At 72.6% G+C, this 56289-nt stretch carries 50 protein-coding genes (2 of these 50 running past the window's edge); 21 read left to right on the forward strand and 29 right to left on the reverse strand.

The window, feature by feature from the left end; translation table 11 throughout:
* A protein-coding gene (locus ACP7TJ_RS12595) for an RDD family protein (protein ID WP_427763187.1) crosses the window boundary here: on the forward strand, window positions 1-188 show its end. It extends 778 nt beyond the left edge of the window; the window shows 188 of its 966 coding nt (coding positions 779-966); its start codon lies beyond the left edge, outside the window; its stop codon occupies window positions 186-188.
* A 19-nt stretch (window positions 189-207) separates the two neighbouring features.
* Here ACP7TJ_RS12595 and ACP7TJ_RS12600 read toward each other — a convergent pair whose 3' ends face one another.
* The 9 genes from ACP7TJ_RS12600 to ACP7TJ_RS12640 form a co-directional block, all read right to left on the reverse strand.
* Window positions 208-822 (reverse strand): hypothetical protein, encoded by a 615-nt coding sequence (locus tag ACP7TJ_RS12600; RefSeq protein ID WP_376725557.1) that lies wholly within the window; start codon window positions 820-822, stop codon window positions 208-210.
* Window positions 823-937: 115 nt separating this feature from the next.
* Window positions 938-2395: an adenosylhomocysteinase gene (gene ahcY / locus ACP7TJ_RS12605; protein WP_266397733.1), complete on the reverse strand. Its 1458-nt coding sequence runs from the start codon at window positions 2393-2395 to the stop codon at window positions 938-940.
* Between the two features lie 300 nt (window positions 2396-2695).
* Window positions 2696-3676 (reverse strand): cation diffusion facilitator family transporter, encoded by a 981-nt coding sequence (locus ACP7TJ_RS12610; RefSeq protein ID WP_189911946.1) that lies wholly within the window; start codon window positions 3674-3676, stop codon window positions 2696-2698.
* Window positions 3677-3817: 141 nt separating this feature from the next.
* Entirely contained in the window at window positions 3818-4969 is a 1152-nt protein-coding gene (gene manA / locus ACP7TJ_RS12615; protein ID WP_427763190.1) for a mannose-6-phosphate isomerase, class I, read from the reverse strand.
* Between the two features lie 81 nt (window positions 4970-5050).
* Complete coding sequence (locus ACP7TJ_RS12620) at window positions 5051-6181, reverse strand: SIS domain-containing protein (RefSeq protein ID WP_093763882.1); 1131 nt, start codon at window positions 6179-6181, stop codon at window positions 5051-5053.
* 64 nt (window positions 6182-6245) lie between these two features.
* Window positions 6246-6416 carry a Trm112 family protein gene (locus ACP7TJ_RS12625; RefSeq protein WP_189911949.1) on the reverse strand — a complete coding sequence of 57 codons (171 nt, stop codon included), beginning with the start codon at window positions 6414-6416 and terminating at the stop codon, window positions 6246-6248.
* Window positions 6417-6531: 115 nt separating this feature from the next.
* Window positions 6532-7896 (reverse strand): phosphomannomutase/phosphoglucomutase, encoded by a 1365-nt coding sequence (locus tag ACP7TJ_RS12630; protein ID WP_093763883.1) that lies wholly within the window; start codon window positions 7894-7896, stop codon window positions 6532-6534.
* Window positions 7897-7968: 72 nt separating this feature from the next.
* Window positions 7969-9585, reverse strand: coding sequence for an L-lactate permease (locus tag ACP7TJ_RS12635; protein WP_370163694.1), 1617 nt, complete (start codon window positions 9583-9585; stop codon window positions 7969-7971).
* A gap of 129 nt (window positions 9586-9714) precedes the next feature.
* Window positions 9715-10137 (reverse strand): DUF3499 domain-containing protein, encoded by a 423-nt coding sequence (locus tag ACP7TJ_RS12640; protein WP_006134663.1) that lies wholly within the window; start codon window positions 10135-10137, stop codon window positions 9715-9717.
* Window positions 10138-10490: 353 nt separating this feature from the next.
* Here ACP7TJ_RS12640 and ACP7TJ_RS12645 point away from each other — a divergent pair, with 353 nt between their 5' ends.
* Window positions 10491-10871, forward strand: coding sequence for a metallopeptidase family protein (locus ACP7TJ_RS12645; protein ID WP_093763885.1), 381 nt, complete (start codon window positions 10491-10493; stop codon window positions 10869-10871).
* A 29-nt stretch (window positions 10872-10900) separates the two neighbouring features.
* On the opposite strand, the gene ACP7TJ_RS12650 is transcribed toward ACP7TJ_RS12645, so the two are convergent.
* From ACP7TJ_RS12650 to ACP7TJ_RS12660, 3 genes are all read right to left on the reverse strand, one after another.
* Window positions 10901-12478, reverse strand: coding sequence for a DUF5719 family protein (locus ACP7TJ_RS12650; RefSeq protein WP_266546593.1), 1578 nt, complete (start codon window positions 12476-12478; stop codon window positions 10901-10903).
* The gene (locus ACP7TJ_RS12655) at window positions 12475-16197 is read right to left on the reverse strand and encodes a glycosyltransferase (RefSeq protein ID WP_427763195.1); all 3723 of its coding nucleotides are present in this window, start codon (window positions 16195-16197) and stop codon (window positions 12475-12477) included. The genes ACP7TJ_RS12650 and ACP7TJ_RS12655 overlap by 4 nt, the downstream gene beginning before the upstream one ends.
* A 212-nt stretch (window positions 16198-16409) precedes the next feature.
* On the reverse strand, window positions 16410-16673 hold the full coding sequence (locus ACP7TJ_RS12660) for a WhiB family transcriptional regulator (protein WP_006134669.1): 264 nt from the start codon (window positions 16671-16673) through the stop codon (window positions 16410-16412).
* Between the two features lie 720 nt (window positions 16674-17393).
* Here ACP7TJ_RS12660 and ACP7TJ_RS12665 point away from each other — a divergent pair.
* From ACP7TJ_RS12665 to ACP7TJ_RS12680, 4 genes are read left to right on the forward strand one after another with little or no spacing between them, the layout of a single operon-like run.
* A complete protein-coding gene (locus ACP7TJ_RS12665) occupies window positions 17394-17927 on the forward strand; it encodes a cysteine dioxygenase (protein WP_390923093.1) in 534 nt (177 codons plus the stop codon).
* A 41-nt stretch (window positions 17928-17968) separates the two neighbouring features.
* Window positions 17969-18928 carry a 2-phospho-L-lactate transferase gene (gene cofD, locus ACP7TJ_RS12670; RefSeq protein WP_167744886.1) on the forward strand — a complete coding sequence of 320 codons (960 nt, stop codon included), beginning with the start codon at window positions 17969-17971 and terminating at the stop codon, window positions 18926-18928.
* Entirely contained in the window at window positions 18925-20232 is a 1308-nt protein-coding gene (locus ACP7TJ_RS12675; RefSeq protein ID WP_093763890.1) for a coenzyme F420-0:L-glutamate ligase, read from the forward strand. Before cofD ends, ACP7TJ_RS12675 begins: the two co-directional genes overlap by 4 nt.
* 50 nt (window positions 20233-20282) lie before the next feature.
* Window positions 20283-21287 (forward strand): DNA-3-methyladenine glycosylase family protein, encoded by a 1005-nt coding sequence (locus ACP7TJ_RS12680; protein ID WP_387752962.1) that lies wholly within the window; start codon window positions 20283-20285, stop codon window positions 21285-21287.
* 85 nt (window positions 21288-21372) lie between these two features.
* Here ACP7TJ_RS12680 and ACP7TJ_RS12685 read toward each other — a convergent pair whose 3' ends face one another.
* Entirely contained in the window at window positions 21373-22455 is a 1083-nt protein-coding gene (locus ACP7TJ_RS12685; protein ID WP_401407905.1) for a sugar phosphate nucleotidyltransferase, read from the reverse strand.
* Window positions 22456-22573: 118 nt separating this feature from the next.
* Window positions 22574-24100: an N-acetylmuramoyl-L-alanine amidase gene (locus ACP7TJ_RS12690; RefSeq protein ID WP_427763199.1), complete on the reverse strand. Its 1527-nt coding sequence runs from the start codon at window positions 24098-24100 to the stop codon at window positions 22574-22576.
* Window positions 24101-24240: 140 nt separating this feature from the next.
* Here ACP7TJ_RS12690 and ACP7TJ_RS12695 point away from each other — a divergent pair, with 140 nt between their 5' ends.
* The 5 genes from ACP7TJ_RS12695 (at window position 24241) to ACP7TJ_RS12715 (ending at window position 31858) form a co-directional block, all read left to right on the forward strand.
* Window positions 24241-25002: a TIGR03089 family protein gene (locus ACP7TJ_RS12695; protein ID WP_427763201.1), complete on the forward strand. Its 762-nt coding sequence runs from the start codon at window positions 24241-24243 to the stop codon at window positions 25000-25002.
* Window positions 25003-25182: 180 nt separating this feature from the next.
* Window positions 25183-26391 carry an LCP family protein gene (locus tag ACP7TJ_RS12700; protein ID WP_193460069.1) on the forward strand — a complete coding sequence of 403 codons (1209 nt, stop codon included), beginning with the start codon at window positions 25183-25185 and terminating at the stop codon, window positions 26389-26391.
* A gap of 242 nt (window positions 26392-26633) precedes the next feature.
* Complete coding sequence (locus ACP7TJ_RS12705; RefSeq protein ID WP_167744880.1) at window positions 26634-28403, forward strand: LCP family protein; 1770 nt, start codon at window positions 26634-26636, stop codon at window positions 28401-28403.
* A gap of 79 nt (window positions 28404-28482) precedes the next feature.
* Window positions 28483-30141, forward strand: coding sequence for an LCP family protein (locus tag ACP7TJ_RS12710; RefSeq protein ID WP_266546608.1), 1659 nt, complete (start codon window positions 28483-28485; stop codon window positions 30139-30141).
* A 142-nt stretch (window positions 30142-30283) separates the two neighbouring features.
* A complete protein-coding gene (locus tag ACP7TJ_RS12715) occupies window positions 30284-31858 on the forward strand; it encodes an LCP family protein (RefSeq protein WP_266546611.1) in 1575 nt (524 codons plus the stop codon).
* A gap of 67 nt (window positions 31859-31925) precedes the next feature.
* Here ACP7TJ_RS12715 and ACP7TJ_RS12720 read toward each other — a convergent pair whose 3' ends face one another.
* On the reverse strand, window positions 31926-32966 hold the full coding sequence (locus ACP7TJ_RS12720; RefSeq protein ID WP_093763898.1) for a glycosyltransferase family 2 protein: 1041 nt from the start codon (window positions 32964-32966) through the stop codon (window positions 31926-31928).
* A 243-nt stretch (window positions 32967-33209) separates the two neighbouring features.
* Here ACP7TJ_RS12720 and ACP7TJ_RS12725 point away from each other — a divergent pair, with 243 nt between their 5' ends.
* The gene (locus ACP7TJ_RS12725) at window positions 33210-34571 is read left to right on the forward strand and encodes an LCP family protein (RefSeq protein ID WP_427763205.1); all 1362 of its coding nucleotides are present in this window, start codon (window positions 33210-33212) and stop codon (window positions 34569-34571) included.
* Window positions 34572-34707: 136 nt separating this feature from the next.
* Here ACP7TJ_RS12725 and ACP7TJ_RS12730 read toward each other — a convergent pair whose 3' ends face one another.
* Window positions 34708-35265 carry an acyl-CoA thioesterase gene (locus ACP7TJ_RS12730; RefSeq protein WP_167744877.1) on the reverse strand — a complete coding sequence of 186 codons (558 nt, stop codon included), beginning with the start codon at window positions 35263-35265 and terminating at the stop codon, window positions 34708-34710.
* A 119-nt stretch (window positions 35266-35384) separates the two neighbouring features.
* Between ACP7TJ_RS12730 and ACP7TJ_RS12735 the strand changes: the two genes are divergently transcribed.
* A complete protein-coding gene (locus tag ACP7TJ_RS12735; RefSeq protein ID WP_093763870.1) occupies window positions 35385-36632 on the forward strand; it encodes an LCP family protein in 1248 nt (415 codons plus the stop codon).
* Window positions 36633-36698: 66 nt separating this feature from the next.
* Here the strand turns inward: ACP7TJ_RS12735 and ACP7TJ_RS12740 are convergent, their stop codons facing one another.
* A complete protein-coding gene (locus ACP7TJ_RS12740; protein ID WP_093763869.1) occupies window positions 36699-37064 on the reverse strand; it encodes a four-helix bundle copper-binding protein in 366 nt (121 codons plus the stop codon).
* A 179-nt stretch (window positions 37065-37243) separates the two neighbouring features.
* Between ACP7TJ_RS12740 and ACP7TJ_RS12745 the strand changes: the two genes are divergently transcribed.
* Together ACP7TJ_RS12745 and ACP7TJ_RS12750 are read left to right on the forward strand one after the other, a co-directional pair.
* Window positions 37244-38407 (forward strand): phospholipase D-like domain-containing protein, encoded by a 1164-nt coding sequence (locus tag ACP7TJ_RS12745; protein WP_093763868.1) that lies wholly within the window; start codon window positions 37244-37246, stop codon window positions 38405-38407.
* Window positions 38408-38472: 65 nt separating this feature from the next.
* Window positions 38473-39117, forward strand: a complete 645-nt coding sequence (locus ACP7TJ_RS12750; RefSeq protein ID WP_093763867.1) for a dihydrofolate reductase family protein — start codon at window positions 38473-38475, stop codon at window positions 39115-39117.
* A gap of 68 nt (window positions 39118-39185) precedes the next feature.
* Here the strand turns inward: ACP7TJ_RS12750 and ACP7TJ_RS12755 are convergent, their stop codons facing one another.
* Window positions 39186-40343: an acyl-CoA dehydrogenase gene (locus ACP7TJ_RS12755; RefSeq protein ID WP_093763866.1), complete on the reverse strand. Its 1158-nt coding sequence runs from the start codon at window positions 40341-40343 to the stop codon at window positions 39186-39188.
* A gap of 195 nt (window positions 40344-40538) precedes the next feature.
* Here ACP7TJ_RS12755 and ACP7TJ_RS12760 point away from each other — a divergent pair, with 195 nt between their 5' ends.
* Entirely contained in the window at window positions 40539-41882 is a 1344-nt protein-coding gene (locus ACP7TJ_RS12760) for a UDP-glucose dehydrogenase family protein (RefSeq protein ID WP_093763865.1), read from the forward strand.
* 104 nt (window positions 41883-41986) lie between these two features.
* Here ACP7TJ_RS12760 and ACP7TJ_RS12765 read toward each other — a convergent pair whose 3' ends face one another.
* Window positions 41987-42493 (reverse strand): CGNR zinc finger domain-containing protein, encoded by a 507-nt coding sequence (locus tag ACP7TJ_RS12765; protein WP_167744874.1) that lies wholly within the window; start codon window positions 42491-42493, stop codon window positions 41987-41989.
* A gap of 109 nt (window positions 42494-42602) precedes the next feature.
* Here ACP7TJ_RS12765 and ACP7TJ_RS12770 point away from each other — a divergent pair, with 109 nt between their 5' ends.
* Complete coding sequence (locus ACP7TJ_RS12770) at window positions 42603-42962, forward strand: VOC family protein (protein ID WP_427763210.1); 360 nt, start codon at window positions 42603-42605, stop codon at window positions 42960-42962.
* Between the two features lie 36 nt (window positions 42963-42998).
* Window positions 42999-43391, forward strand: coding sequence for a VOC family protein (locus ACP7TJ_RS12775; RefSeq protein WP_093763862.1), 393 nt, complete (start codon window positions 42999-43001; stop codon window positions 43389-43391).
* An 18-nt stretch (window positions 43392-43409) separates the two neighbouring features.
* Here the strand turns inward: ACP7TJ_RS12775 and ACP7TJ_RS12780 are convergent, their stop codons facing one another.
* The 4 genes from ACP7TJ_RS12780 to ACP7TJ_RS12795 form a co-directional block, all read right to left on the reverse strand.
* Window positions 43410-44537, reverse strand: coding sequence for a dipeptidase (locus ACP7TJ_RS12780; protein ID WP_167744872.1), 1128 nt, complete (start codon window positions 44535-44537; stop codon window positions 43410-43412).
* A gap of 123 nt (window positions 44538-44660) precedes the next feature.
* A complete protein-coding gene (locus ACP7TJ_RS12785) occupies window positions 44661-45839 on the reverse strand; it encodes a dipeptidase (protein WP_167744871.1) in 1179 nt (392 codons plus the stop codon).
* A gap of 14 nt (window positions 45840-45853) precedes the next feature.
* The gene (gene purE, locus ACP7TJ_RS12790; protein ID WP_189911965.1) at window positions 45854-46378 is read right to left on the reverse strand and encodes a 5-(carboxyamino)imidazole ribonucleotide mutase; all 525 of its coding nucleotides are present in this window, start codon (window positions 46376-46378) and stop codon (window positions 45854-45856) included.
* A complete protein-coding gene (locus ACP7TJ_RS12795; protein WP_093763858.1) occupies window positions 46375-47514 on the reverse strand; it encodes a 5-(carboxyamino)imidazole ribonucleotide synthase in 1140 nt (379 codons plus the stop codon). Before ACP7TJ_RS12795 ends, purE begins: the two co-directional genes overlap by 4 nt.
* A 164-nt stretch (window positions 47515-47678) precedes the next feature.
* Here ACP7TJ_RS12795 and ACP7TJ_RS12800 point away from each other — a divergent pair, with 164 nt between their 5' ends.
* The gene (locus ACP7TJ_RS12800) at window positions 47679-48173 is read left to right on the forward strand and encodes a GtrA family protein (RefSeq protein ID WP_093763878.1); all 495 of its coding nucleotides are present in this window, start codon (window positions 47679-47681) and stop codon (window positions 48171-48173) included.
* A gap of 27 nt (window positions 48174-48200) precedes the next feature.
* On the opposite strand, the gene ACP7TJ_RS12805 is transcribed toward ACP7TJ_RS12800, so the two are convergent.
* Together ACP7TJ_RS12805 and ACP7TJ_RS12810 are read right to left on the reverse strand one after the other, a co-directional pair.
* Entirely contained in the window at window positions 48201-49475 is a 1275-nt protein-coding gene (locus tag ACP7TJ_RS12805) for an ATP-binding protein (RefSeq protein ID WP_193460074.1), read from the reverse strand.
* Between the two features lie 35 nt (window positions 49476-49510).
* Window positions 49511-50188 (reverse strand): response regulator transcription factor, encoded by a 678-nt coding sequence (locus ACP7TJ_RS12810; protein WP_093763856.1) that lies wholly within the window; start codon window positions 50186-50188, stop codon window positions 49511-49513.
* Window positions 50189-50705: 517 nt separating this feature from the next.
* Here ACP7TJ_RS12810 and ACP7TJ_RS12815 point away from each other — a divergent pair.
* Window positions 50706-52202, forward strand: a complete 1497-nt coding sequence (locus tag ACP7TJ_RS12815) for an oligopeptide:H+ symporter (RefSeq protein WP_093763855.1) — start codon at window positions 50706-50708, stop codon at window positions 52200-52202.
* A gap of 403 nt (window positions 52203-52605) precedes the next feature.
* On the opposite strand, the gene ACP7TJ_RS12820 is transcribed toward ACP7TJ_RS12815, so the two are convergent.
* Both ACP7TJ_RS12820 and ACP7TJ_RS12825 read right to left on the reverse strand, forming a co-directional pair.
* Window positions 52606-53172 (reverse strand): ATP-binding protein, encoded by a 567-nt coding sequence (locus ACP7TJ_RS12820; protein ID WP_427763215.1) that lies wholly within the window; start codon window positions 53170-53172, stop codon window positions 52606-52608.
* Between the two features lie 242 nt (window positions 53173-53414).
* Window positions 53415-53792: an STAS domain-containing protein gene (locus tag ACP7TJ_RS12825; protein ID WP_093763853.1), complete on the reverse strand. Its 378-nt coding sequence runs from the start codon at window positions 53790-53792 to the stop codon at window positions 53415-53417.
* A gap of 250 nt (window positions 53793-54042) precedes the next feature.
* On the opposite strand from ACP7TJ_RS12825, the gene ACP7TJ_RS12830 reads away from it, so the two are divergent.
* Window positions 54043-54957, forward strand: a complete 915-nt coding sequence (locus ACP7TJ_RS12830; RefSeq protein WP_093763877.1) for an RNA polymerase sigma factor SigF — start codon at window positions 54043-54045, stop codon at window positions 54955-54957.
* An 86-nt stretch (window positions 54958-55043) separates the two neighbouring features.
* Here the strand turns inward: ACP7TJ_RS12830 and hutI are convergent, their stop codons facing one another.
* Window positions 55044-56216 (reverse strand): imidazolonepropionase, encoded by a 1173-nt coding sequence (gene hutI, locus ACP7TJ_RS12835; RefSeq protein ID WP_427763218.1) that lies wholly within the window; start codon window positions 56214-56216, stop codon window positions 55044-55046.
* A 32-nt stretch (window positions 56217-56248) separates the two neighbouring features.
* Window positions 56249-56289, reverse strand: the end of a protein-coding gene (locus ACP7TJ_RS12840; protein ID WP_093763851.1) for a formimidoylglutamate deiminase. The gene runs 1303 nt beyond the window's last position; only the last 41 of its 1344 coding nucleotides appear in the window; its start codon lies off the right edge, out of view — the gene reads right to left on this strand; the stop codon is at window positions 56249-56251.

Here is a 56289-nt window from a genome sequence, read left to right on the forward strand (position 1 = left end):
GCGGTGCGGGTGGTCCGGTGCTTGCGCCGCCCGCCGGTCCCGCCGCCGTGCCTCCGGCGGCACCGCCGGTGGTTCCCCCGGTCGCGCCGCTCGTGCCGCCCGCGGGCAGCGAGGCCGCCGGGAACGCGGGACCGAGCGGTGGCGCGTCCGCCGAGCGGCCCGCGACGGGCTTCGTCCCGCCCGCGTGACCGCCGGAGCGGCGCTGCCTCAGCCGAGGTCGGACGGCGGCGAGTCCAGGTCCTCCAGCTCGACGCCGGGCGCGGACAGGACGACGTCGCCGGCCAGGTGCACGGTGTGCTGTTCGCCCGTGTCCAGGGCCGTGACCTGGTACGCGTCCACGATCAGGGGCCCGTTGTCAGTGGTGTGTGTTTCTCTGTCGACCAGCGCCCAGGACTGGTCCACGGTGCGGGGGGCGAGGACCGGGTCGGTAAAGGCGACGAGGCGTACGCGGGTGGCCGCGGCGGAGGGGGTGAGGCGCAGGAGACGGGCGGTGGCGACGAGGAAGGCCGGGGACGAGCCGGTGAAGGCGTGGGCGCGCACATTGCCTTCGGTGGCGTGGGTCCCGGTGGGGTCGGTGCGGACCCAGGTGACGCCGTCGAGGGCGGCGCCGCGGACCTGCCAGCTCGCGGCGTGCAATTCAAGGCGGAGGGGGCGGCCGAGGGCGTCAAGGGTGAGATCGACCGAGCCCAGGTGATCGCCGTCGGGGGCGGTGAGCTGGGAGACGTAGCGCCAGCCGGAGGGGCCGGGGGCGCACTGGAAGTGTTCGTCCGCGAGGGGGGTGTGATCGTGCGGATCGTGGAGCGCATAGCGGCCGCGGGGCATGGGGGTCCTGGGTCGTGAGGGCTGGGCCGGTCGCCGGTCCGACAACGGGGCAGGCCCCCGGCACGGGGGTGCGGGGGCCTGCCTCGGGGCTCGGGCTCGGTGAGGAGCGGCCGGCTCAGTAGCGGTAGTGGTCGGACTTGTACGGGCCTTCGACCTTCACGCCGATGTACTCGGCCTGGTCCGGGCGCAGGGTGGTGAGCTTGACGCCGAGTGCGTCCAGGTGGAGGCGGGCGACCTTCTCGTCGAGGTGCTTGGGCAGCACGTAGACGCCGGTGGGGTACTCGTCGGGCTTGGTGAACAGCTCGATCTGGGCCAGGGTCTGGTCCGCGAAGGAGTTGGACATCACGAACGACGGGTGGCCGGTGGCGTTGCCCAGGTTCAGCAGGCGGCCCTCGGACAGGACGATGATCTTCTTGCCGTCGGGGAAGGTCCAGGTGTGGACCTGCGGCTTGATCTCGTCCTTGACGATGCCCGGGACCTTCGCGAGGCCGGCCATGTCGATCTCGTTGTCGAAGTGGCCGATGTTCCCGACGATCGCCTGGTGCTTCATCCTGGCCATGTCGCCGGCCATGATGATGTCCTTGTTGCCGGTCGTGGTGATGAAGATGTCGGCCGTCTCGACGACCTCGTCGAGCGTGGTGACCTGGTAGCCGTCCATCGCGGCCTGCAGCGCGCAGATCGGGTCGATCTCCGTGACGATCACCCGGGCGCCCTGGCCGCGCAGCGACTCCGCACAGCCCTTGCCCACATCCCCGTACCCGCAGACCACGGCGGTCTTGCCGCCGATCAGCGTGTCCGTGGCGCGGTTGATGCCGTCGACCAGGGAGTGCCGGCAGCCGTACTTGTTGTCGAACTTCGACTTCGTCACGGCGTCGTTCACGTTGATCGCCGGGAACAGCAGCGTGCCCTCACGCTGCATCTCGTACAGACGGTGCACACCCGTCGTGGTCTCCTCCGTCACCCCGCGGATCTCGGAGGACAGCTGGGTCCACTTCTGCGGGTTCTCGGCGAGGGTGCGGTTGAGGAGCTCCAGGATGACCCGGTGCTCGTCGGACTCGGCGGTGTCCGGGGAGGGCGCCTTGCCGTCCTTCTCGTACTCCACGCCCTTGTGGACCAGGAGCGTGGCGTCGCCGCCGTCGTCGAGGATCATGTTGGGGCCGCCGGTGGGGCTGTCCGGCCAGGTCAGCGCCTGCTCGGTGCACCACCAGTACTCGTCGAGCGTCTCGCCCTTCCAGGCGAAGACGGGGACGCCCTGCGGGTTGTCGGGCGTGCCGTTCGGACCGACGGCGATGGCGGCCGCGGCGTGGTCCTGGGTGGAGAAGATGTTGCAGGACGCCCAGCGGACCCGCGCGCCGAGCGCGACCAGGGTCTCGATGAGGACGGCGGTCTGCACGGTCATGTGCAGGGAGCCGGTGATCCGGGCGCCGGCCAGCGGCTGGGCGTCGGCGTACTCCTTGCGGATCGCCATCAGGCCGGGCATCTCGTGCTCGGCGAGGGTGATCTCCTTGCGGCCGAACTCGGCCAGGGAGAGATCGGCGACCTTGAAGTCCTGTCGGTTGTCGACAGTCGTCATTACGGGCTGCTCCTCGGGTTGGGTCGAGGTGGGTACGGCTGGTCTGCGCGGCGGCGGACACAGGGGTGCCCGAGGAGGACACAGGCATGCCCGCGTACGCGCAGCGCAGTCCGTCGGAGGCCCTCTCTCCCTCGGCCGGCCCCCGGTGGGACCGCCCGACCGCCATCAGCAGCGACGTCTGGCTCCGTCCCAAGCTACACCGACCCGCCCGGCGGTCCCCAGTCCGGCCGCGAACACATCAGGCCGTTCTGGGGCCGCGGTGCGGTCCCGGAACGGCCTGACGGCGTCGCTCGGGGAGGGTCAGTGCCCTGCGTCCGGCTGGGTGGGGCCGCCGGGCGCGGCCTCGGGGTCGGGGCCCTTGGCGGCCTCGGCCTCGCTGTAGATGTCGGGCTCGAGGTAGATCACCCGGGCGATCGGCACGGCGTCGCGGATGCGGGCCTCGGCGGCGTCGATGGCGGCGGCGATCTCCGCGGCGGTCTCGTCGTGCCGGACGGCGATCTTGGCGGCGACCAGCAGCTCCTCCGGGCCGAGGTGGAGGGTGCGCATGTGGATGATGCGGGTGACGGTGTCGCCGTCGACGACGGCGGCCTCGATCTTGCGGGTCTCCTCGACGCCCGCGGCCTCGCCCAGCAGCAACGACTTGGTCTCGGCGGCGAGCACCAGGGCGATCAGGATGAGCAGGATGCCGATGCAGAGGGTGCCGATGCCGTCCCAGACGCTGTCGCCGGTGGCCAGGGCCATGCCGACACCGCCGAGGGCGAGGATCAGGCCGACGAGCGCGCCGAGGTCCTCAAGCAGGACGACAGGCAGCTCGGGCGCCTTGGCGTGACGGACGAACTCCTTCCAGGAGCGGTGCCCGCGCAGGGTGTTGGACTCCTTGATGGCGGTACGGAAGGAGAAGCTCTCGGCGATGATCGCGAAGACCAGGACGCCGACCGGCCAGTACCAGTGCTCCAGCTCGTGCGGGTGCTTGATCTTCTCGTAGCCCTCGTAGAGGGCGAACATGCCGCCGACCGAGAAGAGCACGATGGAGACGAGGAAGGCGTAGATGTAGCGCTCGCGGCCGTAGCCGAAGGGGTGCTCCGGGGTGGCCTTGCGCTGGGCCTTCTTGCCGCCGACGAGCAGCAGCGCCTGGTTGCCGGAGTCGGCGACCGAGTGCACGGACTCGGCGAGCATCGACGAGGACCCGCTGAAGAGGAACGCCACGAACTTCGCTACCGCGATCGCGAGGTTGGCGGCGAGTGCCGCCACGATCGCCTTGGTGCCGCCTGACGCGCTCATGTGTTCGCGTTGTCCTTTCGTACGCCGTGGGGTCCGGGCAGGCGTGTGCGCCTGCCGCCGGGCCGTTGCCCGTGCTGTGACGGTGGGCCATTGTTGCAGCCCCGCCCGGCGACGGCGCGTCAGGTCCTCGTCATGGCCCGCTCAGAGGACGACGGTGGCCCGGAAGACCGTTCCGGTACCCGAGACCTCGGCCTTCTCACCCGCGGGGACGAACACGGACTGTCCGGGCGTCAGGTCGTGCTCGCCCGCGCGGACGGCGCCCGCGGTGCACAGCAGGATCTGCGGGGCGTCCAGGGTGAGGTCGTGGGCGGGGGCGCTTTCGGGGAGGACGTAGCGGGAGAGCCGGAACTCGTCGGTGGGGGTCTCGTAGACCTCCTCGTCGTCCGAGCCGGCCTCCGGGCGGAGCACGGCGGGGTCGGCGGCCTCGAAGCGGACGATGCGCAGCAGTTCGGGGACGTCGACGTGCTTGGGGGTGAGGCCGCAGCGCAGGACGTTGTCGGAGTTGGCCATGATCTCGACGCCGAGGCCGTCGAGGTAGGCGTGCGGGACGCCGGCGCCGAGGTAGAGGGCCTCGCCGGGCTGAAGCCGGACGTGGTTGAGGAGCATCGCGGCGATGACGCCGGGGTCGCCCGGGTAGTGGTGGGCGATGCCGGCGTAGGGGGCGTAGTCGCCGCCGAGGCGGTCGCAGGCGGCGGCCGTCTCCGTGACGGTGTGGGCCGTCTCGTCTGGGTCGGCGGTGAGCACGGCGGTGAGCACCTCGCGCAGCGCCGCCTCCTCGGGGTGGGCGTGCAGCAGGTCGACGTACGGCTTGAGGGAGTCCACGCCGAGGCCGTCGAGGAGTTCGGCGGCGCGCAGCGGGTCGCGGAAGCCGCACAGGCCGTCGAACTCGGTGAGGGCGCAGATCAGTTCGGGCTTGTGGTTGGCGTCCTTGTAGGTGCGGTGCGGGGCGGTGACGGGGACGCCGCGGCGCTCCTCGTCCTCGTAGCCCGCCTGCGCCTGGGCCCGGTCGGGATGGACCTGGAGGGACAGCGGGGAGCCGGCGGCGAGAAGCTTGAGCAGGAACGGCAGGCGGGGCCCGAACTTGGCGACCGCGGCGGCGCCGAGTTCGCGCTCCGGGTCGGCGTCGATGACCTCGGCGAGTGTGCCCCGGCCGGTGCGCGAGGGCGCGCCGGGGTGGGCGCCCATCCACATCTCCGCCTGCGGTTCGCCGGTCGGTTCGGCGCCGAGCAGCCGCGGGATGGCGGTGGTGGAGCCCCAGGCGTAGGGGCGGACGGTGTTGTCGAGGCGGTCCATGAGGCTCTTCGCGTTCCTTCTGCCGTTCTCGTGCCTGCGCGCCGGGCCGGGCGCCCCGCGCAGGTCAGGGGGGATGGAGCATCATCGGGGTGCCGAGGCGAGCGCCAGGTAAACGGCGGCGAAATCGGTGACGGCGATCAGTTCCGCGAGGGTCTCCAGTTCGCCGCCCTCCTCGGGTTCCAGCTCGCTGATCGGCGTGTCGTGGGTGAGGGCCAGCTCGCGGGCGGCGGGGGCGGCGGTGAGGCCGCCGAGGGGCCGGTCGCGGAGCAGCACCACGCGCGCGTGCAGGGCGGGCGCCTCCTCCACGCGGTCGCGGAAGAAGTCGTCCGGGTCGGCGCTGGCGGCGAGCGGTCCTGCGAGCAGGGCGCTGTGCGCGGCGAGGGCCTCGGGCAGTTCGGCGACGACGGCGGGGGTGCCGGACAGTTCGGCGAGCGCGGCGGCGAAGCGCCGGCCCGCCGGTCCGGCCGAGACTCCCTCCGTCCAGACGATGGGCAGCGCGTCGGCGAGTTCGGCGGCGAGGGTCTTGGCCCCGTTGCTGTACGTGGCGACGGCGGGCCCGCAGCGTTCGGCGACGGCGTCGAGGCGGTCGGCGACCTTCTGCAGGGCGTCCGGCGGGGCGGTGAGCAGGCCGGTGCGGTCCAGCAGGGCGAGCAGCGGGGTGAGCAGCGCCCACAGCACGCCGGGCGCGGAGGCGGCGAGGGGTTCGTCGTGGTCGTAGGGCGCGGTGGCCACGGGGACGAACAGGCCGCGGCTGCCGGAGACGGCCTCGGCGAGCGGGGTGCCGGCGGGGGCGACGGCGGCGACGGTGAGGCCGCGGCGGTAGGCCTGCTCGGAGAGCAGGGACAGGCCCGGTTCGGTGCCGTCCGGGGTGGCGATCAGCAGCAGGTCCACGGACCCGGCCCAGCCCGGCAGTTCCCAGCGCAGGGCGCCCGCGGCGGGCGCGACGCCGGTGGGGGCGAGGCGGGTGACGGGGCTGCCGGCGCCGGCCAGGGTGCCGAGCAGGTCGGCGGTCTGGGTGGCGGCGGCGCCGGGCCCTGCGATGAGCACGGCGCGAGGACGGCCGTCGGGCTTCAGGTCGCCCACCCCCGCCTCGGCGGCGTGCCGTGCCGCGGTGCGGACGCGGGCGCCGGCCTCGGCGGCGCCGCGGAGCAGGGCGCGGTGGTCGGCCTCGGCGAGGCCCTCCGGTGAGTCGAGCAGCGATTCGTCGAGCATGGGCGACTGGCTCCGATCGGCGGGGCGTCGGCGGTACGCGGGGGCTCCTGGCGCGCGGCTGCGGCTACTTGGGGCGGCGGGCCTCGTCGACGAGGAGGACGGGGATGCCGTCGCGGACCGGGTAGGCGAGTCCGCAGTCCTGGCCGGTGCAGACCAGCTCGGTGTCCCGCTCCTCGAGGGGGGAGTGGCAGGCCGGGCAGGCCAGGATCTCCAGGAGGCCGGCTTCGAGAGGCATGAGGGTCCCTTCGCTGGTGGATGTGCTGGTCAGGGTACCGCCGGTGGGGGCCGTGCGGCGGGTCCGGGGCGGTCCGCGCGGGGGCCCGCCGCCCCGGTCGCCGGGGGCTCGGCGACTACTGCCTGATCAGGGCGAGGGCCTCGTCGCGGATCCGGATCATGGTGGCCTCGTCCCGGGCCTCGGCGTTCAGCCGCAGCAGCGGTTCGGTGTTGCTGGGGCGGACGTTGAACCACCAGTCGGCGGCGGAGACGGTGAGGCCGTCGAGGTCGTCGAGGGTGACGCCCTCGCGGCCCTCGTAGGCGGCGCGGATCGCGGCGAGGCGGGCGGCCTGGTCGTCGACGGTGGAGTTGATCTCGCCGGAGCCGGCGTAGCGGTCGTACTGGTCGACGAGCGCGGACAGGGTGCCCTGCTGCTCGCCGAGCGCGGCGAGGACGTGCAGGGCGGCCAGCATGCCGGTGTCGGCGTTCCAGAAGTCGCGGAAGTAGTAGTGGGCGGAGTGCTCGCCGCCGAAGATCGCGCCGGTCCTGGCCATCTCCGCCTTGATGAAGGAGTGGCCCACGCGGGTGCGTTCGGGGGTGCCGCCGTTCTCCCGGACGACCTCGGCCACGGACCGGGAGGTGATCAGGTTGTGGATGACGGTGCCCTTGCCGCCGTTGCGCGCGAGTTCGCGGGAGGCGACCAGGGCGGTGATGGCGGAGGGGGAGACCGGTTCGCCGCGCTCGTCGACGACGAAGCAGCGGTCGGCGTCGCCGTCGAAGGCGAGACCGAGGTCGGCGCCCTCCTCGCGGACCCGCTTGCGCAGGTCGACGAGGTTGGCCGGGTCGAGCGGGTTGGCCTCGTGGTTGGGGAAGGTGCCGTCGAGCTCGAAGTACATCGGGACGAGCGTGAGCGGCAGTCCGGCGAGGACGGTCGGGACGGTGTGGCCGCCCATGCCGTTGCCCGCGTCGACGACGGCCTTCAGCGGGCGGATGCCGGTTAGGTCGACGAGCGAGCGCAGGTGGGCCGCGTAGTCCTCGAGGGTGTCGCGGCGGGTGACCGTCCCGGTGGTGGCGGCCGGTTCCGGCGCGCCCGTGTCGCTCCACTTCTCGACGAGGGCGCGGATGTCGGCGAGCCCGGTGTCCTGGCCGACCGGGGCGGCGCCGGCGCGGCACAGCTTGATGCCGTTGTACCGCGCCGGGTTGTGCGAGGCGGTGAACATCGCGCCCGGCAGATCCAGCGCGCCCGAGGCGTAGTAGAGCTGGTCGGTGGAGCACAGGCCGATCTCGGTGACGTCGGCACCTTGGCCGGCCGCGCCACGGGCGAAGGCGGCGGACAGGCCCGGCGACGAGGGGCGCATGTCGTGGCCGGTGACGACGGCGGTCGCGGCGGTCACCCGGACGAAAGCGGCCCCGAAGAGCTCGGCGAGCGCCTCGTCCCACTGGTCGGGGACGACCCCGCGCACGTCGTACGCCTTCACGATCTGCGAGAGATCAGCAGCCACGGCCAGCCCTTCCGGAAGTCCTGTCGGTCACCACAAACTACCCGTAGCGTCCGGCATGACCGTCGCGGAGGTTCACGGCAGCATCCAGCCGAGCACCGCCGTGCTCTGGCCCACCACGATCAGGCACATCACGAGCAGCAGGCCGAGGCTCCAGGGCAGCACCTTGCGCAGCAGGTCGCCCTCGCGGCCGGCGAGTCCTACGGCCGCGCAGGCGATGGTGAGGTTCTGCGGCGAGATCATCTTGCCGAGGACGCCGCCGGAGCTGTTGGCGGCGGCGAGCAGTTCGGGCGAGAGGCCGGACTGCTGGGCGGCGGTGACCTGGAGCGCGCCGAAGAGGGCGTTGGCGGAGGTGTCGGAGCCGGACACGGCGACGCCGAACCAGCCGAGCACCGGGGACAGGAAGGCGAGGCCCGCCCCGGCGGCCGCCACGAAGTGACCGATGGTGGCGGCCTGTCCGGAGAGGTTCATGACGTAGGCGAGAGCGAGCACGCTGACCACGGTGAGCAGGGCGAACCGCAGTTCGCGCACGGTCTCCAGCCACTCCTTGACCGCCACCCGCGCGTGGACGCCGAGGACCGCCGCGGTGGCGATCCCGGCGAACAGCACGAGCGTCCCGCCGGTGGAGACGAGCGGCAGGCTGAACATGTTGCCGCCGACGGGCTCCCCGTCGGGGCCCGCGACGTCCAGCAGCGGCCAGTTCCAGGTCTGCGTGGCCCCGGCGAGCCGGTCCTTGACGGCCGGGATCTGCGCGACGGCGAAGATCGCGACGATCAGCGCGTAGGGGGCGTACGCCCGCACGACCTCGCCGCGCGGGTCCTCGGCGTCCAGTTCCTCGCTGCGGGTGCCGGTGAGGACGGAGGACCGTACGGACTCGGCGGCGGGCACGCGCGCGTGCGGCACGGCCATCAGGGCGCCCGCTCCGGCGAGCGCGGCGCCGATGTCGGCGAGCTGGGCGGAGACGTAGTTGGAGGCGGCGAACTGCGCCACGGCGAAGGCGACACCGCACACCAGGGCCGGGACCCAGGTCTCGCGCAGTCCGCGCCGGCCGTCGACCAGCCACACCAGCACGAGCGGCACCACGAGGGCCAGCAGCGGGGTCTGGCGGCCGACGACGGACGCCACGGAGTCCAGCGGCAGCCCGGTGACCTGGGCGAGCGTGACGACGGGCGTGCCCATCGCGCCGAACGCCACCGGCGCGGTGTTGGCGACCAGCGCGACCACGGCGGCGCGTACGGGGTCGAAGCCGAGGGCGACCAGCATCACGGCGGAGATCGCGACGGGGGCGCCGAACCCGGCCAGGGCCTCCAGCAGGGCGCCGAAGCAGAACGCGACGACGAGCGCCTGGATGCGGGGGTCGTCGGAGAGCCGGCCGAAGGAGCGGCGCAGGATGTCGAAGTGGCGGGTGCGGACCGTCATCCGGTAGATCCACAAGGCGTTGACGACGATCCACATGATGGGGAAGAGTCCGAAGACGGCGCCCTGGGCGCCGCTGGAGAGCGTCTGGTCCAGGGGCATCCCGTACGCCAGCCAGGCCACCGCGACGGACGCCGCCAGGCCGATCAGGCCCGCGAGGTGCGCCTTCATCCGGACGCCGCCGAGCAGCACCAGCACGATCAGCAGCGGCAGGGCCGCCACGAGGGCGGAGAGGCCGAGCGATCCGGCGACGGGTTCCAGTTCCTGGATGTACACGAGCGCCTCCCGGATTCCGCCATGCGAAAGCGATTTCTCGCTGGGTCACCGGAATGGTCGTGTCCGCGCCAAGCGGGCGTCAATGGAGGTGCGGTGAAGGGATGCGACGAGGCGACCGGGCGCGCGGCCTCAGTTGTCCGGGGAGCGCAGAACCCGCAGGTGGCCGCGACGGGCGACCTCCATCGGGTCGGCACCGCGCGCCCCGCCGCCGGCTCCGGCCGCCCGCTCCTGGGGGCGGGCCGCCTCGCGCACGGCATTGGCGAGCGCTTCCAGGTCGTCCCCGCTGGGCTGCGCCGGGGCGGACCCGTCGAGCAGGCGGACGACCTCCCAGCCACGCGGCGCGGTGAGGCGCTCGGAGTGCTCGGCGCACAGGTCGTAACAGTGGGGTTCGGCGTAGGTGGCGAGCGGGCCGAGGACCGCGGTCGAGTCGGCGTAGACGTACGTCAGCGTCGCGACGGCGGGACGGCCGCAGGCGGTGCGCGAACAGCGACGTACAGGGCTCACGACGTTGGACGGTACCGCACTCTTGAGCGGGCCGCGACGACTCTCCACCAGGTCACTCCCCCGTGTCGAAGTGTGAAACGCCCCACATACCCCAGGAAGCACACCTCTGTGACCAGGCGGTACGCCGGAACGGCGGCTTTCGGCCGGTTCTGATTTCGGTCACCAGTCGGCATAAACACCGTCAAATGCCTTGAGGCGATCGGTCCAGGAGAGATACGGAATCGAGCCCAAGCTTGGCTGGAATGGTCAGGTTGTGACATGGCGCGCGGGTCGGCCGGAACGCGCGTGGGCGTGGGGGCGGCACGGCGGCACGACGACTACCCTTCGCAGTGATGGACAGCCCCGTGACTCCTCGCTCCGCAGGCCCCGGGCCCCGACGCCGTGACCGCCACGGCCGGGGCATGCGCGGCCCGATCGCACCACCCCAGGTGCCGCTGGCCGCCAGCCGTGCGGAGACGTTCGCGGACCTGGTGCAGGACTCGGTGGAGCGGCTGGAGCGGCGCTGGCCGCAGCTCGCCGACATCGATTTCCTGGTGCTGGACGTCCCCCGGCTGGACGGCGCGGCCGGACCCGGCTGGGACGAGACGGTCCCGCTGGGCGGGACGGTGACGGCGCGCGACGGCCGCCCCGCGCGCGTGGTGATCTACCGGCGGCCGGTCGAGATCCGCTCCAAGGGGCGCGACGAGCGGGCGGCGCTGGTCCACGAGATCGTGGTCGAACAGGTCGCCGACCTGCTGGGACTCACCCCCGAGACGGTCGACCCCCGGTACGGGGAGGACTGAGGTACCGGGGGCGCGCTGGGCTTCCGCGACTACCGCTGGAGCACGGACAGGTTCTCGGACGCGTCCGGCACCGCCACCATGCCCCGGTCGTCCGGGAGGGGCTGCACCGTGAAGAACGGGACGCCGCCCTCCGTCGAGGCCAGGGTGCGCGAGGCGTAGACGGGGCCGCCGGCCCGCGTCTCCACCGTCAGCGCGTAGCTGCCCTTCAGCCCCGCGGGCACGGGCGCCTCGATGTCCTGCGTCGTGCCGGACTTGATGCTGTACGTCTTCGTCTGCGGCGTGCCGCCCTTGGTGCCCGCGGAGGCCGTCACCTTGATCTCGGCGTCGCCCTCGGGCGCGGTGACCGAGAGGGTGGTGCCCTCGGCGGTGTTGTCCAGCGCCGTCGCCCGCGTCTCGACCGGGCGGGCCGCCGGGATGAACGCCGACTCCTGCTTGCCCCCCTCGCCGCGCAGCACCCGCACCGCCGCCACCACCGGCACGGAGCCGTCCGGCGCCGTCAGCACCAGGGAGCCCGCCTCGCCGCGGGTGAGGTCGCCCAGGTCGAAGGCCGCGGTCATACCGCCCTTGACGTGCAGCGTCTCGTTGCCTGCCGGGGTGATCAGGCCGGACGGGGAGGCCAGCCGCACCTTGAGGTCGACGTCGGCGTCCCCGGGCGTGAACGCGACCAGGCGCACGGCCGTGGCGTCCTTCGGGATGCCGGGCAGGACCAGGCGGCCCGACGGGTCGGCCGACGCGGGCAGCCAGTCGCCGCCCGTCTCGTCGTCCAGGGCCTGCACGGCGGCGCCGACCCGGCCGCTGCGCACCACCACGTGCACGGTGACGTCGGTCTGCTTCTCGGCGGTGAGCGTGGACAGCAGCACCGGCTCGGCGGAGCGGGGCTTGACCGTGATGCCCTCACCCACCGTCGTCTCGAGCTCCCCGTCCTTGCCGTAGAGCTCGATGTCGACCACGGCCGCGGAGTCGTCCGGGTTGGTCAGGTGGATGTAGTCGGTGCGGCTGTCGTCGGTGCTGGCGCCGGGGAACCAGAACTGCGTGTCGGCGGCGGAGCAGGCGACGCCCTGGAGCCCGCGGCCGGTGCCCGCGGCGACCTCGGTGGTCTGCTGCGCGGTCCAGCCGGACGCGAAGCGGCCGTCGGCGGTGCCGACGAGGGCCGGGGCGTCGGCGCCGTCGGCCTCGGCGGTCACCGGCTTGCCGGGCTCCTGGAGCTGGAGGACGGGCTTGCCGGCCGTGTCGTCCTTCGCGGCGTCCTTCTCGCCCTTCTCGTCCCCCTCGTCCTTCTCGTCGGCGGCGCCGTTCTCGCCGTCCTTCCCGTCCTCGCTCGTGCCGTCGTCGTCCGGGGCCGACTGCTGCGCGGCCGCCCGGAGCACGGCCGTGCCCTTGTCGTCCGCGCCCTCCGTGACCGGGGCGAACGAGGTGTACGTCGTCTCGGCCAGGTCGGAGGTGCTGGGCCGAGGGCACAGCAGGCCGGTGCGCTCCACGGGCAGGGTGGCCGCCGCTCCGGTCCGCTGCTCGGCGGACCCGGGGTCCGGGGCCGAGACTGCGGCGAAGCCGGTGACGGCGGCGAGCGCGGTGGCGCCCGCGATCAGGGACAGGGTGGTGCGGTTCACTGCTGGCTCCCGTCAGGACGCTCGTTGCCCGTGCCGTGGGGGTCGTACGGGGTGTCGTAGCCCGGCGGGTACGTCGTCCCGTCGTAGCCCTGCGGGTACGTCTGGTCGTAGCCCTGCTGCGGGGCGCCGTAGCCGTACGGGTCGTACGCGCCGTCCTGCTGCGGGTAGCCCTCCGCCGGGTACTGCTGTCCGCCGTAGGCGCCGTCCGGGTACTGCTGGTACGGGGCGGCCGCGTAGGCGTTCTCGTCGTAGCCCGCGTTCTGGTACTGGCCCTGGTCCCAGTCGCCGTAGCCGGCCTGGTGCGGGACCGGTGCCGGGTGGTGCTCCGGCGGGGCGGGCGTGCCGGCTTCGGCGTCCGTGCCGTACGGGTCCGGGCCGCCCGCGTCCGTGTCGTCCGCGTCGCCCTCCGCCCCGTCGGCAGGCGACGCGGCGGCGGCCTCCGCCTCGGCCTGGGCGCGCAGCCGGCGGGCGCGGCGGCCCTCACCGGCCATGGCCTCGGCCGGGACGGGCTCCTCCTCGGGCAGGTCGTCGTCGACGTCACGGCGGCGGCCGGGCAGCGCCATGACGAGGAGGACGACGGCGAGCAGGCCCTGCGTCCACATCCACAGGGTGTGGGTGAGCGGCTCGTCGTAGGTGACGTCCAGGGCGCCGCCGGAGGCGGGCAGTTCGAAGCCCTGGGCCCAGCCGTCGACCGTGGTGGGGGTGAGCGGCTTGCCGTCGAGGGTGGCGGTCCAGCCCTCCGCGGCGGAGTCGGCCAGGCGCAGGACGCGGCCCTCCGCGCCGTCCTCGATCTCGGTGTGGATCTCGACCGGTCCCGCGGCCACGGGCTCCGGGTCGCCCCCGCCCTCGGCGGGCACGACGGCCGCGCGGGCGACCTGCCGGTCCACCCGCCACAGCGCTCCGCCCGCCTGCTGGCTGAGCCGGCTCAGGCCGGGCGTGGCGTCCAGCACCCGGGTGACCTCGCGCGGGGCGCCCTGGTGCACCAGGACGTAGCGGACGGCGAAGCCGCCGAGCTGGTCGGCCTGGTCGGCGCCGGAGCCGGCGACGAGGTTGGCGACGACCTTGTCGAGCAGTTCGTTCTCGCCGTCCTGGGCGGCGATCTCCGCGTCGCCCATGCGGGCTCCGGAGCCGCGCACCAGGACGTAGTCGACGCGGTCGGCGGAGTCGGTGTCGAGGACCAGGGTGCGGGCCTGGTCGCGGGTGGCGCTCTCCTCGGCGACGAACGCCGGCACCTGCACCGGGTCGCGCCGCTCGACAGGACCGTCGGCGCCACGGACCATCCAGCCGACGGCGAGCACCAGCGGGCCGACGGCGCAGGCCAGGGCGATCAGCGCGGCGACCGGCTGGCGCCAGCCGAAGCTCTGCTCGGCGACGCGCGCGCGGGCGCCGTCGGCGCCGAGCGTGCCGGCGGCCAGCAGGGCGATGCCGTAGACGAGGGTGGCGGGGCCCGCCCAGGCGGAGCCGTTGGACAGGGCCGCGAAGACGAGGCCCACCAGGGCGGCCGTCCACGCCGTGAGGATCGCCGTGCGGCGCTCGGCACGCAGCAGGGCGGCCAGCGCGGCGAGGACCAGGCCGATCAGCAGCAGCCCGCCGCTCGTGCCGGGCCCGCCGGGGCTCGCGCCGAGCAGGTCGAGCGCGGACGCGGCCGACGGCCCGTACGGCAGTCCGGCCTCCTGGAAGAAGCCGAACGGCAGCAGGGACAGCGACCACGGGGCGAGCACCAGCAGGGGGCTGCCGAACTGGGCCAGGAAGCGCGGGCCGTAGGTCTTCAGGTCGGCCCTGCGCACGGCCAGCACGCCGAGGCCGAGGACCAGCGCCATCGGCCACACGATCGGGGTGAAGGCCGTGGTGAGGGTGAGCAGCAGCGCGTACGCCCAGGTGGCGCGCCAGCTGCCGCGGCCGTCCGGTGCGGTGAGGCCGCTCGCGGCGATGCCGGCGCGGGCGAGGAGGGGCAGCAGCACGGCGAGCACCGCCGTGCCGATGTGTCCGGAGGCCAGGGCGCCGGTCGCGGCGGGCAGGAAGGCGTAGGCGACGGCCGCCCACGCGCGCAGCAGGCGGGACTCGACCAGCGGGCGGGACGCGAAGTACGCGGTGACGCCGGCCAGCGGCACCGAGCAGACCAGCATCACGGTGACGGCGAGGCCGGTGGAGCCGAGCAGCAGGGTCGCCAGCGCCGCGACGACCGCCAGGTAGGGCGGTGCGGTGCCGGTGCCGCCCGCGCCGACCGCGTGCCAGGCGTCGGTGTAACGGGCCCACAGGTCGCCCGCGGCGGCGGGCGCGGGCAGCAGGGCGCCGCCGGCCAGCGCGCCGCCGCCGAGGAGCTGACGGCACGCCACCAGCGAGACCAGCAGCAGCGTCAGGAAGAGGACCGGTCCCGGGCGGCGGGCGATGCGCTTGAGCCGGGCGAACTGCTCGATCTCGAGGAAGTCGGCGTCGTCGCCGCCGGGTCCGGACTCGATCGCGCTGCCGTGCCGTCCGGCGCCGGAGACGGCCTCGGGGTCGGAGCGGCCGACGAGGTTGCCCGCGACCTGCTCCACGGTGACGCGGACGGTCGCGCCGGGCGGCGGGAACAGCGGGCGCAGCTCGCCCTTGTCGACCTGGGGGCTGCCGCGGTCGCGGCGTCCGGCGAGGATGCGCTCGGGGCGCAGCAGAACGCCCATGAGGCCGCGGATCTCGTCGACGGCCTGGCCGGGGACCTTGCCGACCAGGTAGGCGAGGGTGCGCAGCAGCGTGCCCAGGACGACCCGGAGCAGCACCCAGGGCAGGGCGGCGGTGCGGGTGTTGACGAGGAGGGTGTGGACGGCGCCGGCCTTGTCCACCTTGTGCGGGGATGCGGCGGTGCGGCCCACGCAGTCGACGGTGCGGCGCTCGCGGGAGGCCGCCTCGGCGTGCCGGACGACCGCTTCGGGCGCGACGAGGACCCGGTACCCGGCGGCGTTGAACCGCCAGCACAGGTCGACGTCGTCGCGCATCAGGGGCAAGTGCCGGTCGAACCCGCCGAGCTGCTCGAAGAGGTCGCGGCGGACGAGCATGCCCGCGGTGGACACGCTCAGCACGGGCCGTACGTGGTCGTGCTGGCCCTGGTCCTGCTCGCGGCGGTCCAGGCCGGTCCAGCGGCGGCCGGAGTTGGCGATGGAGACGCCGACCTCGAGGAGCTGTCTGCGGTCGTACCAGCCGCGGAGCTTGGGGCCGACGACGGCGACGTCCTCGCGGCCGAGCTCGTACTCGTTCTCCACGACGCGCAGCAGCTCGGCCAGCGCGTCGGGCTCGGGCGCGCAGTCGTCGTGCAGCAGCCACAGCCACTCGACCGGTTCGCCGTAGGGCAGTTCGGGCAGGTCGTAGGCGTCGTCGCGCCAGCTGCGGGTGACCGGGTCCCAGCCGCTCGGCCGCTTCAGGTACGGCAGGTCGTCGGGGGTGAGGCGCGGGGCGCCGCGGTGGCACTCCTCGACGGCCTGGCCGAAGCCGGTGCGCCGGGCGAGGTGCAGGACGCGGTCGTCGCCGAGGGCCTCGGTGACCAGCCGGGCGGAGTCGTCGCCGCTGCCGGTGTCGGCGGCCATCGCGAACTGGACGGGGCGCTCCTGGCCGAGCAGGCCGGCCAGCGCGTCCGGCAGCCAGCGGGCGCCGTCGTGGGAGACGAGGACCGCGGTCACCACGTGACGCGGGAACTCAGGTGCGGCAGCGGAATCCTGACGGGCTGCCGTGTGGCTGTGCACGGACATCGAGGTACGGGCCCCGGTTCGGTGGACTGTGGGGACGCCCGTGCCCGATGGGGGCGGCGAGGCGTCTCGGACGAGCGACCACACTATCGGCTGCACAACAAGGGGGCCCGCCGCCTGTGGACAACCCACCGGCGACGGGCCTTAAGTGACGTTTGCACGAAGAAGCATGTGTATATCGGGAGTGCGCCGGGCGGCGCCCGGGGCGGTGCGCGTCAGACGGCGGCCTTCTTGAGACGGCGGCGCTCCCGCTCGGACAGACCGCCCCAGATGCCGAAGCGTTCGTCGTGGGCGAGGGCGTACTCGAGGCACTCGGAGCGGACCTCGCAGGCGAGGCAAACCTTCTTGGCCTCCCGGGTGGAGCCGCCCTTCTCGGGGAAGAAGGACTCGGGGTCGGTCTGGGCGCACAGCGCGCGCTCCTGCCAGCCGAGTTCCTCGTCCGCGTCGTCGACCAGCAGTTGCTGCACCAGCTCGGTCATGTGCGCCCCTCGTCCGTCCTTCGCGTCCCCGTGATGTAGCCGTTACCGATTCCGGCTGAACGACACGAGTGAAATTACAAGTGTGCTGCTCCGGGCGAGTCAAGCCGAGATCTGCTATTGGGCCCCTTATTCACTCTGCGGAACCAAGGCCGAGCGGAAAGTGTTCAAATCACCCTAAACCTTGACACACGTACGGGACCCGCGAGGGCGTCCGGCCCCCACAGAGCCTCACAAGGGAGGACGCCCAGAGGATCGATCTCGTTCCGACACCCCTTGCCGCGGCGATCCGGATCACAGTCGGATCACGGGATCGCAACGGCGCACGGGGCGCCCGGCCGTGCGCACCTTGTGTCCCGGCAACCGGCTGAGCAAACCTTTCATCTGTCAGATGAACCGGATGAGGTGAACCGGGTCCCACATACCGGGCGTCGAGTTGACTTCGGGGGTGTGAACCGCTCTCCTTGTGGGCATGCTCGCGAATCCGGCACTCACCTCGACCCGCTCCGCCGGGTTCCTCGGTGCTGCCCGCGCTCGCTGTAGCTGTCGCTGTACCGGCTGTTGAGCCACCGCGCTCCCGCCGCCGCGTCCCTGCCGGACCCGGCCTCCGCCTGCTGAATCCGCTCCCACCGGGGCGCCCACTGCCGCCCGCCCGCGACCCGGGCCATCGCGCGGCGACACCCCCACCGCCCCGCCTCATCGCGCCGAGGACCTCCGTACCCCATGAACAGCGACAGCGACCTCCAGATCGCCGGCGACATCCTCGAAGTCCCGCACCTGCTCCAGCCCGAGCGTGAACACCCGTCCACCGTGGCCGAGTTCGCCGGCCTGGCCCGCGCCATCGCCGCCGACCGCGCCCAGTGGGAACCTCTCGTGCGCTACGACGCCACGACCCGCTGGTACCACCGGCTGCGCACCGGACCCGGCTACGAGGTGTGGCTGCTCTCCTGGGTGCCCGGCCAGGGCAGCGGACCGCACGACCACGGCCGCTCCTCCGGCGTGCTCACCGTCCTGGACGGCGCGCTGACCGAGCGCACGGACCGCGGCACGCGCGTGCTGAGCGCCGGGGACCAGAGGGTCTTCGCGCCCGGCTACGCGCACGACGTCGTCAACGACACCCTGGACCCCGCGGTCAGCCTGCACGTCTACCACCCGGGCCTGACCGAGATGCCGATGCGTCCCGCGTCCCGGCTCCGCCCGGCCGCCGCCTCCCCCGCCGCCCCGCACTGCGAGGCACGACCGGCAACGGTCCGGTGACTGGCTGACGCGATGTCGTAGCGGCCTGCGAGGATGGCCCCATGCGCATTGTGGTTCTGGCAGGCGGCATCGGCGGTGCCCGTTTCCTGCGCGGTCTGAAGCGGGCCGTGCCGGACGCGGACATCACGGTCATCGGCAACACCGGGGACGACATCCACCTCTTCGGGCTGAAGGTCTGCCCGGACCTCGACACGGTGATGTACACGCTCGGCGGCGGTATCGACGAGGAGCAGGGCTGGGGGCGGAGCGACGAGACCTTCCACCTCAAGGAGGAGCTCGCGGCCTACGGCGTCGGCCCGGACTGGTTCGGACTCGGCGACCGCGACTTCGCCACGCACATCGTGCGCACCCAGATGCTCGGCGCGGGCTTCCCGCTGAGCGCGGTCACCGAGGCGCTGTGCGACCGCTGGCAGCCCGGTGTGCGCCTGATCCCCATGACCGACGACCGCGTGGAGACGCACGTGGCGGTCGAGCTGGACGGCGAGCGCAAGGCGATCCACTTCCAGGAGTACTGGGTGCGGCTGCGGGCCTCGGTGCCCGCCCAGGCGGTCGTGCCGGTCGGCGCGGAGCAGGCCAAGCCCGCCCCGGGCGTCCTGGAGGCGATCGGCGAGGCCGACGTGATCCTCTTCCCGCCGTCCAACCCGGTGGTGTCCGTCGGCACCATCCTCGCGGTCCCCGGCGTCCGCGAGGCCATCGCCGACGCGGGCGTGCCGGTGGTCGGCCTGTCGCCGATCGTGGGGGACGCGCCGGTGCGGGGCATGGCCGACAAGGTGCTCGCCGCCGTCGGCGTGGAGTCCACGGCGGCCGCGGTCGCCGAGCACTACGGCTCCGGGCTGCTGGACGGCTGGCTGGTGGACACCGTGGACGCGGCGAGCGTGGAGCGGGTCGAGGCGGCGGGCATCCGCTGCCGGGCCGTGCCGCTGATGATGACCGACGTGGACGCGGCCGCGGGGATGGCCCGCGAGGCGCTGGCCCTGGCCGAGGAGGTCCGTACGGCATGAGCGAGGCTCACCCCGCCTTCCGGGTCTGGGCCCTCCCCGGCCTGCCCGAGGTCCGCCCCGGCGACGACCTGGCCAAGCTGATCGCGGCCGCCGCACCCGACCTCGCCGACGGCGACGTCCTCCTGGTCACCTCGAAGATCGTCTCCAAGGCGGAGGGCCGGATCGTCGAGGCCGCCGACCGGGAGGCCGCGATCGACGCGGAGACCGTGCGGGTGGTGGCCCGGCGCGGCCCCCTGCGCATCGTCGAGAACCGGCAGGGCCTGGTCATGGCCGCCGCCGGCGTCGACGCCTCCAACACGGCCCCGGGCACGGTCCTGCTGCTCCCCGAGGACCCGGACGCCTCCGCGCGCACCATCCGCGAGGGCCTGCGCGACACGCTCGGCGTCGAGGTCGGCGTCATCGTCACCGACACCTTCGGCCGCCCCTGGCGGGCGGGTCTGACCGATGTGGCGATCGGCGCGGCGGGCGTCCGTGTGCTGGACGACCTGCGCGGCGGCACCGACGCGCACGGCAACCCGCTCGCCGCCACGGTCGTCGCCACGGCCGACGAGCTGGCCGCCGCCGGCGACCTGGTCAAGGGCAAGGCCGCGGGGCTCCCCGTGGCGGTGGTCCGCGGCCTGCCGCACACGACGGCCCCCGACGACACCGAGGGCGCCCGCCCGCTGGTCCGCGGCGCGCGCGACGACATGTTCCGCCTGGGCACGTCCGAGGCGGTGCGCCAGGCGGTGACCCAGCGCCGTACGGTGCGGTCCTTCACGGACGAGCCGGTGGACCCCGGGGCGGTACGTCGCGCGGTGGCCGCCGCGGTGACGGCGCCCGCCCCCCACCACACGACACCCTGGCGCTTCGTCCTCCTGGAATCCCCCGAGACCCGCACCCGTCTGCTCGACGCCATGCGCGACGCCTGGATCGCGGATCTGCGCCGGGACGGCAAGTCCGAGGAGTCCATCGCCCGGCGGATCCGCCGCGGCGACGTCCTGCGCAACGCCCCGTACCTGGTCGTGCCCTGTCTGGTCATGGACGGCTCGCACCACTACGGCGACGCCCGCCGGGACGGCGCGGAGCGGGAGATGTTCGTCGTCGCCACGGGCGCGGGGGTGCAGAACTTCCTGGTGGCCCTCGCGGGCGAGCGGCTCGGCTCGGCGTGGGTGTCGTCGACGATGTTCTGCCGTGACGTGGTCCGTGAGGTGCTGGACCTGCCCGCGGACTGGGACCCGATGGGCGCGGTCGCGGTGGGCCACCCGGCCGAGGACCCGCGCCCCCGCCCCGAGCGCGACGCCGCCGGTTTCATCGAGGTGCGGTGAGCGAGGCCCTACCCTCGTAGGAGCTCTTCACTCTCACCCCAGGGACTCTCGTGGCCGGACGCTTCGCTCCCCGCCCGACGCGGACCACCGTGCGCGGCGGCCATGTCGCGATGCCGTCGCCACGGGACCCGCGCAGCGCGCCGGCCTCACCCCGGACCCGGACCTGGGTACCGGACGGCCCTCTGGACCTCGGCCTCGTCCTCGGCCCGCTGCGCCGTGGCACCGGCGACCCCACGTTCCGCACGACCCCGGACGGCGCCGCGTGGCGCACCAGCCTGACACCCGTGGGCCCCGGCACCCTCCGGGTGAGCCGGCACGACGACACGATCCGCGGCCAGGCGTGGGGTCCCGGCGCCGACTGGCTGCTGGACCGCCTCCCCGAACTGCTCGGCGCCGCCGACGACCCGTCCGCGTTCGTGCCCCGGCACCGGCTGCTGGCGTTCACCCATCACCGCCTCCCGGGGCTCCGGCTGCTGCGCACCGGTCTGGTGCTGGAGTCGCTGATCCCGTCGATCCTGGAGCAGAAGGTCACGACCGGGGAGGCGTACCGGGCGTGGCGGCTGCTGGTCCGCAGGTTCGGCGAACCCGCGCCCGGGCCCGCGCCCGAGCGGATGGCGGTGATGCCGGCGCCGCGCGCCTGGGCGCTGATCCCGTCCTGGGAGTGGCACCGCGCCGGCGTCGACGACAAGCGCGCCTCGACCGTGCTGCGCGCGGTGCGGCTCGCCGCGCGGCTGGAGGAGGCGGCCCGTATGCCGCCCGAGGAGGCGCGGGCGCGGCTGGAGCTGGTGCCGGGGATCGGGCCGTGGACGTCGGCGGAGACGGTGCAGCGGAGTCATGGGGCGGTGGACTCGGTGACCGTCGGGGATCTGCATCTGCCGGGGATCGTGGGGTGGGCGTTGGCGGGGGACCGCGATGCGGATGACTCCGTCATGTTGTCGCTGCTGGAGCCCTACGCGGGGCAGCGGCACCGTGCGGTGCGGTTGATCCTGTTGAGCGGGAGGACGCCTGCGCGGCGGGCGCCCCGTATGCCGCACGGGGACATCGCGAGCCTTTAGCACTCCGTGCGGTGCGGTACGTGTGCGGCACGGCACGTGTGCTGCACGGGTACGTGTACTGCGCGCGGTCCGGGCCTCGGTCCCGCTACCGGTCCGACGAGAACCGCACCGCCCCGGCGGGGATTCTCGCGTCGCACCACACCCGCACGCCCTCCCGCAGCTCGTTGTGGGCGCCGACCACCGCCCCGTCCCCTATGACCGTCCCGGTCAGGACGGCCCGCTCCCCCACCCGCGCCCGCGTCCCGATCAGGGAGTCTGTGACGACCGCCCCCGGCTCGATCACCGCGCCCGGAAGGATCGTGGAGCCGAACACCCGGGCGCCCTCGGCGACGAACGCCCCCTCGCCCACCACCGTCCCGCCCGCCAGCTTCGCGTCCGGCGCGACTCTCGCCGTGGGCAGCACCAGCCGGTCCCCGCACCGCCCCGGCACGGCCGGCGACGGCGCCTTCCCCAGCACCAGGTCCGCCGATCCCCGTACGAACGCCGCCGGCGTGCCGAGGTCCAGCCAGTACGTAGAGTCGACCATCCCCTGAAGGTGCACCCCCGCCGCCAGCAGCCCCGGGAACGTCTCCCGCTCGACCGACACCACCCGCCCCGCGGGAATCGTGTCGATGACCGACCGCCGGAAGACGTACGCCCCCGCGTTGATCTGATCGGTGACGATCTCCTCAGGCGTCTGCGGCTTCTCCAGGAAGGCCAGCACCCGCCCGGTCCCGTCCGTCGGCACGAGCCCGTACGCCCGCGGATCGGTCACCTGCGTCAGATGCAGCGAGACGTCGGCCCCCGACGTCTCGTGCGTCCGCACCAGCGCCCTGATGTCCAGCCCCGTCAGGATGTCCCCGTTGAACACCAGCACCGGCTCGTCCGGCCCGGAGTGCAGCCGCGAGGCGGCGTTGCGGATGGCGCCGCCCGTGCCGAGCGGCTCCTCCTCCGTGACGTACTCGATGCGCAGCCCCAGCGCCGACCCGTCACCGAAGTGCGGTTCGAACACCTCGGCGAGGTACGACGTGGCGAGGACGATGTGCTCCACGCCCGCCGCGCGCGCCCGCGCGAGCTGGTGCGTGAGGAACGGCACCCCGGCCGCCGGGACCATGGGCTTGGGCGTGTGCACCGTGAGCGGGCGCAGTCGCGTGCCCTTGCCGCCGACCAGGAGGATCGCTTCTGTCACCTGTCGTCTCTGCTTCCTGCCGGGACCGGCCGAACCGTCTTTCGGCCGGCCAGTGTATGCAGACGGTCCCCGGCAGAAACGGAGCGGCCGGCCCCGGCCCCCGTGGTGGGCCGCCGCCTCAGCGGCCCTGGTACGTGGCCGCCTTGGACCGCACGCTGCTCAGCTTCTTGTACAGCTTCCCCCCGGGGCAGGAGGTGTTGAACCCGTCCCGGTGACCGGAGATCACCTTCATCTTCACCTTCGTGCCTTTCGCGTACAGGTTGCCCCCGCCGGACGTCAGGGATGTCTTCTTCTTCGGGTTCCTGTCGTGCAGCCCGAGCTTCCAGGCGGTGAGCCGGGCGACGGCCTTCACCGCCTTGGACGAGGGCTTCTTGGAGCCGTAGGAGCCGATGACGGCGATGCCGGTGGTCTTGGAGTTGAACCCCATGGTGTGCGCGCCCTTCACCGGCTTGGCCACGCCGCCGGCCCGGCCCTCGTAGATGCGGCCGCACTTGTCGATGAGGAAGTTGTAGCCGATGTCCCGCCAGCCCAGGCTCCTGGTGTGGTAGCGGTAGAAGCCGCGGATCAGGGAAGGCGCCTGCGAGCAGGAGTAGTTGTTGCCGGAGGCGGTGTGGTGCACGAAGGCCGCCTTGACCGTGCTCGTGTACACGAAGCTCCCCTCGCGCAGGCTCTCGTCCGCGCTCCAGCCGCGCCGGGTGACGATCGCGGGGCGCGGCCCGATGTACGGCTTGGCCTGCTGCTGCTCGGTCAGTTCGGGGCCGCGCAGGGAGACGAGCTCCTCCCGGGTCTTCTCGGCGGTGAGCGAGGGGATCTCGGTGGCGCCGAGCGGCACGAGGGTGGAGTTGGCGGCGGAGGCGGCCTTCGCCGCGGCGGTCATGACGCCCGTACGGGGGATCTCGGCGGGCTCGGCCGGTTCGGCGCCCTCAGCGGGTTCGGCGCCCTCCGCCGGCTCCGCGGACTCCTCGGGCCCGGCCTCCCCCGGATCGACCAGATCGAGGCGCATCCCGGCCGGCAGGGCGGACACCTCGTCCGCGTCACCCGCGCCCTCCCCACCTGACGGCCCCCCACCTGACCCCGTGTCGGCAGGACCGGCGTCCTCCGGCTCACCGCGCTCACCGGATTGCTCACCGTGCTCGCCGTGCCCACCGGGATCCGGCTCCGGCAGCACCCGCACCTCGACCCCGTCCGACTCCCCCACCCACAGCGGCGCGGTGGCGCCCCGCACCGTCCCGGAGGCGGCCTCCGGGGAGTCCGGGTCGGCCCCGTGCTGGGTGTAGTGGGTCTCGACGTCCTGCCAGTCGGTCCACTCCCCCGTGCCGGCCGCACGGGTGCGGACCTGCACGCGGCCGTGCAGGTCGGCGGAGGGGTCGTCCCAGACGACGCCGAGGAGGGAGAAGGTCCGTACCGTCCGGGGCGTCAGGCCGAGGACGGCGCCGGAGGCACGGTCGTGGGTGAGGGGCCGTAGGGGCAGCGACTGGGTGCTGCCGGGGACATCGGCTCGGGCGTCGGCCGTCTCCGCGGTTCGCGTGGCCACGTCCGCCGCCGGCGCCGGCGTCCTGGCGGACGCGGCTGCGGGCGGGGCGAGGGGAAGGGCGAGGGCCGCGGCGCAGGTGACGCCGATTGAGGAAGCAAGAATTCCACGCATGCCCCTGAGCTTGGACAGAAGCAGACAAATCTGTCCATTGCTCATATGACGGTCCGTCGACCGCCGTTCCCCCGAACCGGTGGCCCGCGCAGGGCCCGCACGGAGGGTGCGCCCGGCGGGGGCCGCGTACGCTTGCGCGGGTGAACGCCACCGACCGCACCCCTGCCGACCTGCTGAGTTCCGCGCTCGCCGCGGACCCGGGACGCCCCCTGGTGACCTTCTACGACGACGCCACGGGCGAGCGGGTCGAATTGTCCGTGGCCACCTTCGCCAATTGGGTGGCCAAGACCGCCAACCTGCTCCAGGACGAGCTGTCCGTCGAACCGGGCGACCGGGTGACCCTGCTGCTGCCCGCGCACTGGCAGACCGCGGTGTGGCTGCTGGCCTGCGCGTCGGTCGGCGTGATCGCGGACGTCGGCGGCGACCCGTCCGCGGCGGACGTGGTGGTGAGCGGCCCGGAGCCGGAGTCGCTGGAGGCCGCCCGCGCCTGCTCGGGCCCGCGGGTCGCGCTGGCGCTGCGGCCGCTCGGCGGGCGCTTCCCGCAGCCGCCGGAGGGCTTCGCCGACTATGCCGTGGAGGTGCCCGGGCAGGGCGACCGGTTCGTGCCGTACGCGCCCGTCGACCCGGAGGAGCCGGCGCTGATCGTGGCGGGCAGGGAGTTCTCGGGCGCGGAGGTCGTCGAGCGGGCCCGCGCGGAGGCGCCGGACCTCGGACTGACCGGCCCGGGCTCGCGCATCCTCTCCGGGCTGCCGTACGACACCTGGGAGGGACTGAACGCGGGGCTGTTCGCGCCGCTGGCGACCGGCGGATCGGTGGTGCTGTGCCGCCACCTCGACCGGCTGGGCGCCGACGCCCTGGACAAGCGGGTGGAGAGCGAACGGGTCACGGTCATCTCCCGCTGACCCGCGGGTCACCACCCCGGCCGCCACGGACCGCCTCACCCGTTCGGCGCAGCAGCACCCCCCACCCCTCCCCGGCGCGGGCCACAGTCGTAGGAAGCGGCACGCACCCGAGCGGCACGCACCGAGCAGCCCGCACCCGTACGCGTCCCGGCCCGTACGCAGTGAGGGGGTGGACCCGGCATGAGCGACACCGCAGGCATACCCCCCGAGGGACAAGGGGCGACGGGGCGTCCCGTCGGCCCGGGCGCCGGTTCCTCGCCCAGCGGTCGCGGCACGGTCCGCCGTCGCCGCAGGCGGTGGGTGTGGGGCGTCGGTCTCGGGGTGTCGCTCGCGCTGGTGGGCGCCGCGGCCGCCGGGTGGGCGGTGTACATGAAGCTGGAGGGGAACATCACCCCGGACGAGGCGGCGGCGGCCGAGCTCGCCCGGTTCGAGAAGGACCGGCCCACCGCGCTGGTGAAGGACGCCCTCAACATCCTGCTGATCGGGTCGGACTCGCGCGCGGGCGCGGAGAACGGCCGCTACGGGCGCGACCCGGGCACCGAGCGCTCGGACACGGTGATCCTGCTGCATCTGTCGGCGGGCCGGCGCAGCGCGACCGCGGTGTCGGTACCGCGCGACCTGATGGTGGACGTGCCCGACTGCCGCCGCCCCGACGGATCGCGTTCCGCGCCGATGTTCGCGCAGTTCAACGCGGCCTTCGAGGTGGGCGGCTCGGCCTGCACCGTCCGCACCGTCGAGAAGCTGACCGACATCCGCGTGGACCATCACGTCGTCGTCGACTTCAAGGGGTTCAAGGACATGGTCGACGCGGTGGACGGCGTCGAGGTGTGCCTGAGCGAGCCGATCGACGACGAGGACGCCCACCTGCACCTGCCGGCGGGGCGGGTGACCCTCGACGGGGAACAGGCCCTCGGTTACGTCCGCGCCCGCAAGACCCTCGGGGACGGCAGCGACACCGGCCGCATCGAGCGCCAGCAGCGGTTTCTCGGCGCGCTGGTCAACAAGGTCCGCAGCAACGGGATCCTGCTGAATCCGGTGAAGCTCTATCCCGTTCTGGACGCGGCCACCTCGTCCCTCACCACCGACCCCGAACTCGCCAGCTTGCGTGGTTTGTACGAACTCGTACGCGGGCTTCGCGACATCCCCGCGGAAGGGGTGCAATTCCTCACCGTGCCCAGGGAGTCCTACGCCGGGGACGTGAATCGGGATCAACTCGCCCAGCCCGCCGCCGGGAAACTGTTCGAGCGGCTGCGCAAGGACGAACCCGTACGCGTGGATACCGACAGTGAGCGAAAGGCCACGGAAAAGGAAACGACGGCCCCGGCGGACAGCGCGTCCCCGGCGCCCGCGTTCTCCGGGAACACCGCCGCCGAGGACACCTGCGCGTAAAGGAAACTCAAAGGCAACTCCCAGACTCCGAACTCCTGTCCACGGAAATGGGCGGATTGCCCCTTGTGAGGGCGTGGAATTCGTCACCGGCGTCGCCGGAGGCCGATCCGGCCCGTTAGTGTGAGCCCTCCGGTGCGTCCGTTCCTTCAGGTCCGTCCTGAGTTCCCGCACTGTGTGACCGAGACCCGAGCGCCTGGGAGGGGAAAGGCGCCGCGTGGCCCCGACGGAGGATTCGAGCGACCGTGGACGCGCAAGGCCGTGGGCGGGGAGAGAACATCGATCCCGCAGACCAGTGGGTACTCAATCCGACCACCGGCGAATACGAACTGCGACTGAGCCCTTCCGCACCGCAGTCACCCATTCCGGCCCCGCGCGGGCCGCGGAACCCGGGTGCGGGAAATACACGCGGCCGGTCGGCGTCGCCCGACCAGGCGCCCGAGCGCCCCGGCCGCGCCTCCCCCGGGCGTGAGACGCCCGGGCGGGACGTGCCGCCGCAGCGCCGGCGCCGGGGTGCGCAGGAGGAGGAGTCTCCGGCGGGCCGCCGCGGGCGCCGGCCGGCGAAGAAGAACCAGAAGGCCAGGAAGGTGCTGCTGTGGGGCAGCGGCACCGTGGCCTTCCTGGTGCTCGCCGCGGGTGTCGGCGGCTATCTGTACCTGGAGCACCTGAACGACAACATCACGTCCGTGTCGGACGACGGCGCGAGCACCGGTGGCTTCAAGAAGGACCAGGCCATCAACATCCTGCTGATCGGCACCGACAAGCGCACCGGCGCGGGCAACGAGGGCTACGGCGACAAGGGCAGCGCGGGTCACGCCGACACCACGATCCTGCTGCACGTGTCGAAGGACCGCTCCAACGCGACCGCGCTGAGCATCCCGCGCGACCTCATAGTCGACATCCCGGACTGCCCGACCCAGCAGGAGGACGGCAGCGAGAAGGTCATCCCCGGCTCCGTCGGCGCCCGCTTCAACACCAGCCTCGGGCAGGGCGGCCGTACGCCCAGCTGCACCATGCGGACCGTGACCGAGCTGACCGGCATCAAGCCGGACAACTTCATGGTGGCGGACTTCAACGCGGTGAAGACGCTGACCACGGCGGTCGGCGGCGTCGAGGTGTGCCTGGGCAAGGACATCAACGACCCGGACTCGCACCTGAACCTGCCCAAGGGCACGCACAGGATCGAGGGCGAGGAGGCGCTGGCGTTCGTGCGCACCCGTCACTCGGTGGGCCTGGGCGGCGACCTGAGCCGGATCGAGCTGCAGCAGCAGTTCCTCAGCTCGCTGATGCGCGAGCTGAAGTCGAACGACACGCTCACCAGCCCGTCCAAGATGATCAAGCTCGCCGAGGCGGGCACCAAGGCGCTCACCGTCGACTCCCAGCTCAACAGCATCAACAAGCTCAAGGACCTCGGTCTGGAGCTGGGCAAACTGAACGTCAAGAACCTGACGTTCACGACGATCCCGGTGATCGACAACCCCGCGGAGAAGGTCAAGGCGACCGTCGTGCTCGACGAGTCCAAGGCGCCGCAGGTCTTCGACCTCATCCGGAACGACGTGTCGTTCACCGAGGTCAAGCAGAAGCAGAAGAAGGAGAAGGCCGCCGTCGCCGCCCGTCTGAAGGGCGAGAAGGCCCCGGCGTCCGAGGTGCGGGTGCGCATCCTCAACGGCGGCGCGCCCCCCGGAAGCGCCCAGTCGACCCTGAGCTGGCTCCAGGTCGACGAGGGCGTCAGCAAGTCGGAGAACGCGGGCAACGCGCCCGCGGAGCTGGCGAAGACCACCCTCGAGTACGCCCCCGACCAGGCGGACCAGGCGCGCCGGCTGGCCGACATCATGGGCCTGTCCGCGTCGGCGCTGAAGCCGGGCGAGAGTGTCACCAACTCACAGGGTGTGCCCGCGATGACACTGACCCTCGGCAAGGACTTCAAGGGCGCGGGCGTCTCGCTCACGCCTCCGGACAAGGCGCCGGACGACATCAAGAAGTCCACGGCGGACAAGGTCGTGTGCGCCGAATAGGCACCTGACGGGCCCGTCTCGCGTCCTACGGGGCGCAGACGGGCCCGTCCATGTCCAGGGGTGGGAGAGACACCGCACGATGACGCGAAGTGACGTGTACGAGGAGGGGGCGGCGCAGGACAGCGCCCCGCGCCGGTCCGGCCCGTCCGACGAGGGCCGTCCCGAGGGACCGCCCGCCCCCGAGGGCGACGGCGGCGGAAGACCGCGCGGCGGACGGACGCGGCGCGCCCTGCGCTGGTCGGCGACGACCCTGGCCGTGCTGATACTCGGCACGGCGGGCGCCGGTTACCTGTACTACGACCACCTCAACGACAACCTGGTGAAGGGCGAGCGCAGCAGCGGCGACTCCAAGGCGGAGCGGTCCACGCCGAACGCGGCCGGGCAGACGCCCCTCAACATCCTGCTGATCGGCTCCGACAGCCGCGCCTCCGACGCCAACGTCGCCCTCGGCGGCGGCAAGGCCAACCGCGGCAACCCGCCGCTGGGCGACGTGCAGATGCTGATCCACCTGGCCGCCGACCGGAAGAGCGCGGCCGTGGTGAGCATCCCGCGCGACACCCGCGTGGACATCCCCCGGTGCACCGACCCGGAGACCGGGACGACGTACCCGGCGACCAACGACATCATCAACACCTCGCTGGGGCGCGGCGGTCCGGGCTGCACGCTCGCCACCTGGGAGAACCTCACCGGTGTCTACGTCGACCACTGGATGACCATCGACTTCGCGGGCGTGGTGCGGATGGCCGACGCGGTCGGCGGCGTCGAGGTCTGCGTCCGGCAGAACGTGTGGGACCGGCCGCTGCCCGGCGTGCCCGGCGGCTCGGGCCTGAAGCTGCGGGCGGGGAAGACCAAGGTGCAGGGCGTGCAGGCCCTGCAGTGGCTGCGCACCCGGCACGCGTGGGGCAGTGACGTCCTGCGCACCCGGGCGCAGCGGATGTACATGAACTCGATGATCCGCACCCTGCGCGGGCAGAACGTCTTCACCGACACCGGCCGGCTCACCGATCTCGCGGAGGCGGCCACCAGGTCGCTCCAGGTCTCCGAGGAGATCGGGTCGGTGAAGAAGCTGTACGACCTGGCGATGCAGCTGAGGACGGTGCCGCCGGACCGGATCACCATGACGACCCTGCCGACCGTCCCGGACCCGCAGAACGCCAACCACCTGCTGCCCGCCGGGAACGACGCGGAGCAGGTCTGGGCGCTGCTCCGCGACGACGTGCCGTTCGACGACAAGGGCGACAAGGGCGGCAAGGGCGCGAAGAGCGGTGCGGGCGGGAGCGGGAAGGCGTCCCGCGAGGAGCGCACCGCGGACCCGTCCGCCCCCGACGACGAGATCGGCGTGCTGGTGCGGAACGCCACCCGGTCCGCGACCGAGGGCCCGGTCTCCGGCCGGGCGAGCGCGATCGCCGGGGAGCTGGCCGCGCAGGGCTTCACCCGCGCCGCGCCGGACACCTCCGCCGCCGGCGCCGAGGAGCGCACCGTGGTGCGCTACCCGGCCGACGACCTCAAGGGGGACGCCCAGCGGGTCGCCAAGTCCCTTGGTATCCCCGTGAGTTCGGTCCGCCGGTCGGCCGACGTCTCCGGCGTCACCGTGGTGGTCGGCGCGGACTGGCGGGAGGGCGGGACGTACCCGGAGCCGGAGCCGCCCAAGGCAGGCGACCTGCCGGACGACGCCGACGCCCTCAGCGCGGCGGAGAAGGGCGCCTGCATGGACGTGTACGCGCCGTACCGCTGGTAGCGCCCGCGGGGCCGCCGCCACCCCTTGGGGAAATCGAGGGAAAACCCGGGGCAACTGACGGGCCCGTCGTGCGTCTAACAGGACGCAGGGCGGGGCCTGCGCGCCGGAGCGAGGTGTTTCCAGGGGTGGGAAGGACGGGGCAGTGACACAGAACGCCACGCGGGAGACGGCCCGCGACGAGGAGCTCGCGCCGGCTCCCGACGACGCCCCGCCCGCCGACGGCGCGGTCCCGCGTCCGCGGCGCTTCCACCGGATCCTCACCTGGTCGGCCGCGGTGCTCGCGCTGCTCGTCCTCGCGGCCGGCGGCGCGGGGTTCCTGTACTACCGGCAGCTCAACGACAACATCAAGAAGGACCCGCTGAACCTCGGCGACAGCAAGGTCGCCGAGCCGACGCCCAACGCGGCGGGCCAGACCCCGCTGAACATCCTGCTGATCGGCAGCGACGCGCGGGACAGCGAGGAGAACCAGAAACTCGGCGGCGCCCGCGAGACGTTCGGCTCGACGCCGCTGGCGGACGTGCAGATGCTGGTGCACCTGTCCGCGGACCGCAGCAACATGTCGGTGATCAGCATGCCGCGCGACACCCTGCTGCACATCCCCAAGTGCACCGACCCGGACGACGGCACGGTGTACCCGGCGAGCGAGGGCCGGGTCATGGCCAACCAGAGCCTCGGGCACGGCGGTCCGGGCTGCACGGTGGCCACCTGGCAGGAGCTGACCGGCATCCACATCGACCACTTCGTCATGGTGGACTTCGCGGGCGTGGTGGCCATGGCCGACGCGGTCGGCGGCGTCCCCGTCTGCGTCGACGCCAACATCCACTCGCGCGACGGCCAGGGGCACGGCTCCGGGCTGAAGCTGCCGAAGGGCACCCACCCGGTCAAGGGCGAGCAGGCCCTGCAGTGGCTGCGCACCCGGTACGGCTTCGAGGACGGCAGCGACCTCGCGCGGGCCAAGGCGCAGCACATGTACATGAACTCGCTGGCCCGGCAGTTGCGGGAGAACGCCACGCTGAGCAGCCCCAACAACCTGCGCCGGCTGGCCGAGGAGGCCACCCGGGCGCTCACCGTCGACCCCGGCCTCGACACGGTGAAGAAGCTGTACGACCTGAGCACCGAGCTGCGGAAGGTGAAGCCGGAGCGCATCACCATGACCACGATGCCCAACCGGTACGTGGGCGCCCGCGTGGAGCCCACCGAGGACGCCGAGAAGCTGTTCCGGCTGGTGCGCGAGGACATCGCCCTGGACGGCAAGGACGCCAAGCCGAAGCCTGCCGTGGAGAGGCCGCCCGCCGACCCGGCCGCGGACGACGCCGCCATCGCCGTGCAGGTCCGCAACGGCACCCGCACCGACACCCTCGCGCCCGCCCCGGGCCGGGCCTCCGCGATCACCGGGGAGCTGCGGGAGAAGGGCTTCACCAGCGCCACCGCCGACACCGACGGCGCGTACACCGAGGAGCGGACCGTGGTGCGCTACCCGAGCGCCGACCTGGAGGGCGACGCCCGCCGTGTCGCCGCGGTCCTCGGCATCCCGGCGGACGCGGTGAAGCGCTCCACGGACGTGTCCGGCGTGACGCTCGTCGTGGGCGCGGACTGGCGCGAGGGCACGCGGTACGAGGCGCCGGAGGAGGACGACACCACGCCCGAGTCGGCGCAGGCGCTCAACGGCGCGGACGACAAGGCCTGCATGCATGTGAGCCCCGCCTTCACCTGGTGAGGCGCGAAGGCCCCTGCCCGGTGCGGGGAGGGGCCTTCGGACGTCGGGGTGACGGGCGGACGGGGCGTCAGGCCGCCTTGGCGTCCTCCGCCTGGACGGCGGGCCGCCGGGAGGCGATGACCTTCTTCGCCAGGGAGCGCGGGCTGGTCAGGAAGCCCCAGCCCCACGACATGTGCATGGTGGCGAGGGCCACCGGGATCTGCAGCCGCGCCTTCAGCGGGAGGCCCTTGCCGGCGGGTATCGAGCCCGCGACGATCGCCGCGAGATAGCCGCCGGGGATCACGAAGCCCCACGGCGTGAGCGCCGCGCCCGCCACGAGGCCGGCCGCGATCGCGCACACCGCGGTCGGCGGCGCGAGGTAGCGCAGGTTGATGGAGCCGGAGTGGTAGCGGGCCACCACGTGGCGCCAGCGGCCGTAGTCCTTGTACTGCTTGGCGAGCGCCCGTACGGACGGGCGGGGCCGGTACGACACCCGCAGTTCGGGCGAGAACCAGATCAGCCCGCCCGCCTCACGGATGCGGAAGTTCAGCTCCCAGTCCTGGGCGCGGATGAACTCCACGTTGTAGCCGCCCTGCCGCTCCAGCGCCTCACGCCGGAACACGCCCAGGTACACGGTCTCGGCGGGGCCCGCCTCGCCGCCGGTGTGGAAGGCGGCGTTGCCCACGCCGATCTTCGAGGTCATCGCGGCGGCGACGGCGCGCTCCCAGTCGTTCTCGCCCTCGGCGTGCATGATGCCGCCGACGTTCTGCGCGCCGGTCTCCTCCAGGAGGCGTACGGCGGTGGCGATGTAGTTCGGGGAGAGCATCCCGTGGCCGTCGACGCGGACCACGATCGGATGGCGCGAGGCCTTGATCGCCGCGTTGAGGGCGGCCGGGGTGCGGCCCGTCGGGTTGGGCACGGTGTGCACCCGCGGGTCCTCGGCGACGAGTTCGGCGGCGATCTCGTCCGTGCGGTCCGTGGACGGACCGAGGGCGATCACGACCTCCATCTCGCCGGCGTACTCCTGGGCGAGGATCGCGCGGACCGCGCCGCGCAGATGCCGCTCCTCGTTGAGGACGGGCATGATCACGGAAACGGCCGGGGGCCGCACGTCGGGATTGGCGTTCATAGGGGCCTCACGTTACCGCGAACGGGGGACACGGTTGCGCGTGCCGGGGTGCTGTGCGGAGGGCCGCAGATCGTATCGGCCTACGGTGCTCACGATTCCACGCTCGGCCGTCGTCCGGAGGTGCCCCCCTTGCCCACGCCGCCGCGCTCCCCCCGGCCCCGAAACCCCGACCGGCGCCCGGCGCGGCCGCCACGGCCGGCCCCGCGCCCGCCGGCGCCCCCGCGCCGCCGGCCGCGGTGGGTCATGCGCACGGTCACCGCGCTGTCGGTCGTGGTGCTCGCCTCCGCCGGGATCGGGCACGCGGTGCTCAGCGGGCTCGACGACGACATCGCACGGGTCGACCCGTTCCGCGACATGAAAAACCGGCCCAGGGCCGGGCACGGCATGAACATCCTGCTGGTCGGCACGGACGGGCGGGACAGCATCGGCAGGGCGGAGCGGGAGCGGTACCGGCTCGGCGGGGCGCCCTGCCACTGCACCGACACGATCATGATCGTGCACATCTCGGAGGACCGGGACCGCGCCAGCGTCGTCAGCCTGCCCCGCGACTCCTACGCCGAGACGCCCCCGCACACCGACCGGGTCAGCGGGCAGCGGCACAAGGGACACCCGCTGAAGCTGAACGCGGCGTACGCGGAGGGCGGGCCGCAGCTCACCGTCCGGACGGTGGAGAAGATGACCCGGGTGAAGATCGACCACTACCTGGAGGTCGACTTCGCCAGCTTCATGAAGACGGTCGACGTGGTCGGGGGCGTGGAGATCTGCACCGACCAGCGGCTGAAGGACAGCCACAGCGGGCTCGACCTGCCCCCGGGCCGGCACACCCTGAAGGGCGGCGAGGCCCTCCAGTACGTCCGTGCCCGGTACGTCGACGCGGGGTCCGACCTCAGCCGGATGCGACGGCAGCAGCACTTCCTGGCGGCGCTGGTGGAGCGGGCCACCTCGTCCGGGATCCTGTGGAACCCGATGCGGTTCCGGGACGTCACCCGCGCGGTGCTCGGCTCGGTCCGCGCGGACGAGGGGTTCGGCACGGGCGAGCTGCTCGACCTGGGCCGGGCGATGCGGAACTTCTCGCCGTCGTCGTCGGAGTTCACCACCGTGCCCGTGGTGACGCCGGGGCACGTGGTGAAGGGCATCGGCTCCACGCTGAAGTGGGACCCGGAGAAGTCCGAGCACATCTTCGACGCGCTGCGGCGCGACGAGCCGCTGTCCACGCGGCCCTCGGCAGGCGCTGCGCTGCGGGTGCCGGTCGATCCGAAGCAGATCCGGGTGCAGGTCGAGAACGGCACCCGCACGCCCGGCCTCGGCCGGCGGGTGGACGGGGCGCTGGCGGCGACCGGCTTCGCCACCACCAAGGCGCCCGTCAACGCCGGCCGCCAGGACCACCGGCGCACGGTCGTCGCCTACGACCCCCGCTGGGACCGCTCCGCGAAGTCCCTCGCGGCGGCCCTCCCCGGCAGCGAACTCCGCCCGGTGAAGGGGCAGGGCCCGACGCTGAAGGTCATCGCGGGCGCCGACTTCGAGAAGGTCCGCAAGGTCCGCCCGAAGGACCCGGGCCAGGGAGAGTTCGGGATCGTCCGCGGCGACGAGGTCACCTGCACCTGACCTCCCGCCCGGCGGTCGGCCGGCGCTTCGTGGGGCGCTCGGCGAGCGAGCGGTGCCACAGGCGCCCGGGGCGGGAGCCGGACCCGTTCCGGGGCTCGGGGGCGTCCGCACGAGGGCGGCCCGGGAAGGGGCGGCGTCAGTCGTCGAAGCCTTCTGCCGCGCGCTTCTCGCGGAGTTCCAGGATCGCGCGGCGGCGGGCCAGCCGGTGGGTGCGGCGGATCTGCGCCTCCTGGTAGCGGCGGCGGTCGCGGTCCGTCTCGGGGAGTACCTGCGGCACCCGCCGCGGCTTGCCGTCGGCGTCGACCGCGGCGAAGACGAGGTACGCGGAGCCGACGTGCGTCGCCGGCGTGGACTCGTTCCAGCGCTCGGCCAGCACCCGCACCCCGACCTCCATCGAGGTCCGGCCGGTCCAGTTGACCTGGGCCTTGACGTGAACAAGGTCACCCACGCGGACCGGCTCGAAGAACGCCATCTCGTCCATGGAGGCCGTCACGGCCGGCCCTCCGGAGTGCCGGCCGGCGACGGCGCCCGCCGCGTCGTCGACCAGTTTCATGATCACCCCGCCGTGCACGGTGCCCAGAAGATTGGTGTCGTTGTGGGTCATGATGTGGCTGAGGGTGGTGCGGGACGCCGAGACGGGCTTGCCCGGGATCTCCGGACTGTCCGTCTGCGCGGCAGGGGCCTGGTCTGTCATGGCCTCCACCTTATGCCGAGGTGACAAGCGGTTGTTTTGTGTCAGCTTCGCAACAGCGCCGCCCTGATTTTCCGACGACCCTTGTACCGCCGGCCCTGCGGACCTGCACACTGTCTGCCATGAATGATTGGCCCGAGGCATGGTCCGACGACAACCGCGGCGGCCGCTACGGACGCGGGAGCGCGAGCGCACAACCTGAGAGCGCCCGCGTCATGCGGCAGGTGCGGCGGGGTCGGCCGGCCCCTCCCGGGCAGGACGCCTACGGCGGGGTGCCGCAGCAGCCCCACTACGTCGACGGCGGCTACGACAGCGGCTACAACACCGGCCAGGTGTACGGCGGCGGTGGCGGACGCGGCGGCGGTGACGGCTACGGCCCGCAGCGCCCCGCGCCGGACTGGCGGCGTCGTGTCAAGTGGACGGCGATCACCCTGGTGACCGTGCTGCTGGTCACCACCGTCGCCACGTACTTCTGGGCCGACTCCAAGCTCAACCGGGAGGTCGACCTGTCGAAGGTGATCGAGCGCCCCGAGAAGGGCGAGGGCACCAACTACCTCATCGTCGGCTCCGACAGCCGCGCGGGCCTGTCCGACGAGGACAAGAAGCGGCTGCGCACCGGCTCCTCCGAGGGCAAGCGCACCGACTCGATGATGATCCTGCACACCGGGAGCAACGGCCCGACCCTGATATCGCTGCCCCGGGACTCGAACGTGGAGATCCCCACCTTCAAGGGCTCCGAGTCCGGGAAGACCTACCAGGGCACCGGCCGCCAGGTGAAGCTGAACGCCGCGTACGCCGAGGACGGCCCCGAACTGCTGGTGCGCACGGTGGAGTTCAACACCGGTCTGCACATCGACCACTATGTGGAGATCGGCTTCGCCGGCTTCGCGAACATCGTGGACGCAGCCGGCGGCGTGGAGATCGACATCCCGCAGGACATCAAGGACACCAAGTCCGGCGCCGACTTCAGGAAGGGCAAGCAGACCCTCAACGGCGAGGAGGCGCTCGCCTTCGTCCGCACCCGTTACGCGCTGGCCGGCTCCGACCTGGACCGCACGAAGAACCAGCAGAAGTTCCTGTCCGCCCTGGCCAACCAGGTGGCCACCCCGGGCACGGTGCTCAACCCGTTCCGCCTCTACCCGACCATGGGCGCGGGCCTGGACTCCCTGATCGTCGACAAGGACATGGGGCTGTTCGACCTGGCCGACATGTTCTGGTCGATGAAGGGCGTCAGCGGCGGCGAGGGCACGTCGATGAACATGCCGCTCGCCGGCTCCAGCGGCGGCAACCTGCTGTGGGACAAGGACAAGGTGAAGCAGCTGGTCAACCAGCTGAACAACGACGAGAAGGTGACCGTCACCGGCGACTGACGCCGCTGCCGGTCACCGCGACGAGGGCGCCCCGCCGGGGGCGCCCTCGTCTGTGTCCGGCGTCCGTCACATCGGGGCGCCCGCCATCGCGCGGCACATCTCGGAGCAGCGGCGGCACGACTCGGCACACCGCGTCATCAGCTCGTCCTCCGGCATCGACATGCACGCCTCCGCGCACAGGTCGCAGGCCTGCGCGCACATCATGCACATCTCGTTGTGCAGCGGCGAGCGCCGCATCATCATGTCCGCGCACACGCGGGTCATCTCCGAACAGTCCAGGAGCGCCCGCATGATCCGCGTCTGGGCCTCGCCGCCCGTCCGCAGACACGCGCTCATGGTCTCCTCGCACACACCGTGGCAGGCCATGCACGCCTGGATGCAGTCCTGCATCTCCTTGCTCAGCGGTTCCGTGGCCGGCTGCTGCTGGGTCATGGCTCCTCCCAGGGGACGGCGAGGGCCGGCGTTCGGTCCTCGCACCTCCCGTCCTACGCCCCTGTGTCCATGACCACCACAGGACGTTGCTTGGCCGGGCCGGGAGCGGCAATCCGAAGGGTGGTGCCCGTGACCGCGGCGCCGAGGGGGCGATCGGCGGGACGGACAGGGAGAGGACCATGACGACACAGACGGAGCGGCAGCGGCTGCGCAGACGGCTGGAACGGCTCATCGGCATCGCGGCGACCGAGGGCAACGAACTGGTGCCGCTGCGCAACGGCGACGAGATCTTCCCGGCGATGCTGGAGGCGGTCCGCGCCGCGGAGCACACGGTCGACATGATGACGTTCGTCTACTGGCGGGGCGACATCGCGCGGGAGTTCGCCGAGGCGCTGGCCGAACGGGCCCGTGCCGGCGTCCGGGTGCGCCTGCTGCTGGACGGCTTCGGCGCCAAGGAGATAGAGCCGGGGCTGCTGAAGGCGATGGACGACGCCGGCGTCCACGTGGCGTGGTTCCGCAAGCCCACCCGGCTGTCGCCGATGCGGCAGAACCACCGCTGCCACCGCAAGGTGCTGGTCACCGACGAGCACACCGCCTTCACCGGCGGGGTGGGCATCGCGCAGGAGTGGTGCGGCGACGCCCGCAACCCCGACGAGTGGCGCGACACCCATGTGCGGGTCCGGGGCCCGGCGGTGGACGGCATCGCGGCGGCCTTCGCCCAGAACTGGGCCGAGTGCCACGACGAGCTGTACGACGAGTACGACCGCTTCACCGACCAGGACCAGCCGGGCAACGCCACGGTCCAGGTCGTCCGGGGCTCGGCCAGCTTCGGCTGGCAGGACATGCAGACCCTGCTGCGGGTGATGATCACCTCGGCGCGGGAGCGGTTCCGGCTGTCCACGGCGTACTTCGCGCCCGACGTGTACTTCATCGACCTGCTGGCGGCCGCCGCCCGCCGGGGCGTCGAGGTGCAGATCCTGCTGCCCGGCCCGCACACCGACCAGCGCGCCTGTCTGCTGGCCGGACGGCAGCACTACCAGACACTGGTGGACGCGGGCGTGGAGGTGCGGGAGTACCAGCCGACCATGCTCCACACGAAGATCATCACGGTGGACGGCGTCTGCTCCCTGATCGGCTCCACCAACTTCAACCGCCGCTCGCTGGAACACGACGAGGAGGTCATGCTGGCCGTCCTCGACGAGGACTTCACCGCGCAGCTCGACGCCGACTTCGACGCCGACCGCAAGCAGAGCGAGGCGGTCGACCCGGTCCGCTGGCGGCGCCGCCCCCTGCGCGCCCGTCTGGCGGAGGCGGCGGTCACCCCGATCCGGCGTTTCCTGTGAGCCGGCGGCGATGAGTTCCCCCTGTCCGGGAAGTCCACCCACTGTCACCGATGTCAGGAGAGACAGTGCCTCAGCTGCTGCGCGTGCAGAACTTCAACGTCTCGGCCGACGGGATCGGCGCGGGCGAGGACCAGACCCTCGAGCGCCCCTTCGGCCATGTGGACCCCGGCAGGATGTTCGCCTGGGCGGGGGCGACCGCGAGCTGGCCCAACCGCACCGACCCCGGCGGGACCCGGGGCCTCGACGACTACTTCACCCGTGATTTCAGGAACAACATCGGCGCCGAGATCATGGGGCGCAACAAGTTCGGGCCTCAGCGCGGGCCCTGGCAGGACCACGAGTGGCGGGGCTGGTGGGGGGACGAGCCGCCGTTCCGCACGCCGGTGTTCGTGATGACCCACCACCCGCGTCCGTCGTTCACGCTGTCCGACACCACGTTCCACTTCGTGGACGGCGACCCGGAGCGGGTGCTGGAGCTGGCGCGGGAGGCGGCGGACGGCAAGGACGTCCGGCTCGGCGGCGGGGTCACCACCGTGCGGCAGTTCCTCGACGCCGGTCTGGTGGACACCCTGCACGTGGCGGTGTCGCCGGTGAAGCTGGGCTCCGGGCTGCGCCTGTGGGACTCCCCGGAGGACCTGCTCGACCGGTACCACCTGGAGGTCGTGCCCAGCCCGAGCGGGGTGGCGCACCATCTGTTCTGGCGCAGGTGACCCCGGCGGGCCGGACGACGCGGGAGGGCGCCCGGGAGCCCCGGACGCCCTCCTCCGCCTGACCGCGGTTACGGCAGGTTGCGCGCCATCACGATGCGCTGGACCTGATTCGTGCCTTCGTAGATCTGCGTGATCTTGGCGTCGCGCATCATGCGCTCGACCGGGTAGTCGCGGGTGTAGCCGTAGCCGCCGAGGAGCTGGACGGCGTCCGTGGTGACCTCCATGGCCACGTCGGAGGCGAAGCACTTGGCGGCGGCGCCCTGGAAGGTCAGGTCGCTGTCGCCCCGCTCGGACTTCGCCGCCGCGGCGTATGTGAGCTGGCGGGCGGCCTCGATCTTCATGGCCATGTCGGCGAGCATGAACTGCACGCCCTGGAAGTCGGCGATCGGCTTGCCGAACTGCTTGCGCTCCTTGACGTAGCCCTTGGCGTAGTCGAGGGCGCCCTGGGCGATGCCGAGGGCCTGGGCGGCGATGGTGATGCGGGTGTGGTCCAGGGTCTTCATCGCCGTGGCGAAGCCGGTGCCCTCCTCGCCGATCATGCGGTCGGCGGGGATGCGGACGTTGTCCAGGTAGACCTCGCGGGTCGGCGAGCCCTTGATGCCGAGCTTCTTCTCCGGCGCGCCGAAGGAGACGCCCGGGTCGGACTTCTCGACGACGAAGGCGGAGATGCCCTTGGAGCGCTTCTCCGGGTCGGTGACGGCCATCACCGTGTAGAACTCGGACTCGCCGGCGTTGGTGATCCAGCGCTTCACGCCGTTCAGCACCCAGAAGTCGCCGTCGCGGACGGCGCGGGTCTTCATGCCGGCGGCGTCGGAACCGGCGTCCGGCTCGGACAGGCAGTACGAGAACATCGCCTCGCCCTTGGCGAGCGGGGCCATGTACCTCTTCTTCAGCGCCTCGGAGCCGGAGAGGATGACCGGCAGCGAGCCCAGCTTGTTCACGGCGGGGATGAGGGAGGAGGACGCGCAGACGCGGGCCACCTCCTCGATCACGATGACGGTGGCGAGGGCGTCGGCGCCGGCGCCGCCGTACTCCTCGGGGACGTGGACGGCGTGCAGGTCGTTCGCGACGAGCGCGTCGAGGGCCTCGCGGGGGAAGCGGGCCTCCTCGTCCACCGCGGCGGCGTGCGGCGCGATCTTCGCCTCGGCCAGCGAGCGGACGGCGTCCCGGAGCATGTCGTGCTCCTCGGACGGGCGGTACAGGTCGAAGTCAGCCGATCCGGCCAAGGTCTCTCACGCTCCAAAACGCTGCGATGCTGGTCACGCTAACTACCGTTAAGTAACTCAAATGTTAGGCCTTTCCCCATGGTCGTGGATAGGTGAGCTGGGCGACAGCGGGGGAACAACCGGACGAGGCGCGTGCGGGCGCCCCGGATATGCTCGGGCGCGCACGTGCCTGCCGCAGACCTCTGGAGCACACCCATGGCCCTCAAGATCACCGTGATCGGCACCGGTTATCTCGGCGCGACCCACGCCGCGGCCATGGCCGAGCTGGGCTTCGAGGTGATGGGCCTCGACGTGGTGCCCGAGAAGATCGACAAGCTGCGCCGCGGCGAGGTCCCGATGTACGAGCCGGGGCTCGAGGAGCTGCTGCGCCGGCATGTGGCCGGGATCGAGGGCTCGACCGGCCGGCTGCGGTTCACCATGGACTGGGCCGAGCTGGGCGAGTTCGGCGACGTCCACTTCGTCTGCGTGAACACCCCGCAGCGGCACGGCGAGTACGCCTGCGACATGTCGTACGTCGACTCGGCGATCGCCTCGCTCGCCCCGCATCTGAAGGGCCCCGCGCTGGTCGTGGGCAAGTCGACGGTGCCCGTCGGGTCGGCCGACCGGCTGGCCGCCTACCTCGCCGAGCACGCGCCGGCCGGGGCGGACGCGGAGCTGGCCTGGAACCCGGAGTTCCTGCGCGAGGGCTTCGCGGTGCAGGACACCCTGCACCCGGACCGGATCGTGGTGGGCGTGCGCAGCGAGCGGTCGGAGAAGCTGCTGCGCGAGGTGTACGCCACGCCGGTCGAGGAGGGTTCGCCGTTCGTGGTGACGGACTTCCCGACGGCGGAGCTGGTGAAGACGTCCGCGAACTCCTTCCTCGCCACCAAGATCTCCTTCATCAACGCGATGGCGGAGCTGTGCGAGGCCACCGGCGGCGACGTCGCCAAGCTGGCCGAGGCGATCGGCTACGACGACCGGATCGGCCGGAAGTTCCTGCGCGCCGGGATCGGCTTCGGCGGCGGGTGTCTGCCGAAGGACATCCGGGCGTTCATGGCGCGCGCCGGTGAGCTGGGCGCGGACCAGGCGCTGACGTTCCTGCGCGAGATCGACTCGATCAACATGCGCCAGCGCGGGCGGATGGTGGAGCTGACCCGGCAGGAGCTGGGCGGCGGGCCGTTCCTCGGCAAGCGGGTGGCGGTGCTGGGCGCGACGTTCAAGCCGGACTCGGACGACGTCCGCGACTCGCCCGCGCTGAACGTGGCCGGGCAGATCCACCTCCAGGGCGGCCAGGTCACGGTCTACGACCCGAAGGGCATGGACAACGCCCGCAGCATCTTCCCCACGCTCGGGTACGCCGACTCGGCGCTGGAGGCGGTGCGCGGCGCCCATGTCGTGCTGCACCTGACGGAGTGGCAGGAGTTCCGCGAGCTGGACCCGGCGGAGCTGGGCGAGGTGACGGCCGAGCGGGTCGTGCTGGACGGGCGCAACGCGCTCGACGCGGAGGCGTGGCGGCGGGCCGGCTGGCGCTTCCGGGCGATGGGACGCCCCGGGGCCTGAGGATCCGCTTCCCGCGGGAAGGGTGACGCCGGTTCGGCCGAGGCTCAGTCGGCCGAACCGGCGTCGTCCTGCATTCTGCCCCACCGCGCGCCGGCGTGCCGGGTCTACCCCTGCTTCGCCCGGTAGCGGCGCATCTTCTCGCGAGCCCCGCACACCTGCATCGAGCACCAGCGGCCGCGTCCGCCGGGGCTGCGGTCGTAGTAGGCCCAGTGGCAGGCCGGGGACTCGCACGCCTTGAGGCGCTGCCAGGTGCCGGCCGTGACCGCCTCGGCGACGGCGGCGGCGACCCGGGAGAGCAGCGGCCCCTCGTCGACCGGCGCGAGGGCGGCGGAGCCGTCGGCGGGGTCGACCGTGACCACCAGGGGCGCGCGGGCGAGCAGCTCGCCGAGCGGGACGACCGGGCGGTGGGCGGGGTGTCCGGCGTGCGCGAGCAGGGTGGCCCGCAGCGACTCGCGCAGCGCGCGGGCGTCCTCGACGGCGTCCTCGGTGAGCCCGAAGGGCGCGCGGCCCTCGGGGGTGTCCAGCGCGTCGGCGCCGGTGGCGAGGTCCACCGTGTTGACGAGGTCGTGGACCAGGGTCAGCCGCCCGGGCGGGGCCGCTCTCTCGCTCATGACGCGACGGTACCTTCCCGAAATCTCCTTGCGAGGTTACCGGTTCTGCGGCAGCATGCGGTAACGGTTACCTGTAGGCCGCTTCAAGCGGTAACACGAGGAGGCAGTCATGTCCGTAGCGAAGGTGGGCTCCGTCGTCCTGGACTGTCCGGACCCGCACGCGCTGGCCGGTTTCTACGCCGGTGTCGTGGGCGGCACGCCGGAGGGCGAAGGCGACTGGGTGGACCTCGCGGTGCCCGGCGGTCCGACGCTGGCCTTCCAGCGGGCCGAGGGCCACGTCCCGCCGCGGTGGCCCGCGGCCGACCGCTCCCAGCAGTTCCACCTCGACCTGACCGTCGAGGACCTGGACGCGGCCGAGAAGGAGGTCCTGGCGCTGGGCGCGGAGCCGCTGGACACGGAGGACCGCTCGCGCAGCTTCCGGGTTTACGCGGATCCGGCCGGGCACCCGTTCTGCCTGTGCGCCTGCTGAGATCCCCCGAGAGCCCGCTGAGTCAAGGAGGAACCGATGGCCCCCGTGGCACGACTGCGCAGTGTCGTCCTGGACTGCCCCGACCCGAGTGAGCTGGCGGTCTTCTACGCGGCCGTCGCCGGCGGCACGCCCGTGGCGGAGGACGACGACTGGGTGGTCCTCCAGGTCCCCTCGGGCCCCCGCCTGGCCTTCCAGCGGGCCCCCGGCCTCACCCCGCCGGCCTGGCCGAGCGCCGACCACGACTCCCAGCAGTTCCACCTCGACTTCGACGCGGGCGGCACATGGGAGGAGGTCGACGCGGCGGAGGCGAAGGTCCTGGCCCTCGGAGCGCGCGTCCTGGACCGCGAGGACGACAGGACCAAGGACTTCCGTGTCTACGCCGACCCCGCGGGCCACCCCTTCTGTCTGTGCCGCATCGAACAGCCGTAGGTCACCGCAGGAGCCGGTTCAGCCGTCGAGGGCGCCGATCGTCGCCGTCGACGGCTTGCGGCGTTGTCGGGCCGTGTGGGCCGTGAAGGCGGTGGCGCGCAGGACGCGTTGGACGTTGCCCCAGGTCAGAAGGGCTACGTCGGACTCGTCCCAGCCGCGGCGGAGGAGCTCCGCGATCAGGAGGGGGTAGCAGGACGGGTCGCTCAGTTCCTGCGGGTGCGCGCCGCCCGTGTCGTACGTGCCGGACAGGCCCACGGACTCGGGGCCGGCGACGGTGCGGACGTGGTCGAGGTGGTCGGCGACGTCGCGGACGGTCGGTCCGGCCTGTTCGGCGGTGAGCGGCACCAGGCACAGTCCCTTCGCCTCGCCCACCGCGGCGAGCAGGTCGTCGGGCAGGTTGGCCGGGTGCGGGCGCAGATCGCGGGCGCCGGACCGGGTGAACAGCACCGGTGCCTTGGAGACCACGAGCGCCCTGCGGATCGTGGGGGCGGAGGCGTAGGAGAGGTCGGCGACCATGCCGAGCCGGTTCATCTCGCGGACGACCTCCTCGCCGAACCGGGTGAGCCCGGCCGGGCCCGCCCAGGAGGTGCCGGTGAGGGTGAGCACCCGGACGCCGAGGGCGTGCAGGGAGCGCAGGACGCTCAGGGAGTCGCCGAGGGCGGGCGCGCCGGCGGGACCGAAGAGCACGGCGACCCGGCCGCAGTTGCGGGCGTCGACGACCTCCCCGGCGGTGCGGGCGGGCCGCAGCCCCGCGTCGTGGGCGGCGACGACCCCCTGCGCCAGGTCCAGCTGCTCCAGGGTCGTGGCGAGCGCCCGGTCGCCGTCGTGGCCGTCCGGCAGGTGCAGCGACCAGAACACGGCGCCGACCTGCCCCTTGCGCAGCCGCGGCAGGTCCGCGTCGACGGCGCTCTCCCCCAGGTCGAGGTCGTACCAGGGCAGTCCGCGCAGCGTCCACGGCAGACCGCTGTAGCCGTCGCAGACGGGGTGGGCGGCAAGGACGGCCCGCGCGCGGTCGAGGGGGGCGTCGTCCGGGTCGGAGACGGGCCGGTACTCCTCCGGTCCGACGACCACCGCCTCCTGCGGGTACGGCTCGTCGGCACGGCCCACCTCGGCGGCGGTATGCAGATCGTCCTGGAGATCGGCCATAACGGGGCTCCGTACGTCGTGACCTCGGGCGGTACGGCCACGGTCGCACGGAGCACCCGCGGACTTCCTGGTGAACGCGGCGTTCGGGGTAAGGACGGGCCAGCCCCGCGCCGCGTCCGCCGGTCAGCCGTCCAGCGCCTCGACGGTGGCGTGGGACGGCGCGCGCGTGGCCCGCAGGTCACGGGCCACGTCCTCGGCGTCGCCCAGCACCCGCACCGCGTTCTGCCAGGTCAGCTTGGCCAGGTCGGCGCGGGACCAGCCGCGGTCCAGCAGCTCGGCGATCAGCCGGGGGTAGCCGGAGACGTCGTCCAGGCCGTCGGGGGTGAAGGCCGTGCCGTCGTAGTCGCCGCCGATGCCGAGGTGGTCGATACCGGCGACCTCGCGCATGTGGTCGAGGTGGTCGGCGACCGTGGCCACCGTGGCGACGGGCCGCGGGTGGGTCTCCTCGAAGGCGCGGTGCAGCGTCATCGCCTCGGGGCTGGTGTCGAGGTGGTGGAAGCCGTGCGCGCGCAGGTTCTCGTCGGCGGCCGCCGTCCAGTCGACGGCGGCCTGGAGCACGAACTTCGGCACGAACGTCACCATCGCGACGCCGCCGTTGGCGGGCAGCCGCTCCAGCACGTCGTCGGGGATGTTGCGCGGGTGGTCGCAGACCGCGCGGGCCGAGGAGTGGGAGAAGATCACCGGCGCCGTGCTGGTGTCCAGCGCGTCCCGCATGGTCGTGGCGGCGACGTGGGAGAGGTCGACCAGCATGCCGAGCCGGTTCATCTCCCGCACCACCTCGCGGCCGAACGCCGACAGTCCGCCCACGCCGGGCTCGTCGGTCGCCGAATCGGCCCACGCCACGTTGAAGTTGTGGGTGAGGGTCAGATAGCGCACCCCGAGGTCGTACAACCCCCGCAGCGTGCCGAGGGAGTTGGCGATGGAGTGGCCGCCCTCCGCCCCCATGAGGGAGGCGATACGGCCCTCGCGGCGCGCGGCCTCCATGTCGGCGGCGGTCAGCGCGGGCGCCAGGTCCCGCGGGTGCCGGTCCAGCAACCGCCGTACGCAGTCGATCTGTTCCAGCGTGGCCGGCACCGGGTCGGGGGCGTCGGCGCGGACGTACACCGACCAGAACTGCGCGCCCACGCCGCCGGCGCGCAGCCGGGGGATGTCGGTGTGCAGATGGGCGGACTGGTCGGCGGCGATGTCGCGGGCGTCGAGGTCGTAGGAGACCTGTTCGCGCAGTGCCCACGGCAGGTCGTTGTGCCCGTCGACGACGGGGAACTCGGCGAGCAGCGCGCGGGCGTCGTCCAGGGTGCTCATGCCGGCCGCCCCGCTCACTTGCCGAAGCCGAAACCGGCGCCGGCGCCCTCGGCCTTGGCCCGCAGCCGCTTGCCCTTCTCGGCCGCCTGGTCGTTCAGCTCCTGCTGGAACTCCCGCATGCGGGTGAGCAGTTCCTCGTCGTGGGCGGCGAGGATCCGGGCCGCGAGCAGGCCCGCGTTGCGCGCGCCGGCGACGGAGACGGTGGCGACGGGCACGCCGGCCGGCATCTGCACGATGGACAGCAGCGAGTCCATGCCGTCGAGGTACTTCAGCGGCACGGGCACGCCGATGACGGGCAGCGGGGTCACCGAGGCGAGCATGCCGGGCAGATGGGCGGCGCCGCCCGCGCCCGCGACGATCACCTTGAGCCCGCGGTCCGCGGCCTGCTCGCCGTACGTGATCATCTCGCGGGGCATGCGGTGCGCGGAGACCACGTCGACCTCGTAGGCGATCTCGAACTCGTCGAGGGCCTTGGCCGCCGCCTCCATGACGGGCCAGTCGGAGTCGGACCCCATGACGATGCCAACGACGGGACTCATTCGGTGATCGTGCCTCTCAGGTAGCCGGCTGCGTGACGGGCGCGCTCCAGCACGTCGTCCAGGTCGTCGCCGTAGGTGTTCACGTGGCCGACCTTGCGGCCGGGCTTCACGTCCTTGCCGTACATGTGGATCTTCAGCTGGGGGTCGCGCGCCATGCAGTGCAGGTACGCCGAGTACATGTCCGGGTAGTCGCCGCCCAGCACGTTGACCATGACCGTCCACGTCGCGCGCGGGCGGGGGTCGCCGAGCGGGAGGTCGAGGACGGCGCGGACGTGGTTGGCGAACTGCGAGGTGATCGCGCCGTCCATGGACCAGTGGCCGGAGTTGTGCGGGCGCATCGCGAGCTCGTTGACGAGGATGCGGCCGTCGCGGGTCTGGAACAGCTCCACCGCGAGGTGGCCGACCACGCCGAGCTCCTTGGCGATGGTCAGCGCCATCTCCTCGGCCTTCAGCGCGAGCTCCTCGTCGAGGTCGGGCGCGGGCGCGATCACGGTGTCGCAGACGCCGTTGACCTGCCGCGACTCCACGACCGGGTAGGCGACGGCCTGGCCGTGCGGGGAGCGGACCACGTTGGCGGCCAGCTCGCGCACGAAGTCGACCTTCTCCTCGGCGAGGACGGGCACCCCGGCCTTGAACGGCTCGGCGGCCTCCTCGGCGGAGTCCACGACCCACACGCCCTTGCCGTCGTACCCGCCGCGCACGGTCTTGAGGACGACGGGGAAGCCCTCGCCCTCCGCCGCGAACGCGGCCACGTCGGCCGGATCGGACACGATGCGGTGGCGCGGGCACGGGATGCCGATCGCGTCGAGCTTCGCGCGCATCACGCCCTTGTCCTGGGCGTGCACCAGAGCGTCGGGGCCGGGGCGGACGGGGACGCCGTCCGCCTCGAGGGCCCGCAGGTGCTCGGTGGGCACGTGCTCGTGGTCGAAGGTGATCACGTCGCAGCCGCGCGCGAAGTCGCGCAAGGTGTCCAGGTCGCGGTAGTCGCCGACGACGACATCGCTCACGACCTGGGCCGCGGAATCCTGCGGAGTGTCACTGAGAAGCTTGAACCTGATGCCGAACGGGATGCCCGCCTCGTGTGTCATACGAGCGAGCTGACCGCCGCCGACCATGCCGACTACCGGGAACGTCACGACCCCAGGGTATCCGCCCACGCCAGGGTGGCCGATTCCCGCCCGTCCCGCGGGACGGAAGGGACACACGGTGCCCGTGTGACACGGCGTCCGCAGGAAGATCGCGCGTCCGGGTGGTTAGCATGGCGGAGTTGACGCACTCGACCGACGGGAGCCTGTGGGCGATGGGACAAGGTTCCTCGGGGCTTCGACGGCTCTTCCGCGAAGTGGCCAAGTTCGGCGCGGTGGGGGGAGCCGGGGTGCTGGTCAACCTCGGTGTGTTCAACCTGGTCCGCCAGGCGACCGACCTCCAGGTGGTGCGCGCGAGCGTCATCGCCACCGTGGTCGCGATCGTCTTCAACTACGTCGGCTTCCGGTACTTCACCTACCGGGACCGCGACAAGTCCCGGCGCACCCGCGAGATGTCGCTGTTCCTGCTCTTCAGCGTCATCGGCCTGGTGATCGAGAACGGCCTGCTCTACACGGCGACGTACGGCTTCGGCTGGGACAGCTCGCTCCAGAGCAACATCTTCAAGTTCCTCGGCATCGGCATCGCGACGCTGTTCCGCTTCTGGTCCTACCGCACATGGGTGTTCCGCGCCCTGCCGGTGCGCGAGGAGCCCGTGGCGGGCGGCGGCGCCACGGCCGCCGGGGAGCGGCTCCGGCAGCGCGTGCCGTAGCGCTCTCCTCGCCGCAGCGCGTCCCGCTCAGCGCACCGTCCTGCGGGTCTCCTCTTCCGGGTCCTTCTGCGGGGGCGTGCGGGACAGGAACAGGCCAAACACGGGCGGCTTGGCCTGGAGCATCTCCAGACGGCCGCCGTCCGCCTCCGCCAGGTCCCGGGCGACCGCCAGGCCGATCCCGGTGGAGTTGCGCCCGCTGATCGCCCGCTCGAAGATCCGCGACCCCAGCTCGGCGGGCACGCCCGGACCCTCGTCGGTGACCTCCACGACGACCTGGTTGCCGGTGACCCGGGTACGCAGGGCGACCGTGCCGCCGCCGTGCATCAGCGAGTTCTCGATCAGCGCGGCCAGCACCTGGGCGACCGCGCCCGGGGTGCCCACGGCCCGCAGACTCCGCTTGCCGGACGTCACGATGGCCCGGCCGGCGCTGCGGTAGGCGGGGCGCCACTCGGCGAGCTGCTGCTTGATCACCTCGTCGAGGTCGAAGGTGACGGCGGAGCCGGTGCGCGGGTCCCGGGAGTTGGTCAGCAGCCGCTCCACCACGTCCGTCAGCCGCTCCACCTGCGCGAGCGCGATCGTCGCCTCCTCCTTCACCGTGTCCGGGTCGTCGGTGACGGTGATCTCCTCCAGCCGCATCGACAGCGCGGTGAGCGGGGTGCGCAGCTGGTGGGAGGCGTCGGCGGCGAGCCGCCGCTCGGCGGTCAGCATGCGGGCGATGCGCTCGGCGGAGGCGTCCAGCACGTCGGCGACCCGGTCCAGCTCGGGGACGCCGTAGCGGCGGTGGCGGGGGCGCGGGTCGCCGGAGCCGAGGCGCTCGGCGGTCTCGGCGAGGTCGGTCAGCGGCGAGGCGAGCCGGTTGGCCTGCCGGATCGCCAGCAGCACCGCCGCGATCACCGCGAGCAGCGCCACGAAACCGATGATCAGCAGGGTGCGGGCGACTTCCCTGGTCACCGAGGAGCGCGGCTCCTGGACGGTGACCGTCTCGCCTTCCTCGCCGGGCGCCGTGGCGCTGATGACGTCGCCGTCCGGCTTGGATCCGACCTCGATGGGCGGCTTGCCGGGGATCCGGACGACGGCGTACCGGTCCTCGGGCATCTGGTCGCCGATGATCTCGGCGGTGACCTTGTCCTCGACGAGCAGGCGGCTGTCGACGATGCTGGCCAGCCGCACCGCCTCGGACTCCACGCGCTCCTTGGCGGTCTCGGTGATGGTGCGGGTCTCGACGATCACCAGGGAGACCCCGAAGACGGCGATCACGACGAGGACCACGGCGAGCGTGGACTGGATCAGACGGCGGCGCATGTTCTCTTACCCGGCGGCGGAACCCCGGCGGGGGTTCAGCTCTTCTCGAAACGGAAGCCCACGCCGCGCACCGTGGCGATGTAACGGGGGTTGGCCGCGTCGTCGCCGAGCTTCTTGCGCAGCCAGGAGATGTGCATGTCGAGGGTCTTGGTGGAGGACCACCAGGTGGTGTCCCAGACCTCGCGCATCAGCTGGTCGCGGGTGACCACCCGGCCCGCGTCCCGCACCAGCACCCGCAGCAGGTCGAACTCCTTGGCGGTGAGCTGGAGCTCCTCGTCGCCCATCCACGCGCGGTGCGACTCGACGTCGATGCGGACGCCGTGGGTGGCGGGCGCCTGCTGCGGCTCGGCGGCGCCGCGGCGGAGCAGGGCCCGGACCCTGGCCAGCAGTTCGGCGAGGCGGAACGGCTTGGTGACGTAGTCGTCGGCGCCCGCGTCCAGGCCGACGACCGTGTCCACCTCGTCGGCGCGCGCGGTGAGGATCAGCAGAGGGACCGTGTGCCCCTCGGCGCGGAGCCGGCGGGCGACCTCCAGGCCGTCCATCCCCGGCAGCCCGAGGTCCAGCACGACCAGGTCGACGCCGCCCTGCATTCCGGCGTCCAGGGCGCCGGGTCCGTCCTCACGCACCTCGACTTCGTAGCCCTCCCGGCGCAGGGCGCGGGCCAGCGGCTCCGAGATGGACGCGTCGTCCTCGGCGAGCAGTACACGGGTCATGCGGATGATGGTAGACCCGTGGCCCGAGCCGCAGGGGTGTGATCGGCGGGCTCGCTTCTTACCGGTGTCTCACCCTGCTCTCACCTCCCCGCCCCCTGAGACGGACCTGCGGGTGCGAGGTGCGATGCTGGGCGGACCTTCGAATGGGCGATCGCGGTTCCATCAAAACCTGTGATTCGCGTCTCAAGTCCTTCCATATCCGGCAGTGTCCTGCCGTATGGTGAACCAACGCCTGTTGCACCGCGGGGACCTTTGGCGGCAGTTGACGCCGAGGGTCTCTTTTGTGTGCGGGCCGGCACACCCTGCCGGTCCCTGAAGGAATGACCTGTGGCCGGGCCTTCGCCGCGCGTCGACGCACGGCGGGGGCGTGGATCCCGGTGGTCGCCGTCCGTCGCTCCGTGATCCGGGGCGGCACCCCCCAGGCGTGGGGCGGACGGGACGACCCGCCGGTGCCGGCCAGCCCCCCACCGGGCGCGTACCCGTCTCGCGCGACGCGTCCCGACAGCAAGGAACGACCATGGCGTCCAGCCTGACGAAGGACTCGGTCACCCCGGGCACCCCCGGGTCCGAGAAGACCTTCTTCGGCCACCCCCGCGGACTGGCCACACTCTTCATGACCGAGATGTGGGAGCGTTTCTCCTACTACGGCATGAGGGCTCTGCTCCCGCTGTACCTCGTCGCGCCGGGCGGTCTCGGTCTGAGCGCGGGCACCGCCACCGCCATCTACTCGGTGTACCTCTCGCTGGTGTACCTGCTCGCCATGCCCGGCGGCTGGTTCGGCGACCGGGTCTGGGGCCCCCGCAAGACCGTCGCCGTCGCCGGCGGCATCATCATGCTGGGCCACCTGACGCTGGCCCTGCCCTACTCGGGCACGTTCTACGGCGGCCTCGGCCTCGTCGCGATCGGCTCCGGTCTGCTGAAGGCCAACATCTCCACGATGGTCGGCCAGCTCTACAAGGGCCCGGACGACCCGCGCCGGGACGGCGGCTTCACCGTCTTCTACATGGGCATCAACCTCGGTGCCTTCGCCGCGCCGCTGATCATCGGCACCGTCGGCGAGAGCGTCAACTGGCACCTGGGCTTCGCCCTCGCCGCGCTCGGCATGGGGCTGGGCGTCACGCAGTTCCTGCTGGGCAGCCGCCACCTGGACGCGCAGTCCAGCGTCGTCCCGAAGCCGCTGTCGGCCGAGGAGAAGGTCTCCACACTGCGCAAGGCCGCGCTGTGGGCGGGCATCGCCGTCGTGGCGTACGCGATCGTCGGCTTCTCCGGCCACTACACCCTGAACTGGATCCTGGTCCCGCTGACCCTGCTCGGCGTGATCATCCCGGTGATGGTGCTGGCGCGCATCAAGCGCGACAAGGACCTCGACCGCGCCGAGCAGTCGAAGATGTCCGCGTACATCTGGTTCTTCGTCGCCGCGGCGATCTTCTGGATGATCTACGACCAGGGCGGCTCGACCCTGTCGATCTTCGCCGACTCGTCGGCCGAGAACAGCGTGCTCGGCTGGGACTTCCCGGTCTCCTGGTACCAGTCGGTCAACCCGGTGCTGATCATGGCGCTGGCCCCGGTCTTCGCCTGGATCTGGCTCGCGCTGAACCGGCGCGGCAAGGAGCCGAGCACGATCGTGAAGTTCGCGTCCGGTCTGATGCTGGTCGGCGTCTCGTTCTTCCTGTTCCTCGCCCCGCTGTCGATCGCCGAGGGCGGTCACAAGGCGGCCGCGCTGTGGCTGGTGGCGATCTACTTCACGCAGACCGTCGGCGAGCTGCTGCTCTCCCCGGTCGGCCTGTCGGTCACCACGAAGATGGCGCCCGCGAAGTACGCCTCGCAGATGATGGGCGTCTGGTTCCTCGCCGTCACCGCCGGCGACGCCACGACCGGCCTGCTGTCCATCGCCGGTGTCGACCTCAACAAGACGGGCATCGTCGCCCTGGAGGCGACCCTCGCGGTCCTGGCGGGCATCGCGATCTGGATGTACCGCAGCAAGGTGAAGTCGCTGATGGGGGATGTCCGCTGAGGCGGGTGTCGCGCGCGGCGCACTGAAACGAGGGGCTCCCAGCCGGTGCGGCTGGGAGCCCTTCGGGGTCGGGGGTGCGGGGGGTGTGCGCTGTTCGGCGCCGTTGGACTGGGGGCTCTTGCCGGGTGCCGGCCCGTTGTGGCTGGTCGCGCAGTTCCCCGCGCCCCTGTCGGGGCGCGCCGTGGGGCTGGGGGCCTTCTGCCGAGTGCCGGCACGTCCTGGCTGGTCGCGCAGTTCCCCGCGCCCCTGTCGGGGCGCTGCCCGGGAGGCGCCTGGGGGCGCCTCAGCGGGCTGGGGGGTCCTGGGCGGGTGTTTGTCCGCCGGAAAGCGGAGCGGCCTCCGAGGGGTCCTCTGTGGGTCCTGGAGGCCGGTGCGTGGCGGGTGTCGGGGGGCGACCCGACGACTACGACGGCGTGGCGAGTTCTGCCCAGACCGTCTTGCCCGCCACGTCGGGCGTGCGCAGCACGCCCCAGTCCAGGCACAGGCGCTGGACGATGAACATGCCGTGGCCCCCCGGGCGGCCCGCGCGGTGGGGTGTGCGCGGCGACGGCTGGCCGGTGCCCCGGTCGGTGACCTCGAGGCGGATCACCTTGCGGTCGCAGGTGATGGTCAGCAGATCCGGCCCTTCGGCGTGCAGGCACGCGTTGGTGACCAGCTCGGACACGACGAGCAGGACGTCCTCGGCGGCGGCCCGCCGGTCCGCGGTGGCGGCCGGCAGCCAGCCCCAGTCGTACAGCGCCTGCCGTGTGAAGTCCCGTGCGAGCGGCACGACCCCGCTCTGGTCCTCGAAGCTCAGCCGGCGCGCCTGCGCCTCGCCGGACGGCCCCGGCGGGGGCGCCGGGTCGGCGATCGGCGTGGCCACGCCGCCGTCCGGGGCGTCCGCGGCCGGTGCAGCGCCCCCGGACGTCCCGGAAGCGCCGCTGGGCTCCGGACCGCGGTCGCCCGGCGAGTAGGGCCGGGTGGTGCTCATCAGCGCTTCACCTCACCGTGTCACCAGTTCACCATGCGACATTGCCCGCACTCGGTCGGTCACGCGCGGACGGCCCGAATGGTTCTCGGCACCCTCCCGACCACCGCGTCCGGGACGTGCTGGATGTCTCCTGCCCGAGCCGCCGGACGGAACACCCCCGTATTCGCACGAAAAAACGCGCCGAGTGTCCCCCGCCGTCGGCGGGTGCGGCACGAGCACCCCGCCGGGCCTGCCCGCCCGCGTCACGCGGAATCGTCGGCCAGGGCCGCCTCGAGCGTGTCGTGAACGGCGAACACCGCGTCCGCCCCCGTGATCTCGAACACGCGGGCGACGACGGGCTGCATGCCCACGAGGGCCACCCCGCCTCCGTCCGCCTCGGCCTTCAGCCGGGCGCCGAGCAGCACGTTCAGCCCCGTGGAGTCACAGAACTCCAGCCGGGAGCAGTCGATGACAAGCCGCTTGAAACCCTTGGCGAGGCAGTCCTCCAGTGGCTCCCGCAACAGATCGGCGGTGTGGTGGTCCAACTCACCCGCCGGGGTCACGACGGCACTGGGGCCCTCTTCTCGCACCTCGACCAGAAGCCGGCCCGACTGTGCGCTGCCGACCGTCCCGCGGTCCATGCCGTCTCTCTCTCCCGAGGTCGTGGCTGTTCCTGACGCTCTCGAACATTACGCCTTCCGGCCACGCAACGACACTCTAACAATCACGCACAAACAGACATAAGCGAACAGAACGCACTTGCGGCGGGCTCCGAGCAGCCGGTAGGGCTAGTAAAGACACGTACCCGACACGGCCGGCTTTGGAGGCGCCGCACACCGCAGTGCACGTATCGGCTTCGGCAGCCATATGCCGAGAACGATGGAGGACATCATGTCACCCCGGCTCGACGCATCGCCTACCCGTGAAGCGACGTCGACACCCCTTCCGGAACATCTGGATCCCATCGAGCAGGACGACCTGGGAGTCGTCCAGGACGGTCTCCTCGCCGGACTCCCGGAGATCCCCCCGTACGACGAGGTGGGCCCGGTCGACGCACGGGCCCTGTCCAAGACCCTGTTCGAGCGCCTGGAATCGCTCGACGAAGGCAGTCACGAGTACTCGTACGTACGCACCACGCTCGTCGAACTGAACCTCGCCCTGGTCAAGTTCGCCGCCTCCCGGTTCCGCTCCCGCAGCGAGCCCATGGAGGACATCATCCAGGTCGGCACCATCGGCCTGATCAAGGCGATCGACCGCTTCGAGCACACGCGGGGTGTGGAGTTCCCCACCTTCGCGATGCCGACCATCATCGGCGAGATCAAGCGCTTCTTCCGCGACACCTCATGGTCCGTGCGCGTACCGCGCCGCCTGCAGGAGTTGCGGCTGGACCTGGCCAAGGCCGGTGACGAACTGGCCCAGCAGCTCGACCGCGCGCCGACGGTGGCCGAGCTGGCGGACCGGCTGGGCATCACCACCGACGAGGTCGTCGAGGGCATGGCCGCGTCGAACGCGTACACCGCCTCCTCGCTGGACGCCCAGCCCGAGGAGGACGACGCCGAGGGCGCCCTGGCCGACCGGATCGGTTACGAGGACCACGGACTCGAAGGCATCGAGTACATCGAGTCGTTGAAGCCGCTGATCGCCGAACTGCCGTCGCGGGACCGGAAGATCCTGTCGCTGCGGTTCGTGGCCGGCATGACCCAGTCGGAGATCGGCGAGGAGCTCGGCATCTCCCAGATGCACGTCTCCCGTCTGCTGTCCCGGACGCTGGTGAAGCTGCGCAAGGGCCTCACGGTCGAGGAGTGATCCCGGCCGCGTGACGTCCGTCCTCCAGAGGGCGGCCCGGAGGATCCGGGCCGCCTTTCAGAGGTTCCGGGCCTTGCGGCGCCCCCTCAGACCTCCCGTACGCCCCTGCGCCACACGCCCGTGACCAGCGGGACGCCCGGCCGGTAGGCCAGGTGGACATGGCTGGGGGCGTCGAGCAGCACCAGGTCCGCGTACGCGCCCGGGACGAGCCGGCCGACGTCGGTGCGCCGCAGCGCCGCAGCGCCGCCCGCGGTGGCCGCCCGGACGGCCTCGTCGGGCGTCATCCCCATGTCCCGCACGGCGAGCGCGATGCAGAACGGCATCGACGAGGTGAACGACGACCCGGGGTTGCAGTCGGTGGACAGCGCCACGGTCGCCCCCGCGTCCAGCAGCCGCCGGGCGTCCGGCCAGGCGGCGCGGGTGGAGAACTCCGCGCCGGGCAGCAGCGTCGCGACGGTCGCGCTGTTCGCCAGCGCGTCCACGTCGGCGTCGGTGAGGTGGGTGCAGTGGTCGGCGCTGGCCGCGTCCAGCTCGACGGCCAGCTGCACACCGGGGCCGTACGAGAGCTGGTTGGCGTGGATCCGCGGGTGCAGCCCCTTCGCCTTGCCCGCGGTGAGGACCGCGCGGGCCTGGTCGCCGTCGAAGGCGCCCTGCTCGCAGAACACGTCGATCCAACGGGCGTGCGGCGCACAGGCGTTCAGCATCTCGCCGGTGACCAGGGCGACGTAGCCGGCCGGGTCGTCCGCGTACTCGGGGGCGACGACGTGCGCGCCGAGGTAGGTGACCTCGTCGGTGTGGCGGGCGGCCAGCCGCAGGGCGCGGGCCTCGTCCTCGACGGTCAGCCCGTAGCCGGACTTGGTCTCGAAGGTCGTGGTGCCCTGGCGCAGCGCCTCCGCGAGATAGCGGGTGAGGGTGGCCTCCAGCTCCGCCTCGCTCGCGGCGCGGGTCGCGGCGACGGTGGTGCGGATGCCGCCCGCGCTGTACGGGCGGCCCGACATGCGGGCGTTGAACTCCTCGGTGCGGTCCCCGGCGAACACCAGGTGGGAGTGGGAGTCGACGAAGCCCGGCAGGACCGCGCGGCCGCCGGCGTCGACCCGGTTGTCAGTGGCGGGTGCTTTGCTTGCTTCACCGGTCCACACGACGCGGTCGCCCTCGATGACGACGGCCGCGTCCCGGACCAGGCCGAGGGGGTCGGAGTCGCGGAGGGAGGGGTCGTTGGTGACCAGCGTGGCGATGTTCGTGATGACGGTGGCGCTCATGGTGTCCTCATGGGTCGCGTCCTCATGGTTCGTCAGGCGCGCAAGTCCTGGATCGCCTGCGCGAGGGCTCCGG

The sequence above is a fragment of the Streptomyces sp. DSM 41931 genome, from assembly GCF_050271085.1.
Taxonomy (GTDB): Bacteria; Actinomycetota; Actinomycetes; order Streptomycetales; family Streptomycetaceae; genus Streptomyces; species Streptomyces albogriseolus.

Coding starts and splice junctions, on each gene's coding strand:
- ACP7TJ_RS12600 (WP_376725557.1), bottom strand. CDS start 822: ATGCCCCGCGGCCGCTATGCGCTCCACGATCCGCACGATCACACCCCC.
- ahcY (WP_266397733.1), bottom strand. CDS start 2,395: ATGACGACTGTCGACAACCGACAGGACTTCAAGGTCGCCGATCTCTCC.
- ACP7TJ_RS12610 (WP_189911946.1), bottom strand. CDS start 3,676: ATGAGCGCGTCAGGCGGCACCAAGGCGATCGTGGCGGCACTCGCCGCC.
- manA (WP_427763190.1), bottom strand. CDS start 4,969: ATGGACCGCCTCGACAACACCGTCCGCCCCTACGCCTGGGGCTCCACC.
- ACP7TJ_RS12620 (WP_093763882.1), bottom strand. CDS start 6,181: ATGCTCGACGAATCGCTGCTCGACTCACCGGAGGGCCTCGCCGAGGCC.
- ACP7TJ_RS12625 (WP_189911949.1), bottom strand. CDS start 6,416: ATGCCTCTCGAAGCCGGCCTCCTGGAGATCCTGGCCTGCCCGGCCTGC.
- ACP7TJ_RS12645 (WP_093763885.1), top strand. CDS start 10,491: ATGCGCGGCCCGATCGCACCACCCCAGGTGCCGCTGGCCGCCAGCCGT.
- ACP7TJ_RS12655 (WP_427763195.1), bottom strand. CDS start 16,197: ATGTCCGTGCACAGCCACACGGCAGCCCGTCAGGATTCCGCTGCCGCA.
- ACP7TJ_RS12660 (WP_006134669.1), bottom strand. CDS start 16,673: ATGACCGAGCTGGTGCAGCAACTGCTGGTCGACGACGCGGACGAGGAA.
- ACP7TJ_RS12665 (WP_390923093.1), top strand. CDS start 17,394: ATGAACAGCGACAGCGACCTCCAGATCGCCGGCGACATCCTCGAAGTC.
- cofD (WP_167744886.1), top strand. CDS start 17,969: ATGCGCATTGTGGTTCTGGCAGGCGGCATCGGCGGTGCCCGTTTCCTG.
- ACP7TJ_RS12675 (WP_093763890.1), top strand. CDS start 18,925: ATGAGCGAGGCTCACCCCGCCTTCCGGGTCTGGGCCCTCCCCGGCCTG.
- ACP7TJ_RS12690 (WP_427763199.1), bottom strand. CDS start 24,100: ATGCGTGGAATTCTTGCTTCCTCAATCGGCGTCACCTGCGCCGCGGCC.
- ACP7TJ_RS12700 (WP_193460069.1), top strand. CDS start 25,183: ATGAGCGACACCGCAGGCATACCCCCCGAGGGACAAGGGGCGACGGGG.
- ACP7TJ_RS12710 (WP_266546608.1), top strand. CDS start 28,483: ATGACGCGAAGTGACGTGTACGAGGAGGGGGCGGCGCAGGACAGCGCC.
- ACP7TJ_RS12720 (WP_093763898.1), bottom strand. CDS start 32,966: ATGAACGCCAATCCCGACGTGCGGCCCCCGGCCGTTTCCGTGATCATG.
- ACP7TJ_RS12725 (WP_427763205.1), top strand. CDS start 33,210: ATGCGCACGGTCACCGCGCTGTCGGTCGTGGTGCTCGCCTCCGCCGGG.
- ACP7TJ_RS12730 (WP_167744877.1), bottom strand. CDS start 35,265: ATGACAGACCAGGCCCCTGCCGCGCAGACGGACAGTCCGGAGATCCCG.
- ACP7TJ_RS12735 (WP_093763870.1), top strand. CDS start 35,385: ATGAATGATTGGCCCGAGGCATGGTCCGACGACAACCGCGGCGGCCGC.
- ACP7TJ_RS12740 (WP_093763869.1), bottom strand. CDS start 37,064: ATGACCCAGCAGCAGCCGGCCACGGAACCGCTGAGCAAGGAGATGCAG.
- ACP7TJ_RS12745 (WP_093763868.1), top strand. CDS start 37,244: ATGACGACACAGACGGAGCGGCAGCGGCTGCGCAGACGGCTGGAACGG.
- ACP7TJ_RS12760 (WP_093763865.1), top strand. CDS start 40,539: ATGGCCCTCAAGATCACCGTGATCGGCACCGGTTATCTCGGCGCGACC.
- ACP7TJ_RS12765 (WP_167744874.1), bottom strand. CDS start 42,493: ATGAGCGAGAGAGCGGCCCCGCCCGGGCGGCTGACCCTGGTCCACGAC.
- ACP7TJ_RS12770 (WP_427763210.1), top strand. CDS start 42,603: ATGTCCGTAGCGAAGGTGGGCTCCGTCGTCCTGGACTGTCCGGACCCG.
- ACP7TJ_RS12775 (WP_093763862.1), top strand. CDS start 42,999: ATGGCCCCCGTGGCACGACTGCGCAGTGTCGTCCTGGACTGCCCCGAC.
- ACP7TJ_RS12780 (WP_167744872.1), bottom strand. CDS start 44,537: ATGGCCGATCTCCAGGACGATCTGCATACCGCCGCCGAGGTGGGCCGT.
- ACP7TJ_RS12785 (WP_167744871.1), bottom strand. CDS start 45,839: ATGAGCACCCTGGACGACGCCCGCGCGCTGCTCGCCGAGTTCCCCGTC.
- purE (WP_189911965.1), bottom strand. CDS start 46,378: ATGAGTCCCGTCGTTGGCATCGTCATGGGGTCCGACTCCGACTGGCCC.
- ACP7TJ_RS12800 (WP_093763878.1), top strand. CDS start 47,679: ATGGGACAAGGTTCCTCGGGGCTTCGACGGCTCTTCCGCGAAGTGGCC.
- ACP7TJ_RS12805 (WP_193460074.1), bottom strand. CDS start 49,475: ATGCGCCGCCGTCTGATCCAGTCCACGCTCGCCGTGGTCCTCGTCGTG.
- ACP7TJ_RS12810 (WP_093763856.1), bottom strand. CDS start 50,188: ATGACCCGTGTACTGCTCGCCGAGGACGACGCGTCCATCTCGGAGCCG.
- ACP7TJ_RS12815 (WP_093763855.1), top strand. CDS start 50,706: ATGGCGTCCAGCCTGACGAAGGACTCGGTCACCCCGGGCACCCCCGGG.
- ACP7TJ_RS12820 (WP_427763215.1), bottom strand. CDS start 53,172: ATGAGCACCACCCGGCCCTACTCGCCGGGCGACCGCGGTCCGGAGCCC.
- ACP7TJ_RS12825 (WP_093763853.1), bottom strand. CDS start 53,792: ATGGACCGCGGGACGGTCGGCAGCGCACAGTCGGGCCGGCTTCTGGTC.
- ACP7TJ_RS12830 (WP_093763877.1), top strand. CDS start 54,043: ATGTCACCCCGGCTCGACGCATCGCCTACCCGTGAAGCGACGTCGACA.
- hutI (WP_427763218.1), bottom strand. CDS start 56,216: ATGAGCGCCACCGTCATCACGAACATCGCCACGCTGGTCACCAACGAC.